The 56,347-nt window shown below is 40.1% G+C and carries 65 protein-coding genes and 9 tRNA genes (2 of these 74 only partly in view); 72 read left to right on the top strand and 2 right to left on the bottom strand.

Features of this window, described 5'->3' with window-relative positions; all coding sequences use genetic code 11:
* The 40 genes from rplN to VTHSUH11_RS03460 all read left to right on the top strand — a co-directional run.
* Positions 1-340, top strand: the 3' portion of a protein-coding gene (rplN, locus tag VTHSUH11_RS03655; protein ID WP_004695117.1) for a 50S ribosomal protein L14. It extends 29 nt beyond the left edge of the window; only the last 340 of its 369 coding nucleotides appear in the window; the start codon falls outside the window, past its left edge; it ends in the stop codon at positions 338-340.
* Positions 341-358: 18 nt separating this feature from the next.
* Positions 359-679: a 50S ribosomal protein L24 gene (gene rplX, locus VTHSUH11_RS03650; protein ID WP_005385506.1), complete on the top strand. Its 321-nt coding sequence runs from the start codon at positions 359-361 to the stop codon at positions 677-679.
* A 23-nt stretch (positions 680-702) separates the two neighbouring features.
* Complete coding sequence (rplE, locus tag VTHSUH11_RS03645) at positions 703-1,242, top strand: 50S ribosomal protein L5 (RefSeq protein ID WP_059364048.1); 540 nt, start codon at positions 703-705, stop codon at positions 1,240-1,242.
* Between the two features lie 16 nt (positions 1,243-1,258).
* Complete coding sequence (gene rpsN / locus VTHSUH11_RS03640; RefSeq protein ID WP_005377140.1) at positions 1,259-1,528, top strand: 30S ribosomal protein S14; 270 nt, start codon at positions 1,259-1,261, stop codon at positions 1,526-1,528.
* Between the two features lie 27 nt (positions 1,529-1,555).
* Entirely contained in the window at positions 1,556-1,942 is a 387-nt protein-coding gene (gene rpsH / locus VTHSUH11_RS03635; protein ID WP_004695128.1) for a 30S ribosomal protein S8, read from the top strand.
* Between the two features lie 24 nt (positions 1,943-1,966).
* Positions 1,967-2,512: a 50S ribosomal protein L6 gene (rplF, locus tag VTHSUH11_RS03630; protein WP_059364045.1), complete on the top strand. Its 546-nt coding sequence runs from the start codon at positions 1,967-1,969 to the stop codon at positions 2,510-2,512.
* Positions 2,513-2,529: 17 nt separating this feature from the next.
* Positions 2,530-2,910 (top strand): 50S ribosomal protein L18, encoded by a 381-nt coding sequence (gene rplR / locus VTHSUH11_RS03625; protein ID WP_005385510.1) that lies wholly within the window; start codon positions 2,530-2,532, stop codon positions 2,908-2,910.
* 18 nt (positions 2,911-2,928) lie between these two features.
* On the top strand, positions 2,929-3,432 hold the full coding sequence (gene rpsE, locus VTHSUH11_RS03620; RefSeq protein ID WP_005381688.1) for a 30S ribosomal protein S5: 504 nt from the start codon (positions 2,929-2,931) through the stop codon (positions 3,430-3,432).
* Positions 3,433-3,446: 14 nt separating this feature from the next.
* Positions 3,447-3,626 (top strand): 50S ribosomal protein L30, encoded by a 180-nt coding sequence (gene rpmD, locus VTHSUH11_RS03615; protein WP_004695138.1) that lies wholly within the window; start codon positions 3,447-3,449, stop codon positions 3,624-3,626.
* Positions 3,627-3,648: 22 nt separating this feature from the next.
* On the top strand, positions 3,649-4,095 hold the full coding sequence (gene rplO, locus VTHSUH11_RS03610) for a 50S ribosomal protein L15 (RefSeq protein WP_059364044.1): 447 nt from the start codon (positions 3,649-3,651) through the stop codon (positions 4,093-4,095).
* 1 nt (position 4,096) lies between these two features.
* Complete coding sequence (gene secY, locus VTHSUH11_RS03605; RefSeq protein ID WP_059364039.1) at positions 4,097-5,359, top strand: preprotein translocase subunit SecY; 1,263 nt, start codon at positions 4,097-4,099, stop codon at positions 5,357-5,359.
* Between the two features lie 12 nt (positions 5,360-5,371).
* On the top strand, positions 5,372-5,935 hold the full coding sequence (locus VTHSUH11_RS03600) for an adenylate kinase (protein WP_004695145.1): 564 nt from the start codon (positions 5,372-5,374) through the stop codon (positions 5,933-5,935).
* Positions 5,936-5,938: 3 nt separating this feature from the next.
* Positions 5,939-6,709, top strand: a complete 771-nt coding sequence (gene map, locus VTHSUH11_RS03595) for a type I methionyl aminopeptidase (RefSeq protein WP_059364034.1) — start codon at positions 5,939-5,941, stop codon at positions 6,707-6,709.
* A 22-nt stretch (positions 6,710-6,731) separates the two neighbouring features.
* The gene (gene infA, locus VTHSUH11_RS03590) at positions 6,732-6,950 is read left to right on the top strand and encodes a translation initiation factor IF-1 (protein ID WP_005377071.1); all 219 of its coding nucleotides are present in this window, start codon (positions 6,732-6,734) and stop codon (positions 6,948-6,950) included.
* 26 nt (positions 6,951-6,976) lie between these two features.
* Positions 6,977-7,090 (top strand): 50S ribosomal protein L36, encoded by a 114-nt coding sequence (gene rpmJ, locus VTHSUH11_RS03585; RefSeq protein ID WP_004695148.1) that lies wholly within the window; start codon positions 6,977-6,979, stop codon positions 7,088-7,090.
* Between the two features lie 23 nt (positions 7,091-7,113).
* Positions 7,114-7,482 (top strand): 30S ribosomal protein S13, encoded by a 369-nt coding sequence (gene rpsM, locus VTHSUH11_RS03580; protein WP_059364029.1) that lies wholly within the window; start codon positions 7,114-7,116, stop codon positions 7,480-7,482.
* Positions 7,483-7,501: 19 nt separating this feature from the next.
* Entirely contained in the window at positions 7,502-7,891 is a 390-nt protein-coding gene (gene rpsK / locus VTHSUH11_RS03575; protein WP_004695151.1) for a 30S ribosomal protein S11, read from the top strand.
* A gap of 73 nt (positions 7,892-7,964) precedes the next feature.
* Complete coding sequence (locus tag VTHSUH11_RS03570; protein WP_105092675.1) at positions 7,965-8,963, top strand: DNA-directed RNA polymerase subunit alpha; 999 nt, start codon at positions 7,965-7,967, stop codon at positions 8,961-8,963.
* A gap of 12 nt (positions 8,964-8,975) precedes the next feature.
* Complete coding sequence (rplQ, locus tag VTHSUH11_RS03565) at positions 8,976-9,311, top strand: 50S ribosomal protein L17 (RefSeq protein WP_059364025.1); 336 nt, start codon at positions 8,976-8,978, stop codon at positions 9,309-9,311.
* Between the two features lie 174 nt (positions 9,312-9,485).
* Positions 9,486-10,349, top strand: coding sequence for an energy-coupling factor transporter ATPase (locus VTHSUH11_RS03560; protein ID WP_059364024.1), 864 nt, complete (start codon positions 9,486-9,488; stop codon positions 10,347-10,349).
* On the top strand, positions 10,349-11,209 hold the full coding sequence (locus VTHSUH11_RS03555; protein WP_105092674.1) for an energy-coupling factor transporter ATPase: 861 nt from the start codon (positions 10,349-10,351) through the stop codon (positions 11,207-11,209). The genes VTHSUH11_RS03560 and VTHSUH11_RS03555 overlap by 1 nt, the downstream gene beginning before the upstream one ends.
* Positions 11,199-11,999 (top strand): energy-coupling factor transporter transmembrane component T family protein, encoded by an 801-nt coding sequence (locus VTHSUH11_RS03550; RefSeq protein WP_105092673.1) that lies wholly within the window; start codon positions 11,199-11,201, stop codon positions 11,997-11,999. Before VTHSUH11_RS03555 ends, VTHSUH11_RS03550 begins: the two co-directional genes overlap by 11 nt.
* Positions 11,999-12,784: a tRNA pseudouridine(38-40) synthase TruA gene (gene truA, locus VTHSUH11_RS03545; RefSeq protein WP_105092672.1), complete on the top strand. Its 786-nt coding sequence runs from the start codon at positions 11,999-12,001 to the stop codon at positions 12,782-12,784. Before VTHSUH11_RS03550 ends, truA begins: the two co-directional genes overlap by 1 nt.
* 286 nt (positions 12,785-13,070) lie before the next feature.
* A complete protein-coding gene (locus VTHSUH11_RS03540; protein ID WP_082161472.1) occupies positions 13,071-14,822 on the top strand; it encodes a 2-oxoacid:acceptor oxidoreductase subunit alpha in 1,752 nt (583 codons plus the stop codon).
* 1 nt (position 14,823) lies between these two features.
* Positions 14,824-15,696, top strand: coding sequence for a 2-oxoacid:ferredoxin oxidoreductase subunit beta (locus VTHSUH11_RS03535; RefSeq protein ID WP_105092671.1), 873 nt, complete (start codon positions 14,824-14,826; stop codon positions 15,694-15,696).
* A 128-nt stretch (positions 15,697-15,824) separates the two neighbouring features.
* Positions 15,825-17,675 (top strand): MAG1210 family protein, encoded by a 1,851-nt coding sequence (locus VTHSUH11_RS03530; RefSeq protein ID WP_244899976.1) that lies wholly within the window; start codon positions 15,825-15,827, stop codon positions 17,673-17,675.
* Positions 17,668-18,387 (top strand): LemA family protein, encoded by a 720-nt coding sequence (locus VTHSUH11_RS03525; RefSeq protein ID WP_105092669.1) that lies wholly within the window; start codon positions 17,668-17,670, stop codon positions 18,385-18,387. The genes VTHSUH11_RS03530 and VTHSUH11_RS03525 overlap by 8 nt, the downstream gene beginning before the upstream one ends.
* Before the next feature lie 39 nt (positions 18,388-18,426).
* A complete protein-coding gene (locus VTHSUH11_RS03520) occupies positions 18,427-19,773 on the top strand; it encodes an MATE family efflux transporter (RefSeq protein WP_105092668.1) in 1,347 nt (448 codons plus the stop codon).
* A 103-nt stretch (positions 19,774-19,876) separates the two neighbouring features.
* A complete protein-coding gene (locus VTHSUH11_RS03515; protein WP_105092667.1) occupies positions 19,877-20,764 on the top strand; it encodes a prephenate dehydrogenase in 888 nt (295 codons plus the stop codon).
* A gap of 10 nt (positions 20,765-20,774) precedes the next feature.
* Positions 20,775-21,812, top strand: a complete 1,038-nt coding sequence (locus tag VTHSUH11_RS03510; RefSeq protein WP_105092666.1) for a nicotinate-nucleotide--dimethylbenzimidazole phosphoribosyltransferase — start codon at positions 20,775-20,777, stop codon at positions 21,810-21,812.
* Positions 21,809-22,912 (top strand): nicotinate-nucleotide--dimethylbenzimidazole phosphoribosyltransferase, encoded by a 1,104-nt coding sequence (locus tag VTHSUH11_RS03505; protein ID WP_105092665.1) that lies wholly within the window; start codon positions 21,809-21,811, stop codon positions 22,910-22,912. The genes VTHSUH11_RS03510 and VTHSUH11_RS03505 overlap by 4 nt, the downstream gene beginning before the upstream one ends.
* A gap of 222 nt (positions 22,913-23,134) precedes the next feature.
* Positions 23,135-23,209, top strand: a tRNA-Gly gene (locus VTHSUH11_RS03500).
* Positions 23,210-23,214: 5 nt separating this feature from the next.
* Positions 23,215-23,290 (top strand) — tRNA-Asn (locus VTHSUH11_RS03495).
* Between the two features lie 5 nt (positions 23,291-23,295).
* A tRNA-Lys gene (locus VTHSUH11_RS03490) sits at positions 23,296-23,371 on the top strand.
* A gap of 5 nt (positions 23,372-23,376) precedes the next feature.
* Positions 23,377-23,451, top strand: a tRNA-Glu gene (locus VTHSUH11_RS03485).
* Positions 23,452-23,455: 4 nt separating this feature from the next.
* A tRNA-Val gene (locus tag VTHSUH11_RS03480) sits at positions 23,456-23,531 on the top strand.
* Between the two features lie 3 nt (positions 23,532-23,534).
* Positions 23,535-23,609 (top strand) — tRNA-Gly (locus VTHSUH11_RS03475).
* 7 nt (positions 23,610-23,616) lie between these two features.
* Positions 23,617-23,692 (top strand) — tRNA-Asn (locus VTHSUH11_RS03470).
* A gap of 12 nt (positions 23,693-23,704) precedes the next feature.
* Positions 23,705-23,779, top strand: a tRNA-Glu gene (locus tag VTHSUH11_RS03465).
* Between the two features lie 3 nt (positions 23,780-23,782).
* Positions 23,783-23,858 (top strand) — tRNA-Val (locus VTHSUH11_RS03460).
* Between the two features lie 95 nt (positions 23,859-23,953).
* Here the strand turns inward: VTHSUH11_RS03460 and VTHSUH11_RS03455 are convergent.
* Positions 23,954-24,277 (bottom strand): YnfA family protein, encoded by a 324-nt coding sequence (locus tag VTHSUH11_RS03455; RefSeq protein ID WP_059363985.1) that lies wholly within the window; start codon positions 24,275-24,277, stop codon positions 23,954-23,956.
* A 113-nt stretch (positions 24,278-24,390) separates the two neighbouring features.
* Complete coding sequence (locus VTHSUH11_RS03450) at positions 24,391-25,290, bottom strand: LysR family transcriptional regulator (protein WP_105092664.1); 900 nt, start codon at positions 25,288-25,290, stop codon at positions 24,391-24,393.
* Positions 25,291-25,626: 336 nt separating this feature from the next.
* On the opposite strand from VTHSUH11_RS03450, the gene rpsD reads away from it, so the two are divergent.
* The 32 genes from rpsD to VTHSUH11_RS03280 all read left to right on the top strand — a co-directional run.
* Positions 25,627-26,214 carry a 30S ribosomal protein S4 gene (gene rpsD, locus VTHSUH11_RS03445; RefSeq protein ID WP_060923796.1) on the top strand — a complete coding sequence of 196 codons (588 nt, stop codon included), beginning with the start codon at positions 25,627-25,629 and terminating at the stop codon, positions 26,212-26,214.
* 1,190 nt (positions 26,215-27,404) lie between these two features.
* On the top strand, positions 27,405-27,845 hold the full coding sequence (rplM, locus tag VTHSUH11_RS03430; RefSeq protein ID WP_059363981.1) for a 50S ribosomal protein L13: 441 nt from the start codon (positions 27,405-27,407) through the stop codon (positions 27,843-27,845).
* 20 nt (positions 27,846-27,865) lie between these two features.
* The gene (rpsI, locus tag VTHSUH11_RS03425; protein WP_004695188.1) at positions 27,866-28,258 is read left to right on the top strand and encodes a 30S ribosomal protein S9; all 393 of its coding nucleotides are present in this window, start codon (positions 27,866-27,868) and stop codon (positions 28,256-28,258) included.
* 168 nt (positions 28,259-28,426) lie between these two features.
* Complete coding sequence (fabM, locus tag VTHSUH11_RS03420) at positions 28,427-29,215, top strand: trans-2-decenoyl-ACP isomerase (protein ID WP_059363978.1); 789 nt, start codon at positions 28,427-28,429, stop codon at positions 29,213-29,215.
* Positions 29,216-29,386: 171 nt separating this feature from the next.
* A complete protein-coding gene (gene pgl / locus VTHSUH11_RS03415; RefSeq protein WP_059363976.1) occupies positions 29,387-30,142 on the top strand; it encodes a 6-phosphogluconolactonase in 756 nt (251 codons plus the stop codon).
* A 36-nt stretch (positions 30,143-30,178) separates the two neighbouring features.
* On the top strand, positions 30,179-30,421 hold the full coding sequence (locus VTHSUH11_RS03410) for a Sec-independent protein translocase subunit TatA/TatB (protein ID WP_059363971.1): 243 nt from the start codon (positions 30,179-30,181) through the stop codon (positions 30,419-30,421).
* A gap of 11 nt (positions 30,422-30,432) precedes the next feature.
* The gene (locus tag VTHSUH11_RS03405; RefSeq protein ID WP_059363966.1) at positions 30,433-30,741 is read left to right on the top strand and encodes a heavy-metal-associated domain-containing protein; all 309 of its coding nucleotides are present in this window, start codon (positions 30,433-30,435) and stop codon (positions 30,739-30,741) included.
* A gap of 68 nt (positions 30,742-30,809) precedes the next feature.
* A complete protein-coding gene (locus VTHSUH11_RS03400; RefSeq protein ID WP_059363965.1) occupies positions 30,810-31,253 on the top strand; it encodes a cupin domain-containing protein in 444 nt (147 codons plus the stop codon).
* 42 nt (positions 31,254-31,295) lie between these two features.
* Positions 31,296-32,699: a DASS family sodium-coupled anion symporter gene (locus VTHSUH11_RS03395; protein WP_059363963.1), complete on the top strand. Its 1,404-nt coding sequence runs from the start codon at positions 31,296-31,298 to the stop codon at positions 32,697-32,699.
* Between the two features lie 534 nt (positions 32,700-33,233).
* Positions 33,234-34,904: a dihydroxy-acid dehydratase gene (gene ilvD, locus VTHSUH11_RS03390; protein ID WP_059363961.1), complete on the top strand. Its 1,671-nt coding sequence runs from the start codon at positions 33,234-33,236 to the stop codon at positions 34,902-34,904.
* A gap of 47 nt (positions 34,905-34,951) precedes the next feature.
* A complete protein-coding gene (gene ilvA, locus VTHSUH11_RS03385; RefSeq protein ID WP_059363957.1) occupies positions 34,952-36,175 on the top strand; it encodes a threonine ammonia-lyase in 1,224 nt (407 codons plus the stop codon).
* Between the two features lie 18 nt (positions 36,176-36,193).
* Entirely contained in the window at positions 36,194-37,903 is a 1,710-nt protein-coding gene (gene ilvB / locus VTHSUH11_RS03380; protein WP_105092661.1) for a biosynthetic-type acetolactate synthase large subunit, read from the top strand.
* Positions 37,904-38,392, top strand: a complete 489-nt coding sequence (ilvN, locus tag VTHSUH11_RS03375; protein WP_005375704.1) for an acetolactate synthase small subunit — start codon at positions 37,904-37,906, stop codon at positions 38,390-38,392.
* Between the two features lie 11 nt (positions 38,393-38,403).
* Complete coding sequence (locus VTHSUH11_RS03370) at positions 38,404-39,189, top strand: ABC transporter ATP-binding protein (protein ID WP_105092660.1); 786 nt, start codon at positions 38,404-38,406, stop codon at positions 39,187-39,189.
* Positions 39,190-39,330: 141 nt separating this feature from the next.
* Entirely contained in the window at positions 39,331-40,338 is a 1,008-nt protein-coding gene (ilvC, locus tag VTHSUH11_RS03365; protein WP_105092659.1) for a ketol-acid reductoisomerase, read from the top strand.
* Between the two features lie 145 nt (positions 40,339-40,483).
* On the top strand, positions 40,484-40,993 hold the full coding sequence (locus tag VTHSUH11_RS03360) for a hypothetical protein (protein WP_105092658.1): 510 nt from the start codon (positions 40,484-40,486) through the stop codon (positions 40,991-40,993).
* Positions 40,994-41,115: 122 nt separating this feature from the next.
* Entirely contained in the window at positions 41,116-41,577 is a 462-nt protein-coding gene (locus tag VTHSUH11_RS03355; RefSeq protein WP_105092657.1) for a DUF3290 domain-containing protein, read from the top strand.
* A gap of 12 nt (positions 41,578-41,589) precedes the next feature.
* Entirely contained in the window at positions 41,590-42,318 is a 729-nt protein-coding gene (locus tag VTHSUH11_RS03350) for a DUF421 domain-containing protein (RefSeq protein ID WP_059363939.1), read from the top strand.
* 48 nt (positions 42,319-42,366) lie between these two features.
* On the top strand, positions 42,367-44,094 hold the full coding sequence (locus VTHSUH11_RS03345) for a radical SAM protein (RefSeq protein ID WP_105092656.1): 1,728 nt from the start codon (positions 42,367-42,369) through the stop codon (positions 44,092-44,094).
* Positions 44,095-44,125: 31 nt separating this feature from the next.
* Positions 44,126-44,986 carry a peptidoglycan editing factor PgeF gene (gene pgeF / locus VTHSUH11_RS03340; RefSeq protein ID WP_105092655.1) on the top strand — a complete coding sequence of 287 codons (861 nt, stop codon included), beginning with the start codon at positions 44,126-44,128 and terminating at the stop codon, positions 44,984-44,986.
* A gap of 80 nt (positions 44,987-45,066) precedes the next feature.
* Positions 45,067-45,753, top strand: coding sequence for a YggS family pyridoxal phosphate-dependent enzyme (locus VTHSUH11_RS03335; RefSeq protein WP_105092654.1), 687 nt, complete (start codon positions 45,067-45,069; stop codon positions 45,751-45,753).
* A 41-nt stretch (positions 45,754-45,794) separates the two neighbouring features.
* On the top strand, positions 45,795-46,289 hold the full coding sequence (locus tag VTHSUH11_RS03330; protein ID WP_105092653.1) for a cell division protein SepF: 495 nt from the start codon (positions 45,795-45,797) through the stop codon (positions 46,287-46,289).
* 26 nt (positions 46,290-46,315) lie between these two features.
* A complete protein-coding gene (proC, locus tag VTHSUH11_RS03325; protein ID WP_105092652.1) occupies positions 46,316-47,104 on the top strand; it encodes a pyrroline-5-carboxylate reductase in 789 nt (262 codons plus the stop codon).
* On the top strand, positions 47,104-47,889 hold the full coding sequence (locus VTHSUH11_RS03320) for a YlmH family RNA-binding protein (RefSeq protein ID WP_005375694.1): 786 nt from the start codon (positions 47,104-47,106) through the stop codon (positions 47,887-47,889). The genes proC and VTHSUH11_RS03320 overlap by 1 nt, the downstream gene beginning before the upstream one ends.
* A gap of 114 nt (positions 47,890-48,003) precedes the next feature.
* On the top strand, positions 48,004-48,651 hold the full coding sequence (locus VTHSUH11_RS03315) for a precorrin-2 dehydrogenase/sirohydrochlorin ferrochelatase family protein (protein WP_105092651.1): 648 nt from the start codon (positions 48,004-48,006) through the stop codon (positions 48,649-48,651).
* Positions 48,620-49,894, top strand: a complete 1,275-nt coding sequence (hemA, locus tag VTHSUH11_RS03310) for a glutamyl-tRNA reductase (RefSeq protein ID WP_105092650.1) — start codon at positions 48,620-48,622, stop codon at positions 49,892-49,894. The genes VTHSUH11_RS03315 and hemA overlap by 32 nt, the downstream gene beginning before the upstream one ends.
* A 1-nt stretch (position 49,895) precedes the next feature.
* Positions 49,896-50,834, top strand: coding sequence for a hydroxymethylbilane synthase (hemC, locus tag VTHSUH11_RS03305; protein WP_005375716.1), 939 nt, complete (start codon positions 49,896-49,898; stop codon positions 50,832-50,834).
* Complete coding sequence (cobA, locus tag VTHSUH11_RS03300) at positions 50,831-52,345, top strand: uroporphyrinogen-III C-methyltransferase (protein ID WP_105092649.1); 1,515 nt, start codon at positions 50,831-50,833, stop codon at positions 52,343-52,345. Before hemC ends, cobA begins: the two co-directional genes overlap by 4 nt.
* 37 nt (positions 52,346-52,382) lie before the next feature.
* Positions 52,383-53,357: a porphobilinogen synthase gene (hemB, locus tag VTHSUH11_RS03295; protein ID WP_105092648.1), complete on the top strand. Its 975-nt coding sequence runs from the start codon at positions 52,383-52,385 to the stop codon at positions 53,355-53,357.
* A gap of 9 nt (positions 53,358-53,366) precedes the next feature.
* Positions 53,367-54,668: a glutamate-1-semialdehyde 2,1-aminomutase gene (gene hemL, locus VTHSUH11_RS03290; protein ID WP_105092647.1), complete on the top strand. Its 1,302-nt coding sequence runs from the start codon at positions 53,367-53,369 to the stop codon at positions 54,666-54,668.
* Positions 54,669-54,701: 33 nt separating this feature from the next.
* Entirely contained in the window at positions 54,702-55,148 is a 447-nt protein-coding gene (locus VTHSUH11_RS03285) for a helix-turn-helix domain-containing protein (protein WP_105092646.1), read from the top strand.
* A gap of 295 nt (positions 55,149-55,443) precedes the next feature.
* Positions 55,444-56,347: the 5' portion of a hypothetical protein gene (locus tag VTHSUH11_RS03280; protein ID WP_105092645.1), read on the top strand. It continues 92 nt past the right edge of the window; the window shows 904 of its 996 coding nt (coding positions 1-904); its start codon is at positions 55,444-55,446; its stop codon lies off the right edge, out of view.

Here is a 56,347-nt window from a genome sequence, read left to right as displayed (position 1 = left end):
TGCCGACAACACTGGTGCAAAACGTATTATGTGCATCCAAGTCATGGGCGGTTCTTATCGCAAATTCGGCAATATCGGTGACGTAATCGTTGCTTCTGTAAAAGATGCATCACCCGGTGGCGTTGTCAAGAAAGGCGACGTAGTCAAAGCTGTTATTGTTCGTTCTAAAAAAGGTATCCGACGTCAAGACGGTTCCTATATCCGTTTCGACGAAAACGCAGCAGTAGTTATTAAAGATGACAAGACCCCTCGTGGTACTCGTATCTTTGGACCTGTAGCTAGAGAACTTCGTGAAAAAGACTTCATGAAAATTGTTTCTTTGGCTCCAGAAGTATTATAAGAAGGAGGAACGCAGCATATGGCTAAACTACAAATCAAAAAAGGCGATACAGTTGTTGTTATCTCCGGTAAAGATAAAGGTAAGCAAGGTACAGTAATCGCAACTGAACCTAAAAAAGAACGCGTATTTGTTGAAGGCGTTAACACTGTAAAACGTCACACAAAACCTTCTCAAGCTAACCCACAAGGCGGCATCGTTACTAAAGAAGCTGGCATCCATGTTTCTAACGTAATGATCGTTGACCCAGAAACTAAAACAGCTACTCGTATCAAAAAAGTTGAAGGTAAAGACGGTAAATTCGTTCGTGCAACTGTTAAATCCGGTACAGTACTTAAATAATCAGGAAAGGAGGAGCTACATAAATGTCTCGTTTATTTGAACAATACAACTCTGAAATTAAAAAGAGTATGCAAGAAAAATTCCAATACGGCAACGTAATGGAAATTCCAAAATTGGAAAAAATCGTTATCAACATCGGCGTTGGTGATGCAGTAGGCAATGCGAAAGCATTGGAAGCAGCAGTACATGATTTGACTATCATCGCTGGTCAAAAACCTGTAATCACAAAAGCTAAAAAATCCATTGCGAACTTCAAAGTTCGTGAAGGTATGGCGTTGGGTACAAAAGTTACTCTTCGTGGCGAACGCATGTATGAATTCCTTGATAGATTGATCAATGCGGCATTACCTCGTGTACGTGACTTCCGCGGTATCAGCGCAACTGCATTCGATGGCCGTGGTAACTACGCTTTGGGTCTTAAAGAACAGCTCATCTTCCCTGAAATCGAATATGATCAGGTAGAACGCGTTACTGGTATGGATATCATTATCGTAACAAGTGCTAATACAGATGAAGAAGCTCGTGAATTGTTGACTCAATTCGGTATGCCTTTTGAAAAATAATAGGAGGAACATATAGATGGCTAAAAAATCTATGATTGAACGCGAAAAGAAACGCGCTAAAATCGTTGAAAAATATGCAGCTAAACGTGCGGCGTTAAAAGCGGCAGGTGATTATGAAGGCTTGTCCAAATTACCAGCTAATGCGTCCCCAACACGTTTGCACAATCGTTGCAACTTAACTGGTCGTCCTCACGGCTATATGCGTAAATTCGGTATCAGCCGTATTGCGTTCCGTGAATTGGCGTACAAAGGACAAATTCCTGGTGTTAAAAAAGCCAGCTGGTAATATTAGACGAGAGGAGGTTTTTAGATTATGGTAATGACCGATCCTATCGCGGATATGCTTACGCGCATCCGTAATGCAAATGCTGCACTTCACGAAACGGTAAACATTCCTGCATCTAGAATGAAAGCAGCAGTTCTTGACATCCTTTTACAAGAAGGTTTCGTAAAGAACGTAGAAAAAGAAGAAAACACTTTAAAAGTAACATTGAAATATGGTTCCAATAACGAAAAAGTTATTACAGGAATTAAACGTATTTCCAAACCTGGTTTACGTGTTTACGCGAAGAAGGAAGAACTTCCTCGTGTACTTGGTGGTTTGGGTATCGCAGTTATTTCTACATCCAAAGGCGTTATGAGCGACAAACAAGCTCGTAAAGAAGGTCTTGGTGGCGAAGTAATCGCATACGTTTGGTAATAGTAGCAATAGGAGGTAGAAATAATGTCACGTATCGGTAGAATGCCTATCGAGATTCCTGCAGGCGTTACTGTTACATATGATAACCATCATATGAATGTAAAAGGTCCTAAAGGTGAATTATCTCGCGATTTGCATCCAGATATGATCATCACTGTAGAAGGTAACACAATCACAGTAGCTCGTCCTTCCGAAGACAAAGCTCATCGTGCCCTTCACGGTTTGACTCGCGCTCTTGTTGCTAATATGGTAACAGGCGTAGCAGAAGGATTTACAAAAACTCTTGAAATCAACGGTGTTGGTTACAGAGCGGCTAAACAAGGCGATAAATTAGCTCTTACACTTGGCTTCTCTCACCCAGTAGAGATGAAAGCTCCAGCTGGTATTACAATTGAAGTTCCAGCTCCTAACAAAATCGTTGTGTCTGGTGCAGACAAAGAAGTTGTAGGCGCAGTAGCAGCTGATATCCGTAAATGGAGAAAACCAGAACCTTACAAAGGTAAAGGTATCCGCTATGAAGGCGAAGTTGTTCGTCGTAAAGCTGGTAAAGCTGGTGCAAAAGGTAAATAGTAATATCATCTATATAAATGAAAGGAGTGAATATCTTGCCTCGTAAATCTAGTAGAAACATCGCTCGAGCAAAACGTCATCTTCGTATTCGCCGCCATATTTCTGGTACGGCAACTTGCCCACGTTTAAACGTATACCGTAGCTTGAGCAATATTTACGCACAAGTTATTGATGACGTAGCAGGTACTACATTGGTAGCTGCTAGCTCTCTAGATAAAGATTTAAATTTATCCTATGGTGGTAACGTAGCTGCTGCTAAAGCTGTTGGTGAAGCAGTTGCTAAAAAAGCTATCGCTAAAGGTATTGACACAGTAGTGTTTGACCGTGGTGGTTACATTTATCATGGTCGCGTAGCAGCCCTTGCAGAAGGTGCTCGTGAAGCAGGCTTAAAATTCTAAGAAGGAGGAACTATAGACATGGCGAGAATTGACTACACCAGTCTTGATCTTAAAGAAAGAGTAGTATTCATCAACCGCGTAGCCAAAGTAGTTAAAGGCGGTCGTCGTTTTTCCTTCAGCGCTCTTGTAGTTGTTGGTGATGGCAACGGTTATGTAGGCGTTGGCTTAGGTAAAGCTGCGGAAGTACCTGAAGCTATCCGCAAAGGTATCGATGATGCTAAGAAAAATATCGTAAACGTAGCAATTAAAAATGGTACAATCCCTCACAGCGTAACAGGCGTATTCGGTGCAGGCCGCGTATTCTTGAAACCAGCTGCTGAAGGTACTGGCGTTATCGCTGGTGGCCCTGTTCGTGCCGTATTGGAATTAGTAGGTGTTCGTAACATCTTGACTAAATCTTTGGGCTCTTCTAACCCTAACAATATGGTTCGTGCTACAATCGAAGGTTTGAAAGATTTGAAACGCGCTAGCGAAGTTGCTGAACTTCGTGGTAAATCCGTTGAAGAAATCTATAACGCGTAATAAGGAGACAAGAAATGGCACAAGTTAAAGTAACATTAACAAGAAGCTTAATCGGTCGTCCTGAAGATCAACGCGCGACAGTTAAAGCTTTGGGCTTGAAAAAAACTAATTCTCAAGTTGTAAAAGAAGTGACACCTCAAATCGAAGGTATGCTTCACAAAGTTAGACATTTAGTAAAAGTTGAAGAAGTTTAATACTGATAAGGAGGTGCACTGAATGAAACTTCATGAATTACAACCAGCTGCTGGTTCCAAAAAAACTCGTACTCGTGTAGGCCGTGGTTTAGGTTCTGGCTTGGGTAAAACATCTGGTCGTGGTCAAAAAGGTCAAAACTCCCGTTCCGGCGGTGGCGTTCGCTCCGGTTTTGAAGGCGGCCAAATGCCTCTTTATCGTCGTTTACCAAAACGCGGTTTCAACAACAGTGTTTTTGCTAAACAATATGCTGAAGTTAACGTTGAACAATTGAACCGTTTTGAAGATGGTGCAGTTGTTGATCCAGTAGCTCTTATTGAAGCTGGTATTTTGAAAAATGTACGCGATGGCATTCGTATCTTAGGTAATGGTTCTTTGGAAACTAAAAATCTAACTGTTATTGCCAATGGCTTCACTAAATCTGCTGAAGAAAAAATCACAGCAGCAGGCGGAAAAGTTGAGGTGATCTAGTTTGCTAGATAGCCTCTCGAACATCTTTAAGATTACCGAGTTGCGCAACAAAATTTTGTACACATTGATGATGTTTGCTGTATTTAGAGCCGGCATTCATATCCCTGTACCAGGTGTAGATGCATCTGTTATTGAATCTTTGTTCACATCCGGTAACCTATTCGGTCTTTTAGACTTGTTTGCTGGTGGTGCGCTAAGTAAGTTCTCTATCTTTGCAATGAGTATTACCCCTTACATTAATGCTTCCATCATCATGCAACTACTTCAAGCTGTAGTTCCACAGTTTGAAGCGTGGAGTAAAGATGGTGAGGATGGCCGTAAAAAAATTGCGAAGGTAACTCGTTATGGTACGGTTGTTTTAGGTTTTGTTCAAGCCTTTGGCATGGCTTTTGCACTACGTGCAAATTCCGCTCTCGTAAATAATGATATCCTTAGTGTATTTGTTGTTGCTATTATCCTAACAGCAGGCACATGCTTGTTGATGTGGATTGGCGAACAAATCACAGCATATGGCATTGGTAATGGTATTTCTTTGATTATCTTTGCTGGTATCGTAGCTCGATTACCAGATGGTCTTCAAACCATTTACCAATATATACAAACAGGAACAATTAATATGTTCCAAGCATTCTTATTCGCTGTAATTGCTATTGCAATGATTGCTGTTGTAGTAGCTGTTACACAAGGCCAACGCCGCATTCCGATTCAATACGCAAAACGCGTAGTAGGTCGTAAAATGTACGGTGGCCACTCTACATTCTTGCCGTTGAAAGTCAATCAGGCAGGTGTAATTCCAATTATCTTTGCGTCATCTGTGTTGATGTTCCCTGTAACGATTGCACAATTTATCGACAATGATATTGTTCATAAAATTGCGGATCTATTTACATGGGGAACGCCGTTACAAACGGCATTGTATGCAATATTGATCTTTATATTTACATACTTCTATACTGCAATCTCTATCAACATTACAGATATGGCAGATAATATGAAAAAATACGGTGGTTTTATCCCAGGTATTCGTGCGGGTAAACCTACTGCTGATTATGTGGATAACGTGATGACCAAGATTACATTGGCCGGTGCTGTATTCTTAGCTATCGTCGCTATTATACCGAACTTCCTCGGTACAATTACAGGCGTGCAAGGCGTATACTTTGGTGGTACAGCTCTCTTGATCGTTGTAGGTGTAGCACTTGATACAATGCAACAAATTGAGTCGCTTATGGTAACACGCCACTATAAGGGCTTTGTAAAATAGGAGGGAAACAGAATGTATATTTTATTAATGGGACCTCCTGGTGCTGGTAAAGGCACACAGGCTGCTCGACTTATTGAAAAATACGGTATTCCCCAAATTTCAACTGGTGATATGTTCCGCGCTGCGATTAAGAACGAAACACCTCTTGGAGTTGAGGCTAAGAAATATATCGATGCTGGTCAACTGGTACCTGACAGTGTAACTGTTGGTATCGTACGTGATCGTTTGGTTAAAGATGACTGCAAATCTGGATTCATTCTTGATGGATTCCCAAGAACTACAGCACAAGCTGTATCCTTGGATGCAATTCTTAAAGAATTAGGAATTTCTTTGGACGCTGTGCTTAACTTAAATGTTCCATCTGAGGAACTTGTTAAACGCATTAGTGAACGAGCAGTTCTTGAAAATCGTGCTGATGATAACCCTGAAACAGTACAGAAACGTCTTGCTGTGTACGAAGAATCTACTAAACCTTTGATTGATTACTATCGTAATAGCGGTTTATATCAAGAAATCAATGGTTTACAAGATGTAGACGCAGTATTTGCTGACATCATTAAGGCGTTGGAGAAATAATCAATGATTATTTTAAAATCGCCCCATGAAATTGAATGTATCCGCAAGGCAAGCAAGCTTACAGCAGACACGTTGTCCTTGTTAGTAGAAAAGGCTAAACCTGGCATCACGACGCTTGAGTTAGATACAATTGCCGAAGAATATATTCGCAGCCACGGTGGTATACCAAGTTGTAAAGGGTACTATGGGTTCCCTGCTACAATCTGTGCTTCTATCAATGAAGAAGTTGTTCATGGTATTCCGAGCGCTAAGCGCAAGCTTAAAAGTGGTGACATCCTCAGTATTGACCTTGTGTCATCTGTGGATGGTTACCATGGTGATTCGGCTGTGACAATTCCTATCGGTCACGTCAAACCTGATGTGATGAAATTGTTAAAAGTAACAGAGGAAAGTCTGTTCAAGGGAATCGAACAAGTGAAAGTTGGTAACCGTATTGGTGCCATCGGACACGCTGTTCAAACGTATTGTGAGAAACATGGTTACGGTGTCGTTCGCGACTTCGTAGGTCATGGTTTAGGCCGTGAAATGCACGAAGATCCACAAATTCCAAACTATGGTAGTCCAGAACATGGCACTTTAATTAAGCCAGGTATGGTATTGTGTATTGAACCAATGATTACATTAGGTTCTTATAAAGTTCGTGTGTTGGGTGATGACTGGACGGCAGTTACCATTGATGGTAAACCGGCTGCTCATTTCGAACATACAGTGGTTGTTACAGAAAACGGCCCTGAAATATTAACCATGCGTGATGAACCGCGGTTAATTAAATAAACAGGTAACCGGAGGAAAAAATATGTCAAAAGAAGACGTTATTGAGGTGGAAGGTACGGTAGTAGAAGCTTTACCTAATGCTATGTTCCAAGTAGAATTGGAAAATGGTCATGTGGTATTAGCTCATGTGTCAGGTAAAATGCGTATGAATTTTATCCGTATTCTTCCTGGTGATAAAGTTACTATGGAACTGACACCGTATGACTTAAATCGTGGTCGCATCACCTATCGCTTCAAATAAGCATAGGGTCCACAAAGGAGGTACTAATGAAGGTTCAACCATCAGTTAAAAAGATATGCGAAAAATGTAAAATCATTAAACGCAAAGGCCGCGTAATGGTTATTTGCGAAAATCCAAAACATAAACAAAAACAAGGATAATCTGATAGGAGGTGGATGATTAGATGGCACGTATCGCCGGTGTAGATTTACCTCGTGATAAACGAGTGGAAATTGGTTTAACTTATATTTATGGTATTGGTCCAACTTTAGCAGCTGAAATCATTGCTAAAACTGGTATCAACCCTGACACACGTGTTCGTGATCTTTCTGAAGATGAAGTAGCGAAAATCCGTGAATTGTTAGATGCTGATTACAAAGTTGAAGGTGACCTTCGTCGTGAAGAAGCTCTTAACATTAAACGCTTAATTGAAATCAACTCCTATCGAGGCAAACGTCATCGTATGGGTTTACCACTTCGTGGTCAACGTACTAAAACGAATGCACGTACTCGCAAAGGTCCTAGAAAAGCAATTGCTGGTAAAAAGAAATAAGATAAAGGAGGGATAAAGCGTGGCTAAAAAAGTTGTTAGAACAAAAAGAAAAGAAAAGAAACATATTGAATCCGGTGCGGCTCATATTCGTTCTACATTCAATAACACTATCGTAACTTTAACAGATACAAACGGTAATGCGTTGTCTTGGGCTTCCGCTGGTGGCTTGGGCTTCCGTGGTTCCCGTAAATCCACTCCATTCGCTGCTCAAATGGCTGCTGAACAAGCTGCTAAAGCTGCAATGGAACATGGTCTTCGCACTGTTGAAGTATTTGTAAAAGGTCCTGGATCCGGCCGTGAAGCTGCAATCCGTGCTTTACAAGCTGCAGGTCTTGAAGTTACTTCCATTAAAGACGTAACTCCAATTCCTCACAATGGTTGTCGCCCTCCAAAACGCCGTCGTGTATAATATATAGACGGCCGTTTTGACGGCCGTGCTATAATTAAACTAAGAACGTGTGTTATATAGGAGGATGTTCCTGATGAGCGAAGAAAAGAAACTTAAAATCGAGAAAGTGGACATCGCCGATGGCGGTCGCTATGGTAAATTTGTATGTGAACCATTAGATCGTGGTTATGGTATCACTCTCGGTAATAGCTTACGCAGAATTTTGCTTTCATCTTTGGATGGGGCAGCTATCACCTCTATCAAAATTGATGGGGTTCTTCATGAATTCTCTACGATTCCTGGTATTCGCGAAGATGTAACGGATATTATCCTTAACTTAAAGCAATTGTGCATTAAACTTGAAGAAGATGCAGAATGGCCATTGGAAGTTCATTTTGACTTCCAAAAGGATGGTGTGTTAACAGCTGCTGATTTAGCAGAACAACTTCCACCAGAAGTAGAAGTATTGAATCCTGAACTCGTGATTGCGACAATGGATGAAACAGCTCATTTAGTAATGGACGTAGTAATCGAACGTGGTAAAGGATATGTTCCTTCCACTAAGAATAAAAAGGATACAGATGTTATCGGTTGCATTCCAATTGATTCTATCTTCTCCCCAATTCTTCGTGCTAAATACGAAGTGAGTGATGTTCGCGTAGGTAATGAGATGGACTTCGACAAACTTACACTAGAGGTTTGGACTGATGGTTCCATTACCGCTGCTGATGCAGTGGCTAAATCTGCTGCCATTATGATTGGTTATTTAGGGAACTTCACTAAATTAGCGCACTCTACAAGTGTTGTTGAATTAGACGATCAAAATCTTGAAGGTGATGTAGTTGATCCTACGCCTCAAGATGTTCAAGAAGATGACGGCCCAGCTAAGATTTCCATCGATGAATTGGAACTCTCTGTTCGTGCGTACAACTGCTTGAAACGTGCTGGTATCAATACAATTGCAGATTTGCTAGACAAAACCATTGATGACTTAGGAAAAGTTCGCAACTTAGGTAAAAAATCTATCGACGAAATCGCTGAAAAACTCAGCAACCACCCAGGTGGATTTAATCTTAAGCAAAAAGGCGAATAAGGAGGAAGACGAATGTACAGAAAATTAGGCCGCGATAGCTCCGCTCGTAAAGCGTTGTTCCGCAGCATGTTAACATCTTTCTTCCAATATGAGCGTATTGAAACTACTGAAGCTAAAGCGAAAGAACTTCGCTCTTTAGCTGAGCAAATGGTAACTTTGGCTAAACGTGGTGATCTTCATGCACGTCGTCAAGTTCTTGCATACCTCATGGATGAAAGCGTAGTAAAAAAATTGTTTGATACAATTGCTCCAAAATATGCAGACCGCCAAGGTGGTTACACTCGTGTAATCAAAACTGGTCTTCGCAAAGGTGACGCTGCACCTTTGGCTATTATCGAGTTAGTTTAATCAAACTCATACGGTGTTGTAACTTCGGTTGCAGCACCGTTTTTTTATTGTCAATTTTATGGTACAATCGACTAGTACAAATATCGTTATATAGTAGCAGTTATCGTAGAAGTGAAAGTATAATTGTTAACTTTCAGAAAAAACGAAATTGACTAGAAAGATACGAGGCTATTCATGAAATCAAAAGAAACTATGATTGAGGTCAATCATTTAAGCCATCTATATATTGATGAAAATGGTAATGATGTGCGTGCGCTAGATGATGTCAGTCTTAGTATACATCGCGGAGAGTTTGTTGCTATTATCGGTACTAATGGTAGTGGTAAAAGTACGTTGGCTAAACATTTTAATGTACTATTACAACCTACAGAAGGTCATGTTAATGTATGTGGTTATGATACATTAGATGGGGAGCATATTTGGGATATTCGTCAACATGTAGGGATGGTATTCCAAAACCCTGACAATCAAATCGTTGCAGCCGTTGTGGAGGAAGATGTGGCATTTGGCCCAGAGAATTTGGGCGTACCTAGTGCTGAAATACGTAAGCGTGTTGACGACGCATTAGCAGCAGTAAATATGACTGATTATGCGGAACATGGCCCTCATTTATTATCTGGTGGTCAAAAGCAACGTATTGCTATTGCTGGCGTTTTAGCAATGAAACCAGATTGTATCGTACTAGATGAACCTACAGCTATGCTTGACCCTAAAGGGAGAATAGAGGTTTTAGAAACAATTCACAAACTGAATAAAGAAGAAGGTATTACCATTGTGCTAATTACTCATTTCATGGAAGAAGCGGTTACAGCTGATCGCGTGGTAGTTATGAAAAATGGTGTAAAACTACAGGAGGGGTCACCACGAGAAATCTTTACACAAGTTGATACCTTAAAAGGTTTAGGGCTGGATGTTCCTGTGGCAGCAGAGGTGGCCTTTAAATTAACTCAACAAGGTGTTGATATTCCACAAGATATTATTACCAATGATGAGTTAGGGAATGCACTAATTAATTATTATGCGAAGGAGGCACACTAATGGCTATTGTATTAGATAATATTACCTATACCTATGGTGTGGGAACTCCTTTTGAAAAAACGGCTTTAAAAGGCATATCTGTGACCATTGAAAATGGAGAATTTTTAGGTATTATTGGGCATACTGGTTCTGGTAAATCTACTTTTGTGCAACATCTTAATGGATTATTGCATCCTACAATAGGAACAGTAACTGTTAATGGTGTTGATGTGAGCGAGAAAACTGATGAAGCTAAAAAGATGCGTCATAAGGTTGGTATGGTATTCCAATATCCAGAACATCAACTGTTTGAAGAAACTATTGCTGCCGATATTGCATTTGGACCTAAAAATTTAGGTCTTGATGAAGAAGAAGTAGATCGTCGTGTACGTGAAGCGATGGATTTTGTAGGACTTGACTATGATACCTATGCTGAACGCTCCCCATTCCATCTATCTGGTGGTCAAATGCGTCGTGTTGCCATAGCTGGTGTTGTGGCAATGGAGCCAGATTTTCTTGTTCTTGACGAACCGTCTGCTGGTCTTGATCCGTTTGGCCGTGAAGAAATTTTTGAGGAAATCATTAAATTACACAATGAAAAAAAAATAACCGTTATCCTCGTGTCTCATAATATGGAGGATATTTCTAGAATGGCAAATCGTCTAATCGTCCTTGATAAAGGTAAAATCGTGTTGGATGGTAAACCATTAGATATCTTTAACCATCAACGCCATGTGTTACAAGAGGTAGGGGTTGATGTACCTCCCGTATCGGTGTTGATTGAATCGCTTCGCAATAGGGGCCTTGATATATCCAACAAAGTTTTATCCGTTGATGATGCAGTGAAATCTATCTTGGAAGGAGGTCAACATGTTAAATAATATTACTATTGGCCAATTCTTCCCAGGTGATTCTTTATTACATCGCATGGATCCAAGGGCAAAAATTATAGGTACCACTATTTTTGTAGTGGCCATATTCTTAGCGAATACGCCATTGGCATATGGTATTGTGGCAGCTTTTACCATTGGTGCTATGCTACTATCTAGATTGCCATTGCGCTTGATGTGGAATGCTATTAAACCCCTATGGATTATTATTGTATTTACCATGGGGATTCATATTTTTACAACCCCTGGTAACAGCTTGATATCCTATGGGATTATTAATATTACCGATAATGGTGTGGCTATGGGCTTGCAAATGGCGGCACGATTGGTATTTTTAATCTTATTCTCTTCCTTGTTAACCTATACAACATCTCCAATACGGCTAACAGATGGTATTGAGCATTTGTTAAATCCATTCCGTCGTATCGGGGTACCAGCGCATGAGTTAGCTATGATGATGACTATTGCATTGCGCTTTATTCCGACTTTGTTAGATGAGACCGATCGTATTATGAAAGCTCAATCGGCTCGTGGTGCAGATTTTGTAACAGGTAGCATTATACAACGAGCTAAGAATATGATACCTCTTTTAGTACCGCTCTTTATCAGTGCTTTTCGTCGTGCCGATGAATTAGCTATCGCCATGGAAGCACGTTGCTATCGTGGCGGTGTTAATCGTACGCGCATGAAAGAGCTAAGTATTACTTGGGTAGATTATGTTGGCATTGGTGCTGTACTAATGGTTACAGCTATCTTATTAGCTTTATGGTGGTTAAACTAATGCGAAATATACGGCTCATTGTAGCCTATGATGGCACAGATTTAGCAGGCTATCAAAAACAATCGGCAGATAAAGGTATTACTGTTCAAGGTGCGTTGGAAAAGGCGTTATCTATCATTTGTGCCGAGCCAATTCAAATCTATGGGGCCTCTAGAACGGATGCGGGAGTGCATGCTCGTTTTCAAGTGTGTGCCTTTCGAACCTCAGGATCGATACCCGTGGAAAATATTCCTAGGGCTACGATTGCTCATTTGCCAAAGGATATCGTTGTTACGGAGGCTATTGAGATACCATTAGATTGGAAACCGCGTAATAAAATATTTGGTAAGGAGTATATTTACTCTATTTATAATCGTGAGATTGCTGATCCAATAGGTCAACGCTATCATTGGCATGTAAAGAAGCCCTTAGATATTAAGGCTATGAGGCACGCGGGTAAAGCCCTCGAAGGAACACATGATTTTTCTACATTAAAAGGGGCTAATACGACACCTGTAGATCCAGTGAAGACCATTTATGCTGTTGGTATTGTAGAAAAGAATGGACACATCGATATTTCTGTCGTTGGCGATGGTTTTTTATATCATATGGTTCGGAATATAGCTGGGTTATTAGTTGATGTAGGATTGGGCCGAAAATCAGTGGCACAAATCCCTGAACTGTTGGCCGCAAAAGATCGAAAGAGAATTGGGAAAACCGCACCTGCTCAGGGGCTCGTATTAGAGGAAATCTTCTTTACTCCAGATAGACTTAATACAGTGATTCAACGTATTAAGGGAGAATAAATATTCTATATGATTTTTGATTCGAAATAGATTGAAAATCATCAAAATTATTTATAAATGCACATAAAAGCAGTAGATACCAGTATTATCTACTGCTTTTATTTATTATATGTATTTATATTAATTTGTAATACTTAGAATTCTATGTTAAATGTTACATTGTAAAACGCCTACTATACATGTTACAATTGCACTATAAGACAGGTTTATTACTTAGCTGTAATTTATATACATAGGGTAGACTCTTGTCAGCATAGTAATTTTTATCCTAAGGAGGGTGAATATCTTGCAAAAACGTAAAGATTTTATCTGGAAAATGGGGGGCCAACAAGGTGAAGGTATCGAGAGTTGTGGCGAAATTATGGCTACAATCCTTGCAAAAGAAGGTTATTCTCTATACAGTCAACGTTTGTTTGCATCCCGTATTAAAGGTGGTCATACTACCTTCGCATTGCGTGTTGCATTAGAACAAATTATGTCCATTGGTGAAGGCGTAGACTTTTTGCTTTCCCTTGATCAAGAAACTGTTGATATGCACGGTACAGAAGTACGCGATGGCGGCTATATTATCTGTGATAGTAAAGTAAAACCAGATTTTTCTAAATTTGAAGGTTCCAAAATTAATTGTCTATCATTGCCAATCTCTGAAACAGCAATGAAACAAGGCTCTATGTTGATGCGTAACATCGTAGCACTTGGTATGTCCGTAGCTCTTCTTGGCTTTGATACTAAGATGTTTAAAGATGCTATTGCCGAAAAATTTGCTAAAAAATCTCAAGAAATTATCGATAAAAACTTGGCTGCATTCGATGACGGTTATGGCCTAGTTATGGAAAAATTAGGCGATGTGGAAATCGATACATTACCAGCTCCTGGCAAAAAAGATCAGATGTTCTTGTTAGGTAATGAAGCATGTGCACTTGGCGCTATTGCAGCAGGTTCTCGTTTTATGGCATCCTATCCTATTACTCCAGCATCTGAAGTAATGGAATACATGATTAAAAACATGGATAAATTGGGTGCTACAGTTGTTCAAACAGAGGACGAAATCGCTGCATGTATGACTGCTATGGGTGGTGTATATGCAGGTGTTCGTGGCTTTACATGTACTTCCGGGCCTGGCCTTTCCTTGATGGCAGAATCCTTGTCCATGGCATCTATGGCTGAACTTCCTATGGTTGTTATCGATGTACAACGTTCTGGTCCATCCACTGGTATGGCTACAAAGGTTGAACAATCTGATATTGATGCGGCTTGCTACAATGCACATGGCGATTATTCTGGCATCGTAATTTCTCCAACATCTATTGAAGAATGCTTCTATGAAATTCAAAAAGCGTTCAACTTGGCAGAAATGTATCAATGCCCAGTTATCTTCATGCCAGACTTGCAACAAGGCTTGAATAAACAATCGGTTCCTACATTCGACTTGAACCGCGTACCTATTAACCGCGGTAAAATGATGAAGGAAGCTGATCTTCCTGAATTGGTTCAACCTAACTACTTCAAACGCTTTGAATTGACCGAAGATGGTCTTTCCCCTCGTACAATTCCTGGCATGAAAAATGGTCTATTCCTTTCTACAGGTCTAGAACATAACGAAGAAGGTAAACCTGCTGAAGCACCTACAATGCACGTAGCGCAAACTGATAAACGCTTCCGTAAATTGGAAACTGTAGCTGACAACTATGAACCATTCTTGAATAATGCTAAATATGACGAAGCTGATGTGCTTGTTGTAGGTATGGCGTCTAGCCGTGGTGCTATTGAAGAAGCCGTAGCTGAACTTGATCAAGAAGGCGTTAAAGTTAACCACTTACAACTTCGTTTGATTAAACCTTTCCCTGCAAAACAATTGCAACCTTTCATGGATGCAGCTAAAAAAGTTGTTATTGTAGAACATAATGCGACTGGTCAATTAACTAATCTATTCAAAATCAACATGCATAAGAAATCTAAAATTTCTAGCTGCTTGAAATATGATGGTAATCCATTCACAAAATCATATGTGAAAAATGCAATTAAGGAGGTCCTATAATATGACAACAGCTAAAGATTACAGAAATGATATTCGCCCTAACTGGTGCCCTGGTTGTGGTCATTATGGGGTTCAAGCAGCCATTACTGATGCAGTAGTAGCAAAAAATATTCCACCTGAAAAATTAGCAGTTATTTCTGGTATCGGTTGTTCTAGCCGTATCGGTGGTTATTTTTATGCTTATGGTGCACATACAACTCATGGTCGTGCGCTTCCTTACGCTCAAGGCGTTAAACTTGCTAACCAAGATTTAGAAGTTATTGCATGTTCCGGTGATGGTGATGCATTCGCTATCGGCATGGGGCATACAATTCATGCTTTCAAACGTAATGTAAACATGACATACGTTGTAATGGATAACCATGTATATGGTTTGACTAAAGGTCAAGCATCCCCTCGTTCCGATATTGGTTTTGTTACAAAAACAACTCCTCGTGGGGCATTTGAAACACCATTGTCCATCTGTGAAACTGCAATTGCTGCAGGAGCTACATTTGTTGCACAAGGTTATATGATTAATCGTGCAGAGCTCGTTGATTTAATTCAACAAGCAATGGATCATGAAGGCTTCTCCTTCATTAACGTATTCAGCCCATGTGTTACTTATAATAAACACAATAGCTATGACTGGTTCAAAGAGCATTTAGTTGCATTGCCAGAAGGTTATGACCCAACAGATCGTGCAGCAGCACTTAAAACTTTGGGTGAAACAGATGGTTTGGTTACTGGTCTTATTTATCAAGATAAAACGAAACCTTCCTTCGAAAAAGCTATGGCTGCAGCAAATGGTGGTCCACATGCTCGTCCATTGACTGAAGATGTAGTAAAACCAGATCAAGCTCTATTCGATAGTCTTTGCAATCAATTTAAGTAATCCTATTTAAAACGAGTCATTTATGATCTGTACCCCTCTTTACTGGAAGTCTAGTAAAGAGGGGTTTTTATAAAAATTTATAAACGTATAGGTCTGTTGTTTTACAATATGAGTCATTGAGTAGAGGAATGAGTAGCGTGTCGAATGAATATAATGAAGCATTACTAGAACCACTTAAGTATTATCGGGAAGATTTAAAGGATGCCTTTCAGCATGTCACAGAAGAATATTTCCAAGACTTGGTAAATCAATCTAAGGTAGATATAGATAAAAATAGAGAGTTAATAGATAAGTATACTACTGTATCAGAAAATCGAGATCAATCAAATACTTCATATAAACGATTTGGGATTATCAAAAAAGTTGATTTTGTTATCGGTATAGGTGCCCTTATTTATGGTGTTTATCAGTTTTTACAAGATCCTATAGATATTATATCGGTTACTGTTTCTAGTATTGTTCTTGTGCTAACTGTAGTTCTGTATCTATATTGGATTAAGCCTAATAGTAAGAGTCTTGAAGAAAAACTAAATGAATTAGAATCAACTTTAGCTCAAATGCGCCAAGAAGGGTATGAGATGCTGGCACCATTAAATAATCTATTTCATAGTGAAATGACTGCGGAGCTCATAAAGAAGGCGATTCCCTTTATTCATATGGATTCTAATTTTAATATTGAACGGTATGAACAGTTAGTTAGAGATTATGGATTTTTAGAAAAAGGGGATGTAAATCATTCAACATTAGATATTGCTTCTGGAGATATCCTAGGAAATCCTTTTGTTTTTCTTAAACGTATCATTCATTGGATGGATGACTATACATATGAGGGTACGTTAAATGTTACTTATACAGAGGAGTATGTAGACTCTAATGGTAATCTGAAAACAAGAGATGTTAACGAAACATTACGTGCCGTAATAAGACAACCTGGTCCATATTATGCAAATAGAGTATCCTTAGTGTATGGTAATCATGCGGCCCCTAATCTAATATTCCATAGAAAACCACCGGAAAAAGGATTCTTTAATCTGGGAGGGGCTAAGAGCCTTTTATCTAAAGGGATTGCTAGCATTAGAAAAAAAGGTCAGGACTCATTAGAAGGTGGTGGAAGCTTCCAAGCCTTAGCTAATGAGGAGTTTGATGCACAATTTAATGCGTTGGATCGAAATAATGAGGTTGAATTTAGGGTACTGTTTACGCCATTAGCACAAAATAATTTCAAGGATATTTTTGAAAACTCTCCATATGGAGATGACTTTGTATTTAATAAAGAATGCAAAATCAATGAGATTAAAACGGATAACTCTCAAAAGTGGGATTTTAATACTGCACCATCTCAGTATTATGATTTTTCATTCCAAAAAATCAAAGAGAAGTTCATTAATTTTAACTGTGCATATTTTGATCATATGTACTTCTCATTCTTACCAGTTTTAGCAATCCCTGTGTATCAACAAATGGCATCTAATGACTATATTTATGGTAAGTCTTATGATTTCAGATATAATGATTACATTACAGAAATGCTGGCTAATAAAATGGGACTTAATTTATTTGTTCCTCCTGATGCAGCGGAGCGAAATAATGTAAAAACAATCCTTAAGACTAGTCACCATAAAAAAGAAGGCGACTCTGAAGTGATCAAGGTAGATGCGTATTCTTATAGAACGATTGGTCATGTAGATGAGGTGCCAGTCAGAGCTGGCAATGGTAGGACTTATTATGTGCCAGTACACTGGGAGGAGTATGTTCCTGTTACAAAGCATGAATTTATAGAGGTTTCGGAAATAAAATCTGCAGGAGATGATTTCAAGCATATTAAAGGCTTGGATCACTATCAACAATCTGAAAATAATAAAGATCGTTCGTTTGCATATGACCACTTTATGGTCGGTAAACTATATCGACAAAATCAATCTCTAAGCGATTTATTACATACTATTTATGAACAATTTGGAGGTAGCAATAATGGCTAATCAATTAGACGAAATGAATCCGGAAATTATGTCTGACGGCAGAGACGTGCATGTTATCGCTAAGGTGATTCCTGTAGAAACTAGTGGTTTTGAAAAACTTATTCCTACAATTCTTATGGCAATCGGTGTTCTAGGCATCGTTTTAGGAATTGTTATAGACAAGTATGCCATATCCATTATTGGCGCAATTGTACTGATTTATCCTTGGTGGCGATTAAAACAAATTAGCTCAGAATTTAATATGATGGAACAAAGAATTCAAAATGCTGCATCTGAAATCGATAACTATATGGAGCAACGTGTTGTGATTCTTTCTAATGCAGCTAAGCTTGTAGAAAAGTCCATTGAAGTAGATAAAGATATTCTCGTAGATATTGCTAAATATAGAAGTGGCAATTTCTCTGAAGAGTCTCGTAGTGATGTAAACTCACAACTTAATAAAGCTACACGAGCTATTAATGTAGCTATAGAAAATTATCCTGAATTACAAAGCCATGATACGATTCGCGATGCAATGCAACAAAACTCTTACTTACAAAAAGAAATTACTGCAGCTAGAACCTTGTATAATGATGCGGTAAATACTTGGAATAGAGAAATATTTGAATTTCCATTTAAAAAGATTGTAGCGGCTAAAGAAGGCAGAACTACAAGAATCCCATTCATTGCTGATCAAGAAACTAAAGAAAAATCTAAAGGCGTTTTCTTCTAGTGTGTAAAAAGTTTGGCATTAGAACATGAAGGGGATACTATGAAGTCTTATGAAAAAGGGATTAGCTTGTCTATCTGGACTTTGAGTTGGCCTATATTTATCGAAGTGTTCCTACAGCTGTTAGTAGGTAATATAGACCAAGTGATGATGAGTCACTACTCTCCTCAAGCGGTAGCAGCTGTGGCTAATGCCAATCAAATTCTAAATATATTTATTATGCTCATCATTGTAATGAGCACAGCTACGACGATTTTGATAGCTCAATATTTAGGAGCTCGGAATCAGTCGAAGCTATCAGAGGTATGTACGATTAGCTTGGTGTTGAACTTTTTCTTTTCATCTGTTGCGGCCGTATTCTTTATCACTTGTCATGAATGGATTTTTACATGGCTAGGTGTACCTCCAGAAACGATGAGCGATACGTCGATATATACGACCATTGTGGCCGCAGGATTACCGATTCAGGCTATGTATTATGCGCTGGTTGCCGTATTTAGAGGCCATTCATTAACGCGTGTTACTATGTATATCGCGTTAGTTATGAATGTTATCCATATCACAACTAACTATGTATTAATATTTGGTCATGGTCCCATACCAAGCCTTGGTGTACTAGGGGTATCAATTTCTACCTGGTTATCTAAGGTGGTAGGCCTCGTAATTATCGGCTATACCTTTAAGAAGTTGCTTACGTTAGAGGTGAGCTTCAAATTTTTAAAACCATTCCCGTGGCATACGGTTAAGTCTTTACTGAATATCAGTGTTCCCTCTGGTGGTGAAACCTTAAGTTATCAGTTATCTCAGACAACGATTATGAAAATGGTCAACATCCTAGGGCTAGCTGTTATTAATACAAAGGTCTATGTATCGGTTATTGCCATGCTTTGCTATGTATATACCATAGCATTAGCGAATGCTTCACAAGTTATCGTTGGCTTCTTGATGGGGGCCAAACGGCAAGATGAGGTGACAAATCGCGTATGGCATTCTATGTTTTTAGCAATTGCAATTAATGTAGGGCTTGCTACATTCTTTTATGTGACCAGTGATATCGTACTATCTGTATTTACAACAGATTTAGAAATCTTAGGTTTAGCACATAATGTACTGCTGGTTGAGATTTTCCTTGAACTAGGACGCGCCGTTAATATTGTTATGGTTAGCTGTTTACAAGCGGCAGGGGATATTCGGACGCCGATGCTAGTAGGTGTCTTTGGCATGTGGCTATGTGCTGTACCATTGTCCTACCTCTTTGGTATTTACTGGGGATGGGGCCTTGTAGGTATATGGATTGCTATGGCAACAGATGAAATTTTACGAGGTTTATTATTTGTGTATCGCTGGTATAGCGGTAAATGGAAAAATAGACGGCTTATTGAGGCGTAGTTTTGAAATATTAATTATGATTAATTATTACTTGTTTGTAGAAATATATTGGGCATCACATTGGAGATTGTAAATTACTAGATATTTGTGAAAGTAGGTTTATATGAGTAAAACCGTAGGCATTATTGGATTAGGTCTATTAGGAGGCTCTTTAGCAAAGGCCTTAAAAGCATATACAGATTATGAGGTTGTTGGCTATGCTAGGCGACAAGAAGTATGTGATGCGGCATTACAAGATGGAGTGGTGAGTGCTGCTTGGACAGAAGTCGAACCATTGATTGAACACTCAGATATTGTTGTATTTTCTTTGCCACCAGATACAAATGCACGACTTTTTACGGAAATGGCACATCTGTTTAGACCTGGTCAAGTGGTAACAGATGTATCTAGTGCTAAGGAAAACTTTGTCCGTGCTGTGTATGAATCAATTCCTAAGGGGACTATATTTGTATCTGTTCATCCTATGGCTGGTTCTGAAAAGGGTGGATATGAAGTATCTCATAAAAATCTATTTAAAGGTATGGGGTGGATTGTGCTAGAGGACAAAGCCTCTGAAGTGTATAACGAAGAGGTTGCTCAAGAACTGGCGGATATGGGACGTGCTTTAGGCTCTCGTATTGAGTTTGTCGATATTTATGCTCATGATGCATATTTAGCTATGGTCAGCCATATGCCTCATTTATTAGCATCTATTGTGACACAAGTATCTGGCGGCGATGAATTGGGCGAATTGCGCATGAAATTATCCGCTGGTGGTTTCCGCGACTGTACACGTGTAGCAGGGGGCTTACCATCTATGTGGTGTGAAATCATTTATGGTAATCGTCGTAATGTTATTAATGGTCTTACACAAATCGAAGAAGAAATTCAACGTGTGAAAGAAATACTTTCACAAGAAGATGAAGGTCAAGCATTAGAATCCTATTTGGAACGAAGCCGTGACATTCGTAATAAATTGCCGTATTTAACGGGACAAATTAAAGATAACTAAGGGAGATAGTATGAGTTTGTTACAAGAAACTTGTGGCGCTATTACAGGTCGCAATCAAGAGATTGAACAACATATAATTGATAGCTGGAATGCAGCATCATCTGTAGAGCAGTATGGTCGTCTTGTAAATGTGGTGGCCCAATATGGCTCTGCTACGAATCAAGAGACTTTGACAATACCAAAGCCGTGTATGATTATTGCTAGTGCGGATCATGGTGTAGCTGATATGGGTGTTAGTGCGTACCCAAAGGAAACTACCGTTGGGATGACACAGAACTACCTAATCCCTAAAGGGGCTGGTGCCAATTCCTTAGCTAATTACTGTGGTGCTCCAATGGAAGTTATCGACATGGGCATTGATGCGGATATGAGCTGGGTACCGGGCCTACGCAGTCATAAACTGGGGATGGGAACAAAAAACTTTGTGAAAGAGCCCGCCATGACACGTGAGCAAGCTGTCGAGGGAATTGAAACGGGAATTCGTCTTGTAAAAGAGAAAATTGACGAGGGCTTCAACGTATTCTTAGTAGGTGAAATGGGGATTTCCAATACTACAGCTAGTGCCCTTATGACTGCTAAGTTTGCGGGCCTGACTGCAGAAGAAGCGACAGGTCGAGGTACTAATATTTCCGATGAACGTCTTAAATTAAAGCAACGCATCGTTCATGATGTACTAGAAAAATATAAGGATATACCAAAGGACGATGCCATTGGTATTTTATCCTCGGTAGGTGGTTTTGAATTTGCTTGTATCGTGGGCGTCATCTTAGGTGCCGCTGCTAATAATGGATTGGTTATCATCGATGGTTTCAATACTTCTGCTTGTGCATTGGTGGCTAAAACCTTAGTGCCAGAGGTCATGGATTATGTGATGGCATCTCATTTGTCGGCTGAAAAGGCTGCTAAATCTTCGTTGGTAAATTTAGGTCTTGAAGCCTATGTAGATTTAGGTCTTTGTCTAGGCGAGGCCTCTGGTAGTTCGGTTCAAATGGGGATGCTAGACCTTGCAGTTCATATGTATTTGGCCATAACGGGAGGTAAGGCATGAGAACTTTCAACATAGAACCATTGCATGTACCATCCATGGAAGCATGCCGTTTACGTATTGATAATTTAACAAAACCTATTTATAGCCTTGCAACATTAGAAACCATAGCTGAACGTTTCGCAGGTATTCTAGCAAATCCTAAGCCAAATCATTTGCGCCATGGTGTGCTCATTGTAGCAGCGGATCATTTGGTAGATGGCCCTCAAAATAGTCAATATGGTAGTGAAAGCTACGCTGCTATCAAACGCTTCAATGAAGGTAGAACGGCTACGCAAGGCGCGGCATTTAAGTTAAATGCCGACGTACATGTTGTAAATGTAGGTCTTGAGCAAGATACTAGTGATCTAGAATATATTGATCAACAAGTTATTCGTAAGGGCTCTCATTTCTTTGGTGTAGAACCTGTCATTTCTCAAGATGAACTTGAGCGAGCTCTAGAGCTTGGCTTTACCTATGCTGATAAACTACATGCTGATGGATTACAAGTGGTAGCTATCGGCAATATAGGGGAGAGGGCGTTCCTTGACTCCCTCGTAACGACGGCTACAATTACGGGCTGTGCCTATGATGATATTCTCGTTCATACCGAATGTGGACCTACGGTAGAACAACGGGCTGCTCATATTCATTCCTTTATAGATCGATTCAATATTGCTGTGGATGATTGGTCTGCTTTGAGTGAAAGCGACCGCCGTGATGCGGTATTGCATTTGCTTCATGTAGCAGGCGGTCTTGATATTGCATTCTTAACAGGATTTATTTTAGGTGCTGCTAGTCATCGTATGGCTATCGTTTTTGATAATGCTGTAACGGGTGCCGCTGTATTAGCTGCCATTACTATTGAGCCATTAACTAAGGATTATATATTCCCATCTGCTGCCTATGAGGAACCGATTCATAAGGAACAATGTCGATTTCTTAATGTAAAACCATGCTTACACTATAACTTACAAATTGATGAAGCCTTAGGTTCCACAATGGGACTATCGATTATCGATGCATCGATGCATATGTTAAACGATATGAAAACCTTCGTTGAAGCAGAGGTAAAAGCTGCTGAAGATGGAGCCGGTAAAGGTAGACAAAAGAATAAAGAATAGATTACATAAGAGAGGACTGGCGAAGTCCTCTCTTATGTAATTAAGAAAGTATTGTACAAGTTTTGTATCCCTGGTTTTAAATATAAATTTCTCAGTGATTTCATATAAAAACCATTGACACTATATTTGTAAATTGATATTATTATAAGGCGGTCAGGACATTCTCAATTTGTTCTTGACGACAGATTGATAATTATGTTATATTAATTATCGGTTCTGTATGCGGGAATAGCTCAGCGGTAGAGCACCGCCTTGCCAAGGCGGGGGTCGCGAGTTCGAATCTCGTTTCCCGCTCCATACATTCCTCGATAGCTCAGTCGGTAGAGCAATCGGCTGTTAACCGATCGGTCGTAGGTTCGAGTCCTACTCGGGGAGCCATTCATGACTCACTAGCTCAGTTGGCAGAGCACCTGACTTTTAATCAGGGTGTCCCGCGTTCGAGTCGCGGGTGAGTCACCAAATCTGGCCCGTTGGTCAAGCGGTTAAGACACCGCCCTTTCACGGCGGTATCCCGGGTTCGATTCCCGGACGGGTCACCAATATGGACGATTAGCTCAGCTGGGAGAGCGCCTGCCTTACAAGCAGGATGTCGGCAGTTCGATCCTGTCATCGTCCACCAAATGCGGGAATAGCTCAGCGGTAGAGCACCGCCTTGCCAAGGCGGGGGTCGCGAGTTCGAATCTCGTTTCCCGCTCCATAAATGTTCCTCGATAGCTCAGTCGGTAGAGCAATCGGCTGTTAACCGATCGGTCGTAGGTTCGAGTCCTACTCGGGGAGCCAATTTCATATCATGGCCCGTTGGTCAAGCGGTTAAGACACCGCCCTTTCACGGCGGTATCCCGGGTTCGATTCCCGGACGGGTCACCACATGGACGATTAGCTCAGCTGGGAGAGCGCCTGCCTTACAAGCAGGATGTCGGCAGTTCGATCCTGTCATCGTCCACCAAGCTAAAGCAGTTATCTTCGGATAACTGCTTTTTTCGCGTTGGTGACAAAAAAGCGACACCTAGGTGTCGCTTTCAGTATGGACAATGTAATTCGTTAGCGTGGCGCATACATGATGATATACACGCCTACGAGGCATATAAGGCCTCCTATGATATCGTACATATCTGGACGTAAGCCATCGACGAGCCAACCCCATAAAATAGAGAGGGCAATAAATACGCCTCCATATGCGGCATAGACCTTGCCAAAACTTGTTTCTGGTTGAAAGGTGGGAATGACACCGTATAAAATTAGCACTATAGCACCCGCTAATAGATATAAGGGACTTTTATCGTCGCGCATATAGAGCCAAACGAGATAGCCTCCGCCGATTTCAGCGATGCCAGCTAAGATAAAATAAAATATAGATAATAACATAAATACCTCTCATTGAATATAAATCTCATTTTAGTGTATCACGATTGTTTTGGAATGTCAGTAGATACTAAATTAAAATCCCTCATTCATCGAAGAATGAGGGATCTTTTAAATTATAATCTCGCTGGAGATTCTTGGAGGACGTAGTCCATGAATGTATGCATGGTTTCTGTTTTTGAGTTGTTCTTCTTATAGGCGAAGCATACTTGTAATTTAAATGGTTTTGCTAGAGGCAAATAGCCTGAAGTAATATTGAGGGCATCGAGGATTTGACGTGCTACGATGCAGCCAGAATCATTTTTCTGACAATAATCAATCATTGTATATGGATTTGATAAACGGCTACCTCTAATATGTAGGTTTTGCTGGCCGTTACCAACATATGCTTTTAAGGTACGATACATAAAGTATTTAGGAGGATACATTAATAACGGAAATTGTTGCATTGTTTTTAATGTGGCCTCATGTATTTGATCGATTATCTTTGGTGCATAGTAAACGAATTCATCTTCGCGCAATGCTTTTGATTCGTATAAGGACATGTCCTTATTGTTTGGTAAATAGAGAAGAGCGATATCGATACGGTTTTCGCGCAAATCGAGTAATAACTCTTCTTCTTCCATATCAAAAATTGACATAGAAAATTCAGGATGGTTTTCAAAGAAATGTGATACATATCCATTGAGGCGGATATCGCCGAGGCTGCGAAGAACACCGATATTTAAAATTGGACGTTCTACCTTGCTAGCTAAACGGATGGATTGTATAGCTCTTTCTAATGTATCCAAAACAAGTTCTGCTTCAGGCAAAAACAACTCTCCTTCTGGTGTCAAGCGGCTGCCGCGAGTAGAGCGCGAAATTAATTTAACGCCTACGAGACGCTCTAATTTTTTCATTTGCGCACTGAAAGCAGATTGTGTGATATTCATCGTTTGTGCTGCTAATGTGAAACTACCTGTTTTATTATATGTAATAAAACTTTGTAGTTCCTGCATGGTTGGTAATTCTTTCATCTCAGTACTCCGATTAAACTTAAAGACCTCATATTACTACATATTACCCATATTAATTGTATTGTAGCATAATATGAGTATTTTTTCATCTAAATCTATAATATACGATGAATTGTGTAGGTTGGATATAGATTGGTTCTTATATAATAAAATGTGTTTGCATATCTTTGATGGGTAAGTAATTTTAGTTATAATTAATCGTGGTAAAAGTATTTTCAACGGTGATTAACTTTCACAAGCAGAACTAATTGACATAGCACCGTAAGAAGTGCTATTATTATTGGGTACCTTTATGTCGTGGTACAAGTCTATATTAAACTATGAGGTGATAATCACATGGCAACGAGAAGAGAGGCTCGATTCAAACTTTGTCGTCGCTTTGGTGTGAACGTATTCGGTCACGCAAAAGCCTTGAATCGCGTCAAAAAAGACCAACGTCAGAAAAAAATGTCTGAGTATGGCACACAATTATTAGAAAAACAAAAAGTTAAAGCTTACTACAACTTGCTAGAACGCCAGTTCGTACGCTATTATGATAAAGCGAAAAAAATGCAAGGTGTTACAGGTGAAAACATGTTGATCCTTTTGGAACAACGTCTTGATAACCTTGTATATCGCATCGGCTTCGGTAACTCCATTCGTCAAGCTCGTCAAATGGTAAACCATGGCCACATCTTGGTAAATGGTCGTCGTGTAGACATTCCATCCTACTCCTGCAAACCAGGTGACGTTATTGAACTTCGTGAAGTTTCCCGCGACAACGAAATGTTCAAAACTAACTTCCAAGAACTTCGTTCTTTCGAACTTCCTTACATTGAAAAAGACTTGGAAGGCTTCAAAGCTACATTCACTCGTCTTCCTCAACGTGAAGAACTTCCTATCGAAGTTAACGAAACACTTATCGTCGAATTGTACTCCAAATAATTTGGCGCTATTGCCCGCAGTGCTATGCACTGCGGGTTTTTGTATATGTTGTGTTGTTTGTATTATTACTAAAAGATTGTTTTGAGTATATAAATGAGTGAATTAATTATATTTTTTCGAAATATTGATCCACAGTTTTATGTCTGTATATTTGGTCTCATTGTAACTGGAATCGGCATATATAATCCTTTATTATTGGGCTTATACTCTCCTGATAACAGTTACAATGAAAGCTCAATTATGATATTGATTTTTAGGCTTATTAGTGGGATGTTGTTTTTAATAATGGTTTTGTATTTATTATATCGGCTTGTTACAGGGACATGGTTTGGTACTCAATCTTGAGTATTTAGATTTTTCAATTAAATGAAAGTAAATATAGAATATTTCTTCTGCAGCAGAGAGAAAGCTAGAAAGTATTGGCCGTTTTAATTAAAGAGGTACTTTGGTAGAATATGTTTTTATTATCATATATTGAAAATATATCATTTAGTCATCTTATAATGATGATATCTCTAATTATTTTTCTTATATATTTTCTTATAAAAGTATTATTGGAAATCTTAAAAAAATATGGCTTTGTAACTTATACAATAGGTCGGGATTATGCTTGGTATAATTGGTTGAGCCTTGTTAATATCTTGTTTTCGTTAGCATTCATAGTATCATCTGACTTTATTGGCTCCGTTGATTTCTTTCAGTTTACTATATCGGAACGCATACTCTTAGGTGTTGTACTATTAGATGTATTATTATCATTTAATATACATAATCACTTATTAGAATATCGAGCATATAATCTTAAAGAGATTAAACGAATAGAATATACTACACAAAGAAAACATTATGTTAGGCAAGCATCTTATTTGATAATTATATGGTTGTTGAGCATATTAGTCTTTAATATTGATTTATGGCTTTTTTGATTTAGTATTGTATCTATTATATCGGCTTGTTACAGGAATATGGTTTGGTACTTAATTTTGAGCATTTAGATTTTTCAATTAAATGAAAGTAAATATAAAATCTATCTTCTACAAAGGTGAAAATCATAGTAACTTTTAATTGACACAACCCCATAAAATCTGTATACTATTTTGAGTAAGCTTTAGTCGTGTTTCCATTAGCCCCGGAAGCAAAGGACAAGCTGATTTTGGTAGAATTATGACGTTATTAGGAGGATATGCAGCATGAAAACTACATTTATGGCCAATCCGAACACAATCGAACGGAAATGGTATGTTGTTGACGCTGAAGGTAAAACTTTAGGACGCCTTGCTGCCGAAGTTGCAAAAGTTCTTCGGGGCAAAAATAAACCAACTTTCACACCACACGTAGACACTGGTGACCATGTGATCGTTGTAAACGCAGAAAAAATTCGCGTAACTGGTAAAAAATTAGAGCAAAAGGAATACTTCCGTCATTCTGGTTATCCAGGTGGTGCTCGTTTCACTAAATTGGGTATGATGCTTGAAAAACAACCTGAACGTGTTGTTGAGATGGCAGTTCGTGGTATGCTTCCAAAAAATAAATTGGGTGCACAACAATACCGTAAATTAAACGTATACGCTGGTCCTGAGCATCCACATGCAGCTCAAAAACCAGAAGTTTTAGAAATTTCCGTACGATAATCTAGAGGGAGGAACATATAATGGCAGTAGCACAATATTACGGCACTGGTCGTAGAAAATCTTCCGTTGCTAGAGTTCGTCTGGTACCGGGCACAGGTAAAATCACTGTTAACAAACGTGAACTTAATGATTATTTCGGTCGCCAAACTTTGGAATTGATCGTAAAACAACCTTTGAATTTGACTAACACAGTTGAACAATACGACGTTATTGCAACTGTAGCTGGTGGCGGTCCTTCCGGTCAAGCTGGTGCAATTCGTCACGGTATCTCCCGTGCGTTATTGGACGTAGATGGCGAACTTCGTCAATCTTTGAAAAAAGCTGGCTTCTTGACTCGTGACCCACGTATGAAAGAACGTAAAAAATACGGTCTTAAAAAAGCCCGCAAAGCAAGCCAATTCTCCAAACGTTAATATTTGGACAACGGATATTACTCCTGCAGATATTGTCTGCAGGAGTTTTTGTATTTCTATAGTTTTTCATATCTGTGGAATCTTATTTACATCTATATACAATTCTCTTATAATGAAATTATAGGAATCGAATAATATCGATAAAATATCTTATATAGGAGAAAATATATGATTTATAATACAATTCAATACGTAGTGGACAACGGCATTGGTACGTTGACATTTAATCGCCCCAAAGTGGCCAATGGTTTTAATATCGAAATGTGCAAAGAAATCCTTGAGGTTTTAGATAAAGCGCATCATGATGAAAGTGTTCGTGCGTTGCTTATTAATGCTGAAGGAAAGGTATTCTCTGCGGGTGGCGATTTGACAGAAATGGAACGCGCTGTAAACGAAGGCGATACAGAGTCTTTGTTTGAAATCGTTGAGCTAGTAGCTCAGATTTCTATGGCTATGAAACGTTTACCTAAACCTGTTATCATGAGCCTTCAAGGTGCTGCGGCAGGTGCAGCATTTAATATGGCGTTGGCTGCCGATTTTGTTGTAGCTGCTAATAACGTACGCTTTATTCAGGCTTTTGTAAGCGTAGGTCTTGCCCCTGATGCAGGTGGTTTATTCTTATTAACTCGCTCCATTGGTATGAATCGTGCTATGCATATCGTTATGACTGGTGAAGCCGTTTCTGCTGAAAAAGGTAAGGAATGGGGCTTTGTATATAAAGTTTGTGAACCAGAGGATTTAGAGACTGCTACAAGACGTCTTGTTGAGAAATTAGCAAAAGGTCCTGCAAAATCTTATCGTGTTATGAAGGAAATGATGTGGAATAGCTTCTTAGCTGGTTGGGAAGAATACAAGAAGTTTGAAGTAGAAAATCAATGTGAATTAGGTCTTTCTGATGACTTCAAAGAAGGTGTACTCGCTTTTACAGAGCGTCGTCGTCCTAAATTTGGTCAATAGTAATATCTTTTGCATGAAATGGCATTTAGTATTACGTAGTTCATAAGAAACTATTAATATAATTAGAACCGATGTGGCTCATAACAGGTGTTACATCGGTTTTTCCTTTTCATACATTGACAAAGCGTATATAATAGAACTATTGAAATAGTTTTAGGAGGTCCATATTGTATGGCTCAAGATATAATTAAATGTTATGATGGTTCTAGTGATATCATTGCTGCATTAGCAGAGGATTTTATTGCTTTTACAGATGCAGAGATTAGCCGTACTGAAACATGTATTGTAGGTATCACAGGCGGCAGAGTAGTCAATGGTTTGTTGGAGGCCTTGAATTCTCCTGAATACATTGAGCGTGTTAATTGGGAACGTGTATTTTTCGTATGGACAGACGAACGATTTTTGCCTCAATCTCATGAGGATAATTATTTCAATCGCGTTAAACCGTTTTTGCTTTGTAAAGCAAAGGGGGCTGCACATTTTTTGCCGATTAATACAGATTCTAAAACCGTTGTTGAGGCAGCAGAGGAATATGAAAAAGAGGTAAGAAATGTTCTTAAGGCATGCAAAAAGTCTGGTCTTGATTTAGCGATTCTCGATCTTGGAGAAGACGGCCATACGGCAGGTCTTTTTGCTGGATCACATGCGTTGCGTGTCTCAGATCGCAATGTTGTGGCTGTTGAGGATGGAAAGGTGTGGGAACGAATTTCTATGACCTTCTCGTTTTTGGCAAAAACTGATGTTGTGTGGTTCACTGTGACTGGTGAAAGTAAGCGTACAGCTCTTACTAAGGTATTGTACCAACGCGAGGATTATGAAGACACAAATTGGGATAAACGTATCGGTCGTGTATTACCAGGGGCTGTGCTTTCACAAGAGGCGATGACCTGGTATGTGGACAAAGATGCGTATAATGATGTACACTAAAATGTGTAGTATTAAGTAAACTTAAAGGAGATACATATGGGGTCTATAGGAACACCTGAATTAATAGTTATTTTAGTGATTGCTCTAGTTATCTTCGGACCTGGTAAATTACCTGAAGTGGGTAAAGCGATTGGTAAGGGAATCAATGAATTTAAAGATGCTCTTACAGGCCCAAAAAAAGCTGTCGATGAAACAAAGGAAGCTGTTAAATCAGCGACTACTATCGATGTAACAGCTGGGGCTAAAAATGATGAAAAACATAAAGAAGCTAATGATTAGGAGGTATTACTATGTGTAAAGATTGCGGTTGTGGTGAAGATAATGGCGTTGTAACAAAGGTATTTACTGTACCTGGTATGATGTGCAATAACTGTAAGGAAACTGTGGAAGGGGCTACATTAGGTCTAGAGGGTGTGCTTAGCTCTGAAGTCAATTTGGCAGAAAAATCAGCTACGATTTCCTTTGATCCATCTAAGGTGAATGTAGAGGATATTACAAAAGCCATCGAACGAACTGGTTTTGATGTAGAATCCGTGGCAGATGGTGTACATAAACATAGTCATGGTTTATTAGGTACCATAAAACACCTCTTTAAATAATTAAATCCATGGAGCTGTATTGAAACATTGTTTTGATACAGCCCCTTTTTATATCGTGAGGTGAAGAGATGATACGTAAGTTTGATCCGGAAAATTTCAAGTGGGATGGCGTCGATACCTTAGTATACAAACAAGACGGGAGTCCTTTTAAAGATGTAACACGGCAAGTACTATATGATGGTGCTTATGATATTCCATGCCAATTTCGCTATTTTGAATGTTTGCCAGGGGGCTATTCCACATTAGAATACCATGAGCATACGCATATGGTTATGATTGGACGTGGTAAAGGGCAACTCTTGCTTGGTGATGAAATATATGATGTTAAAAAAGGGGATTTTATCGAAATCCCTGGCAATACGATTCACCAATTTAGAGCTAATAAGGGAGATTATATCGGATTCTTTTGTCTTGTTAATAAGGAACGCGATAAGGTGAAGCTATTATCTGATGAAGAAATGGAAACCTTAAGAAATCACCCTAAAATTAAAGCATTTTTGGAAAGTTGTTAATCAATTTAACTGGTACTATGTATAATTTGTTCGGGAGGTTCTATGAGCACGTTTACACGAGCGGCTTTTACCGTTTTGGTGGGCTTAGTGATTTGGTTCTTGCCTCATACAGAGGCAATTAAGCCGGAAGGTTGGCATTTACTGGCTATCTTCACGGCTACTATTGTAGGTTTTATTTTGCGCCCTTGGCCAACGGGCATTATGGCACTCTTTGGAATCGTTGCAGCAGTAGCTACAAAATCTATTACCATGGTGCAAGCTCTTGGTGGGTATGCAGAGGCTAATGTTTGGCTTATCGTGGCGGCTGTATTCTTTTCTAGAGGTATTATTAATTCCGGCCTAGGTAAGCGTATTGCTTATACATTGATCCGTGCCTTTGGTACGAGTTCCTTAAAGCTCGCCTATGCATTGGCTTGTACGGACTTAATTATTTCTCCGGCCACACCGTCTAATACGGCGCGTGGGGGCGGTATTATTTTCCCAATTGTGCAAAATATTTCCCTCGCCTTTGGTTCTGAGCCTTATGGTAATACGGCGCGTCGTATTGGTGCATATTTGATGACTACGGCACATACGATGAATACAATTACTGTAACCATTTTTTTGACCGCTTGTAGTGGTAACTTGCTCATCACCTCCTTAGGGGCTAAATTATTTGGCTATGATATTTCCTGGTGGGAATGGTTCCAAGCGGGTGTCATCCCTGGTGTGATTTGTATGATCCTTATGCCTTGGTTCATTTACAAAATTTATCCTCCAGAAATTAAGGAAACCCCAGAGGCTGCCAAAATGGCTCAAAAGGAATTAAATGTACTTGGACCTATTACAAAGGCTGAAATTTCTGTTGCTATTATCTTTGTTCTATGTATCTTGCTTTGGGCGACTGCCATTTGGACTAAGCTTCATCCTACAGTAGTTGCTATGATGGGTGTTCTTGCGTGCGTTATAACGGGCTCCCTTACGTGGGATGATATTTTAGGCGAACGCACTGGCTGGGATATCCTCATCTGGATGGGCACACTCGTTGGCATGGCCGGTCTCCTCGGTAAACTCGGTGTAGTTGCTGTATTTGCGAACTTTGTAAGTCAACATCTTGTAGGTATCGATTGGTTCTGGGCATCTTTTATTATCTCTGCAACCTTTGTATACTCTCAATATTTCTTTGCTAGCGGTACGGCGCGTATTACCGCATTATTCTCCGCCTTTGCAGCCATTTTGGTTGCCATGGGTGCGCCGATTCCATTTACCATCTTGCTCTTTGGTTTGATGAATAGCCCTGGCTGTACATTAACGCATTATAGCTCTGGTGTAACACCAATCTTCTTTGGTGCAGGCTATGTACCACAAGGGACTTGGTGGCGTGTAGGTCTTGCTATTTCTGTGGTAAGCTTTATGATTCATTTCTGGGGCGGTGCCCTTGGTATGTGGCTCTTTGGTATCTTATAATATGAAATTCCCTCGTTGGTGGTCGTTTTTCACCGCGAGGGAGTTTTAGTTTGTTATGAAAGTTTTAAGGACTGTTTTTAGGTGGGTATAGTTTTTAGGTATGGTGAACTTCACAAAAAAACTATAATAAATCTATAGAATATTTATTGCATGAGATTATAGAAAATGTTATTATATTTTTATCGTTACAGATTATTTTAGGAGGAAACATGTTCGGTTTAGTCATTAGCTTGTTGATTATCGCGCTGGTCGTGATTATTAAAAACATTCGAATTATGAACAACAACTTAACATGTTTTGTCTTAGAAGTTCCCGCGAATGGTTTAATATACAATCAATAAGATTTGACTATATTGTTTCTTGTTTTTGTATATATTCCATGGGGTACATAGGTTTATTTATGTATGTATTGGGTTTCTGTAAACAAAAGGAATATCATTTGTAAACTTTTAAGACGATTCTTTGTAATCGTCTTTTTTTATTTGTTATGAAAGCTGTCCAAGTGGATGCTTTCAAAAAAGTGAGGAGAATATCATGAGTTGTAGAAGTGACAATTTAAAAACAGGCGTAGCACGTGCACCACACAGATCTTTATTGAAAGCTCTGGGTTTTGTTGACGAAGAAATGGGCAGACCGGTTATTGGTATTGCGAATTCTTTCAACGAAATCATTCCTGGTCATGTGGGCCTGAAAAATATTGTACAAGCCGTAAAAGACGGCATCCGCAACGCAGGTGGTGTGCCAATCGAGTTTAATACAATTGGTATTTGCGATGGCTTGGCGATGAATCACATCGGCATGAAATACTCCTTGGTTACACGCAATATCATAGCTGATTCTATTGAAGCGACGGCTATGGCAACACCTTTTGATGCGATGGTATTCATTCCAAATTGCGACAAAGTAGTACCAGGTATGTTGATTGCAGCGGCTCGTCTTAACATTCCATCTGTGTTCGTATCTGGTGGTGCCATGCTTGCAGGTGTACATAATGGCAAAAAAATCGGCTTGTCTGATGTATTTGAAGCAGTAGGTAAACATCAAACAGGTGAAATGGGCGACGAAGAATTAGCAAATATTGAAAATAGTGCATGTCCAACATGTGGTTCTTGCTCTGGTATGTACACAGCAAATACTATGAACTGCCTAACAGAGGCTCTTGGCATGGGACTTCCTGGCAATGGTACAATCCCTGCTGTATACTCTGAACGTTTGCGTTTGGCTAAATTAGCAGGTATGCAAGCCGTAGAGGTATTGAAAGCAAACCTTCGTCCTAAAGATATTATGACTCGTGAAGCTTTTGAAAATGCGGTAGCTCTAGATATGGCTTTGGGTGGTTCCTCTAATACAGCACTTCATTTGCCAGCTATCGCTCACGAAGCAGGTGTACCATTGTCCTTGGACGACTTCGATCGCATTGCACAAAACACACCTCAATTGTCCAAACTTTCTCCATCTGGTAAATACTTCATCGAAGATTTGTATGCTGCAGGCGGCGTATCTGCTGTGTTGAAACGTTTAGCAGAAAATGGTCGTTTGCATACAGATTGCAAAACTGTAGCTCTTAAAACACAAGGTGAAATTGCAACAGCAGCTCATGTTGTGGATGAAGATGTTATCCATCCATGGAATAATCCTGTTCATGAAACAGGTGGTATTGCCGTTCTTAAAGGCAACCTTGCTGAAAACGGTTCCGTTGTAAAAGCTGGTGCTGTAGATGAAGATATGCTCGTTCACTCTGGCCCAGCAAAGGTATTCAATAGCGAAGAAGAAGCCGTTGAAGCAATTACGGGCGGTAAAATTGTAAAAGGCGATGTGGTAGTTATCCGCTATGAAGGTCCTAAAGGTGGTCCTGGCATGCGCGAAATGTTGACACCAACATCCATGATCGCTGGTATGGGGCTTGATAAAGACGTTGCCTTGTTGACTGATGGCCGTTTCTCTGGCGCTACACGTGGCGCATCCATTGGTCACGTATCTCCAGAAGCGGCAGCAGGTGGTACTATCGCCGTTGTTGAAGATGGTGATATTATCAACATCGATATTCCAAATGGTAAATTGGAATTAGCTGTATCTGATGACGAAATTGCTCGCCGTAAAGCAGCATTGAAACCATTTAAATCCAATGTAACTGGTTACCTTAAAAAATACGCTCTTCACGTATCCTCTGCAGCACAAGGTGCTATTGAAGTATTTGAAGACTAATCTTAATAGCAATATATTTTATACCAATCTTTAATAAAGGAGTATTAATGCGTAAGTTATATGATTTTATGGAGGCTCGCGAACGGTTAACCACGATTACCGTGAAAACTAAATTGCTTCATAGTGATGTGTTTTCAGACGAGTGTGGCAATGATGTATATATCAAGCCAGAAAACTTGCAAATAACAGGCTCCTTTAAGGTTCGTGGAGCCTATAATAAAATTGCAAAATTGACAGAAGAGGAAAAGGCCCGCGGTGTAATTGCCGCATCTGCAGGAAACCACGCACAAGGTGTAGCACTTGCAGCTAAACGCCTCGGCATTAAAGCCACAATCGTCATGCCAAAACATACACCTCTCATAAAGGTTAATGCTACAAAACAATATGGGGCTGAGGTAGTACTACATGGTGAGATTTATGATGAAGCTTACCAAAAGGCGATGGAGCTCCAACAAGAAAACGGCTATGTATTTGTTCATCCTTTCGATGATGAAGATGTAATCGAAGGGCAAGGTACAATTGCTCTTGAAGTATTAGCAGAACTACCTGATGCGGATGTATTACTCGTACCTGTTGGGGGCGGCGGCATTGTATCTGGCATTGCAGCGGCTGCTAAATTAAAAAATCCTCGCATCAAAGTTATCGGTGTAGAACCAGAAGGGGCAGCCAGTGCTTTGGCAGCATTAAAGGCCAATCATCCTGTACCACTCGACGAAGTGGCTACCATTGCTGATGGTACGGCGGTACGTCAAATTGGTGAAACTACACTTGAATATATCAAGAAATACGTAGATGAAATAATTACAGTTTCAGACTACGAATTGATGGAAGCATTCTTGTTGCTCGTTGAAAAACATAAATTAGTAGCAGAAAATTCAGGTATCTTACCATTAGCAGGGCTTAAAAAGCTAAACTGCCGAGATAAAAAGGTGGTAGCTATTGTCAGCGGTGGTAATATCGACGTACTTACCATTTCCTCTATGATTAATAAAGGTCTCGTAGTCCGTGGTCGGATCTTCACCTTCTCTGTAAATCTTCCGGATAAACCAGGTCAATTGGTTGCGGTATCTCAAATGCTTGCTGAGGCGGATGCAAATGTAATTAAGCTCGATCATAATCAGTTTAAAAACCTTGACCGTTTCCATGAAGTGGAATTACAAGTGACGGTTGAAACCAATGGGGAAGAGCACATCCAAAGCATTATTGATACTTTTAAAAATAATGGTTACATTATTCAACGTTTAAATTCCAGCGAGATTCTATCAGAATAGCTGGTTGAAAGGGTTCCTATGAGCGCAGAAACAATCAATGGGGCACGCATTGTCCTAGAAACATTGCATCGCCTTGGTGTAACTGATATGTTCGGCTATCCAGGTGGCGCAGTCATTCCAATTTATGATGAAATTTATAGCTTCCCTGAAATTAAACACTATTTCGTACGTCATGAACAAGGTGCAGCCCATGCAGCAGATGGTTATGCACGCGTATCCGGTCGTGTAGGCGTATGCCTTGCTACGTCTGGACCTGGTGCAACAAACCTTGTAACAGGCATTATGACGGCTTATATGGACTCAGTGCCGATGGTAGCTATTACTGGACAGGTAGGTCGTCCGTTTATCGGTAAGGATTCCTTCCAAGAGGCGGATATCCAAGGTATTACAATGCCGATTACTAAGCATAACTATCTAGTTCAAGATATTCACGATTTGCCTCGCATTATCAAGGAAGCGTACTTCATCGCTGGTACAGGTCGTCCAGGTCCTGTATTAATCGATATTCCAAAGGATATTCAAACAGAAAAAATATCTATGGCGGAATACAATAAATTATACGAAGTACCTATTCATCTTGAAGGGTATGATCCAACATACAAAGGCCATCAAGGGCAAATTAAAAAAGCGGCGACCCTTATCAAGAATGCAAAGCGCCCACTTATCATTGCTGGTGCTGGCGTATTGAAATCAGGCGCTATGGATGAACTTAAGGAGTTAGCTGAAAAGGCTCAAATTCCTGTGACTAATACGCTGGTTGGTCTTGGTGGTTTCCCTGGAGACCACGAATTAGCACTTGGCATGGTAGGGATGCACGGTTCTGTAGCGGCTAATAACTGTACAGAGGAGGCCGACCTTGTTATAGCGGCAGGCATTCGATTCCATGACCGCATTACAGGTCATCCTGATTTCTTCTGTAAAAAAGCAAAAATCATTCATATCGATATCGACCCAGCTGAAATCGATAAGAATGTTACTATCAACGTACCTATTGTAGGTGATTTAAAACGAGTATTAACCGAACTTAATGCATTAGTTGAACCTGTTACTCATGAGACTTGGATTGAACAAATCCGTGAGTGGCAAAAGGAATATCCTATGGTGGTTCCTGAGTCTACAAATGGTGAGTTACATGCACAATATGTATTATCTGAGCTTAATAAAATCTCTAATGATGATGCCATCATTGTAACTGATGTTGGGCAACATCAAATGTGGTCAGCTCAATTCTTAACTCATAAAAAGCCACATACTATTGTTACCTCTGGTGGCGCTGGTACAATGGGCTACGGCTTGCCAGCGGCTATTGGTGCACAAGTAGGGGCACCTGAGAAACAAGTTATCCTCGTAGTTGGTGATGGCGGTTTCCAAATGACTTGTGAAGAGCTCATGATGGTTCGCCAGTACAATTTACCAATTAAAATTGTGATCATCAATAATGGCTATCTTGGCATGGTTCGTCAATGGCAACAAATCTTTAATAATCGTCGCTATTCCTATGTAGATTTGGAAATGAGTCCAAACTTCTTGAAATTAGCTGATGCATTTGACTTGAAAGCAGCTCGTCTCGATACGGTAGAAGCTTTCAATAAAGATTTCCAATCTTATATTACCTCTGACGAAAGTATCGTCTTGGATTGTCGTGTTGAACGCGAAGACAATGTATTGCCGATGATTCCAGCAGGTGGCACTGTAAGCGGTATGATGGGTAAGAAAGGGGTGCTATAAATGGCTAAAGAACATCAAGTCTTAATCATTGCAAAAAATGCGCCAGGTATTGGTACACGTATTTTGGCACTCTTTAACCGCCGTGGTTTTAATGTTACAAAAATGACCTCTGGTATTACAAATCAGCCAGGTTATGCGCGTATTACCATTACTGTTGAAGCGGATGACCGCATCCTCGATCAAGTGCAAAAACAAATCTACAAGCTAATCGATGTTGTTAAGGTTAAAGTTTTTGACGATCATGATGTAGTCTGCCGTGAATTAATGCTTATCAAGGTGAAAGCAACAGCTACAACACGATCTCAAATTGTTCAAATTGCCGACGTATATCGCGGTAATGTACTAGATATTTCTCCTACTTCTATGATTATTGAGGTTATCGGCAGCGTAGAAAAATTACGCGGTTTCATCCAAATTATGGAAACCTATGGTATTCTTGAAATTGCCAAAACAGGTATCACTGCTATGAGCCGTGGAGAAAAAATGTAGGAGATGATAGTGTGGAGAATGAATTGCTCCATTATGAGAATATCTGCTTTCGACGCGATGGCAGACATATCTTAGATAATGTAAATTGGCATATAGAAAAAGGTGAAAACTGGGCTCTTTTAGGGCTTAATGGGGCTGGTAAATCGACGCTTCTCAGCATGATTCCAGCCTACCAAATTCCAACGACAGGCACCTTGCGTGTCTTCGGTCATGAATTTGGGAAATACGCATGGCCTAAGATTAAATCGAGATTAGGTTTTGTCAGCTCTGCTCTTGGGCAATTTCAATCTACCTTGGATAAACAAGTCGTCGAGGACGTTGTTATATCCGGTGCTTTTAGTAGTATCGGTATATACCAAGATGTATCACCAGAGGTGCGAGAGCGGGGGATGCAATTATTTTATGAGTTTGGCCTAGGTCACTTAGAAGGTCATCGCTTTTATACATTGTCTGCTGGTGAACAGCGACGTGTATTGTTGGCGAGATCCATTATGGCGAATCCAGATTTACTGATCTTAGATGAGCCTTGCTCTGGTCTAGACCTGCCGGCGCGTGAAAGGTTTTTACGTACCGTATCTACGCTAGTAGAGGAGCAGAAGACACCAATTATTTATGTGTCACATCAAATTGAAGAGATACTACCAGCTATTACACATGTAGCTATTTTGCGAGAGGGCAAGATGGTACATGCGGGGCCTAAACATACAGTATTAACCGATGAGAATCTATCTGATGTATTTGGAATTCCCGTGCAGGTTGTATGGAAGGATGATCGCCCTTGGGTGATTGTGCGGTAGTTATCAATTTTATTTATCAGAGGTCAAGAATTCGGCTTGCTGATACTAAATTAATGTACGCCACATCTTGCAAATTTTTGTTAGATTGTGTACAGTATAAATAGTCTATATTCTATTGAATATGTTTGGAGGTTGTCTAATATGGCAGGTAAAATTTTAGGTACTACAGTTTATTATGATGCAGATTGTAATTTGAGCAAATTGGAAGGCAAAAAAATTACAGTTTTAGGTTACGGTTCCCAAGGTCATGCTCATGCATTGAACTTGAAAGAAAATGGTATGGACGTAACAATCGGTCTTCGCGGTGGTTCTTCTAGCTGGAAAGTTGCTGAAGAAGCTGGTCTTACTGTAAAAGAAACTGCAGAAGCAGTTAAAGGCGCTGATATCGTTATGGTGTTGATTCCAGACGAATTACAAGCTGACGTTTATGCAAATGATATTGCTCCTAACTTAAAAGAAGGTGCATATTTAGCATTTGCTCATGGTTTCAACATTCACTTTGGCAAAATCGTTCCTCGTGAAGACGTAAACGTATTCATGGTAGCTCCTAAAGGCCCTGGTCATTTAGTTCGTCGTACATACCAAGAAGGCTCTGGCGTTCCTTGCTTGTACGCTGTAGAAAAAGATCCATCTGGCGACACTGAAGAAGTTGCATTGGCATGGGCATCCGGTATTGGTGGTGGCCGTTCCGGTATCTTAGAAACTAACTTCAAATCCGAAACTGAAACTGACCTCTTCGGTGAACAAGCTGTATTGTGCGGCGGCGTTACTGAATTGATCAAAACTGGTTTCGAAGTATTAACTGAAGCTGGTTATGAACCTGTAAACGCTTACTTCGAGTGCTTACATGAAATGAAATTGATTGTAGACCTTATCTACGAAGGTGGCTTCCAAAAAATGCGCCACTCCATCTCCAACACTGCTGAATACGGCGACTACCATGCAGGTCCTCGCGTAATCACTGCAGATACTAAAAAAGCGATGGAACAAATTTTGGCAGATATTCAATCTGGTAAATTTGCTGACGAATTCTTGGCAGATTCCAAAAACGGTCAAAAATTCCTCAAAGAACACCGTGAAGCAGCTGCTAACCATCCAATCGAACCAGTTGGTGCAGAACTTCGCAACTTGATGAGCTGGTTAAAATAAGAGATTGCATTAGTAATTTCTTAATAAGCATAGGCTTACTGAAAGCGACCCCATTTGGGGTCGCTTTTTTATTGAGTAATACAAGTACGTATGATATAGTTAATGTAGAGTCAGTGTAGTATATTTTGGTATAAGGAGAGATACTATGAGTTCTACAACTATTATTATCATCGTGGCCGTTGCAGTCATTTGGGCCATTTTGTTTGTCGTATTTATGAAGTTCAATAAAAACCGACAAGCCGGTGAACAACAATTTGTACAAGAGAATGCTAATAAAGCGATTCTTCATATTTATGGTAAATCTGTAAAGGTTGATGGTAAGGACCTTTCTACTATTGATCATAAAACTGGTCAATATGGTCAAGTCATTGTGGCATTAACACCAGGAGAACATACCATTGAATCCGTATATTACACGACGGATAATGTGGGTACTAAAACAAAGAATGTTGAAACACAGCCTGTTACCATTACAATTCCATTACAAGCAGGTAATGAATATAATGCGGCTATGTATTTCTATTCCGCAGAACAACGTAATGCGTATTATAAAGGTGACGTTGACGATGCCGTTTTAGAAGTTGAACTAGAATTAGAATCTGGTTTTACAGCGAATACTCATGCGTATATCATCGTGTACCGTGAATGTAAATAAATTAGTATAGTAACTGTTTAATAGAGCTATCATTGTGGTAGCTCTATTTTTTATAAATCGTTGTTGGTTATTATCATATTTATTTATGATATAATAAAAAGATATATGAAAGGAGCATAATTATGGACTTCTATACCGTTTCCTATGTGGAAAGCCAAATCGCATCTGGTCATACATTAGGGTTCGTTATCTTTGTAGTTGTTTTATTAGCCATTCTCGGAGTAGGCATTCAAGTTTTGCGTAATGGTTTTACAAGCCGTTACCGTGATTTAACTGTTATATTATCCTTAATTATTGTATTTTTCTTAGGCTTAGAATATCAAGAATATGGTCGTATGAAGAATTACTCTGAAGATTCTTCTAGAATGGCTCAATTCTTGCATTCCTTTAGTGCAGACCGTGGTGTTGATAAAGGTCAATTAGCTGTTAATTCCTTAAAGGTACGTAATGGTATGATCTTAAAGGTTAGCGATGCATACTATGAGGTGCAATTTAATCCTGAATTTACTACCTATACAATCACTCGTGTGTATACAGTAAGTCCTACAGACCGAATTCATGATAAAGCGGATGTATTACCATAAGGAGGACCACATATGACAGAAGCTATGGCCGTCTATGGGATGGTCTTTGCCAAACTCGCCATCGGTCTCTTGGCGATTATTTTACAAATTAACTTAATGGGGAAGGGAAACTTAGCGCCAACCTCTGCTTTAGACCAATTACAAAACTATGTACTTGGTGGTATTATCGGTGCCATCATCTATAATGATGCGATTGGTATTTTACAATTTATGTTAGTTCTCATCTTATGGACTATTCTCGTAATGACGCTTAAATTCTTAAAAGGCAATCTAAGATTCTTTAAAACAATTCTAGATGGTCATCCTGTCATTGTCATTGAACGAGGTCATATTTTAACAGAAGAGTGTATGCGTTATGGTATTCAATCGGCTGAGTTAAAACTAAAACTTCGTACAGCCGGCGTTCAATATGTAGCAGATGTTAAGCGTGCCGTATTAGAGCAAAATGGTCAGCTTAGTGTTGTTCAGTTCGGTGAAGAAAATATTCGTTTTGATTTGATTAACGATGGTCAAATTAATCAATTTACTCTTGATGTAATTGAAAAAGATAGAGAATGGTTAGAACAAGAGGTACAAGCACAAGGATATTCCATTAAAGATATTTACATTGCGGAATACAGAGATGGTAAAGTCGTATTGTATCCGTATGAGAAAAAACATCGGCCTCAATTGGTAAAAACAATTAAAACAAAGACTACTCAGACAAAGGATACAATAAAATCTAAAATAAATGATATATAGCGTTGTTGAGCCCACTATTCATAGTGGGCTTATATAGAAAGGAAATTAGTGAACCGTAAAGATTTAATTGATCGATTACAAGAACTTTATAAAGATGAAGATAGCCGCGTAACTATTAACCCTCATGCAGAGCAAAAGGTTGCCATCGTCTATCCGAATACCTATTTTGTGGGCATGAGTAATTTAGGCCTTCACATTATCTATGAGGAAATCAATTTGCATCCATCTAGTGTATGTGAGCGGATATTCTTGCCTGAGAAAAAGGAACTAGACGCCTATGATAAGACGAAAACACCGCTTATGAGCGTTGAAACGCAACGGCCTATGCATCAGTTTGATGTAGTGGCCTTTGATGTTACCTTTGAAATGGATTATTTCCATATTCCTCTTATGCTTCGTCATGGTCGGGTACCTGTTACGAGTGAAGCCCGAACTGGCTTTGATCCTATCGTCATTGCGGGAGGACCTTGTGCGACATTTAATCCTGAGCCCTTTGCCGATTTTATCGATGCTTTCATCATCGGTGAAGGGGAGGGCATTGTTACTGCTGTGTTAGAACGAATTCGCAAGGGTCGTGAGAATGGTGAAAGCCGAGAAGAAACGATTTCTGCACTAGCTCAAATTGATGGTGTATATGTACCTGTTTTATATACCCCTCAATATGACGATAAGGAACAATTCATTGGTTACGATATAGCAGATGGTGCCCCTAAAATTATACGACGCCATTTTGAACCTCTTACGAGCGGTGGTGAAACGGTAATTGCTACAAATTTCACCGAGTTTGGCGCCATGTATATCATTGAGGTAGCTCGAGGCTGTGGCCGCCATTGTCGATTCTGTATGGCTGGGTATTGTTTCCGCGTACCGCGTGTACGACCACTGGATATCTTGAAAGAAGGCGTCGATAGAGCAGAAAAGTTAGGGAAAAAGGTAGGGCTTATGGGGGCGGCCATTTCCGATTATCCAGAGGTTGATGAGCTCGTAACCTATATTCGCTCTAAGGATATGCGTTATTCTTGTGCGTCCTTGCGCGCCGATTCCTTGACACAAGCCGTTGTCGATGGATTGGCTGAAAGTGGACAAAAGACAATTACTATTGCACCAGAAACAGGTAGTGAACGATTACGTCGTGTCATCAACAAGGGGATTAGTGAAGAAAATCTCCGCACCGCGGCTCAGTTATCCGCTAAGTCTGGTATTCAACATATGAGGCTATATATTATGATAGGACTTCCAACGGAAACGGATGAAGATATAGATGCTATCGTAGGACTGGCAGAACGTACACAAGCACACATGGCTGAGGTGGGCTGTAAAGGCCGATTAACACTTAGTATTAATCCGTTTATACCAAAGCCGTTTACGCCATTTCAATGGATGGCCATGGATCATCAAAAGAGCGTAGAAAAGAAATTACAATATATTAAGAAATCATTGCAAAAAAATCGTCGCATCGAGGTACTCGTTGAATCTCCAAAAGAGGCGTATATCCAAGGTGTATTAGCACGAGGGGACCGTCGTTTAGGCAAGGTACTCGCTGCATGTGCTCTAGATCGAGGTAGCAAATCCTTTAAATCTGAAATGAAAAAAGCCGGCCTCGACATGGATAATTGCAATTATCGGGAACGCAAGTTTGAGGATTATTTGCCTTGGTCTCATTTAGATATGGGTCTAAGAAATGGTTATTTAGAACAAGAATGGCAACGGGCCATTGATGAAGCGTATACACCTCCTTGCATGGAAGGGTGTAAGCGCTGTGGCGTGTGTAAGTGATTTGAGAAATAAATAGTAGAGGAACAGTCGTATGGATATTACTGTTGTAAATGTAAATACAAATGATGATCGTAAATGGTCTTTTGAAATGCCTAACTGGGCCAATCAATTTCCTCTGGTTATGGGGGATACATATCGTCATGGCGGTGTATGTAAGAAGCCATGTGAATCTCTAAATTTAGCTACTCACATAGGAGATTCATTACAAGATGTATTAGATAACCGCAGCATTGTAGCTGATCATTTAGGTGTATCGCCAGACCGCATTACCTGTGGCAATCAAGTGCATGGACTCAATGCGGTACGCATTACAGAAGATTTAATTGGTGCTGGCTCTATGAGTTCTGATACTGCTATTCCAGATTGTGATGCGATATATACGGATATTCCCAATGTACCATTATTCTTATTTACCGCTGATTGTGTACCAGTAGGCATTTACGATCCTGTGCATCATGTGGTGGCTACCGTTCATGCAGGTTGGCGCGGTGTTATAGGCCATCTACCGGTTATCACCATAGAGGCGATGCAACGAGATTTTGGTACGCGATTTGAAGACTGTTATATCTACTTAGGTCCTAGTATTGGGCCTGAATCCTTTGAGGTCAATCAAGAGTTGGCAGATACTTTCACAAAAGAATGGCATAAAATAACCGATGCTGATAGCGATGAATTAGTGCGCTATATAATTCGAGAGGGTGCTTCGCAAGCGACACCACATGTTGATTTATGGCGATTTATCGAAGAAGATTTGTTGCAACGAGGTGTTCCAAAGGACAAAATCTGTATTGGTGGTACGGATAGTATGACCGATGAGAATTGTTTTTCCTATCGTCGTGAACATGGCAAGACAGGGCGTATGGCATTATTTGCCATGCTCGAAAAGCGGTAAAGATATACATTATTGGTTAAATATTATATAATATAAGTCTATAGGACATTTATTTATATGTAGATATATGGGAGGATCATATGATTGAAGAATCCCTGCACAATATTCAGCAACGCATGGCCGATGCTATGGCCTGCGTAGGGCGCACAGATACAGCATTACTGGTGGCGGTTACTAAAAATCATCCAGTATCAGCTGTAGAAGAAGTGGCTCGGCTTGGATGTACTCATGTAGGCGAAAATCGCGTGCAAGAGGCAAAAGAAAAACAAATGCTTTATAAAGGACCTAAATTGGTATGGCATTTAATTGGCCATTTACAAGTTAATAAGGTTCGTCAAGCGGTACCGATGTTTGATTTGATTCATTCTGTAGATAGTAAAAAACTATTGGATGAAATTGAAAAGGTGGCTGCTAAGCATGATAAGGTACAAGATATATTGTTACAAGTCAATGTGGCTCGCGAGGCGAGCAAGTCGGGCATGTCCGTAGAGGAATTTCCAGAGGTGCGCGACTATGCTAAAACTTTGCCGCATGTGCGCGTTAGGGGATTAATGTGCATGGCTCCGTTCTTTGAGAATCCAGAGGAAGCGAGACCTATCTTTAGAGTGGCATATGTTTTGTATGAAGATATGAAAGGGTATTTTCCTGAAGGAGATATACAGTATTTGTCGATGGGGATGACACATGATTTCGAGGTGGCCTTACAAGAAGGGGCTAATATCGTACGTGTTGGCACGGCCATCTTTGGGGAACGCGTATATAACTAATAGGGTAAATATTACAGTGTGAGTATATTAGGAGGAACACCATGTCTATGGGAGAACAATGGCAAAAAATTAAAAACTTTATCGGAATTAGTAACGATGACCGTTATGATTATGATGATGAGTATGAATATGAAGATGATGAGGACTATGCAGAGGACGTGCCACCAGTAGCACCAACAGCAGCTGCATCTGAGTTCCATCCACGTAAGGTAGGAGGCACATCCACTATGACACAACGTCCAACAGCCATGAAAGTAGTTGTTATCGAACCTAAAGTATTCGAGGATTCTGAAAGCATCACCCATCAATTACGTGACATGCGTCCTGTATTGATTAATTTTGAAAATACAGATCCTCACGAAGCAGCTCGCATCGTTGACTTTGTATCTGGTGCAACATTTGCATTAGATGGCAAATTGGAAAAGGTAGGCAAAGACATTTTCATGTGCGTACCTGTTAATGTATCTATTGATTATAATAATGAATCTGAAAGTGGAACAACTGAACAACAAGAATTTAACTGGCAAAATAAATAATCCGGTATAGAAAAAGTGGTGATATTATGTTGGGAAAAACAGTATGTATAGGCGTAGGATCCATGGGTGGTGCCCTTTTACGAGGCGCACTTTCACAAGGTATATTACGTAGAGATGATGTATCAATCGTAGTGCGTCGCCCTGAACATCGCGACGAATTAGTTGACGAATTGGGCGTTACAGGTTTTATAGAATTACCTGATATGGCGCAGTTTGACACGATTATCTTAGCTGTTAAACCACAAGTATTACCATCTGTATTGAGCCAATTAACGTCTGTGAAAGCGGGGGCTACGGTTATTTCCGTGGCAGCTGGTGTAACATTAGATACCTTGCGCAAAGCATTACCAACCGCGGTGTTGTACCGTGCCATGCCGAATACTCCAGCATCTATTGGATGTGGTATGACTGCGTTGACTGCGGATAATGGAGCTGATACAATTCACGTGGAGGCTTTATTTAATGCGGTTGGTGAAGTAGCCGTTGTCAGTGAAGCCGACCTAGATCGATTAGGCGCTTTGTCTGGTGCCGGCCCAGGATATATGTTTGTCATTTTAGATGCCTTGGCTGATGCGGGGGTCCGCATTGGATTACCTCGTCAATTGGCGATTAAGGCGGCTGCCCAAACGATGTATGGGGCTGGTAAAATGGCATTAGAATCCGGTACACATCCTGCTATATTGCGCGATCAAGTGACTAGCCCTGGCGGTACTACGATTGCTGGCATTGGAGCTATGGAAAAAGGTGGCTTGCGCAGTGCCCTACAAGATGGGGTTGTTGCTTGTTTAGCTCGTTCCAATGAATTGGGGAAATAATGGCTGATACTAGTAAATTAATTAGATATTTTGAAGCAAGCGGTAGCGGTGAAGAAGCGCGCCGTATGCTTGATTTAGCTGAACAAGTGGTAAAGGGAAAACCGTATCGCGTTTGTGACTTTACAAGTCCTGCAGGTCTTGTTATCGCGGACGCAATTAAGGCGGCTTATCCTGAATTACTCGTTCAATCCTATGGCGGCTATGAAGGGGCGGAACGCATTCGTATCGCCTTTGTAGATAGTCATTTTCAAGGTACAGTAGATATGGGTATCATTCCCTTGAAGGTATCTTGGGATCCACGATTTAGATTGTTAAATCATCGTGATGTGCTTGGTTCTTTGATGGGGCTTGGCATTGATCGCTCGAAGTTTGGCGATATTATCATGGGCCAAGGGGGCGCACAAATTCTCGTAGATAGCGCTGTAGCAGATTTTGTAGTGCAAAATTTTACAAAGATTGCTATGGTTGCCGTATCTGTAACTCCGATGGAGTTAGATGAGATAGCACCAAAAGAAGAAAAGATTAAAGAAGTGCGTACTACCGTTGCATCACTTCGATTGGATGCGGTAGCAAGCTCTGGCTTTAGCGTATCCCGTACCAAATTGGTGAGCGCTGTAAATGCCGGTTTATTGCAAGTAAATTGGCAACCTGCAAAGGGGCCATCCCAAGAGGTCAAAGAAGGGGACATCATATCTATGCGTGGTCGTGGCCGAATGAAGGTAGAGGCTATTACGGGCACATCCCGTAAGGGACGTATCGGCGTTTACCTTAAACGATTTATGTAAGCAAATAAGCAATCGGCTTGATTCATCAAGCCGATTTTTTATACCGCTTATGTATATCTATAGTTTCATATGTAGGTATACATAAGCGGTATCATCAATTATGCGAGGTTCATTATGATATCTCTAACATTACAAACTACAGCGAGTGATACCATTTTATTTGTAGGTGGTGGCGCCGTGGCTGAACGACGTCTAGCATTATGCTTAGACGAGCCCTGTCAATGCATTGTCATTAGCCCCGTTATAACAGATCAGATGAAAGCTTGGCATGAGGATAACAGATTTATTTGGCACAATACAGTGTTTAGCGATGACCATATAGACATTGTAAAACAATGTAAATTATTGTTTAGCTGTACAGATAATAAAGCTGTTAATGATTATATAGAAGCTATAGCACGCAATAATGGCATACTAGTCAATCGTGCCGATAATGCTACAGCTTGTGATTTCACAGTACCATCAACAATCGATATGGGTGATTTGCATGTTGCGATTAGTGCTAATAATGGGGGACCACGTATTAATCGTCTTGTGAAACAAGATATGATGAATCGTTATAATATATTGCAAATTGCCATACCGAGACTTAAAATTATGAGGGAAGAGGTAAAGTTACTTATCCCTAGCGTAGAGGAGCGTAGCCGTTTTTGGCGCACTCATCTAGGCGAATCTGAATTTCAGGCTATTCTTAAGGGACAATGGCCTTTGATAGAGGAGAAACTACACCATGCAATTAGTGGTATTAGGACTAAATCATAGAAGTGCTGCCGTTGAGGTGCGTGAACGTTTCTCGTTTGAAAAAAACGAGGTAGAAAGCGCCTTAAATCGACTCTATGAATACGAAAAAATTTCAGAATGCGTCATTCTATCGACTTGCAATCGTACGGAAATTTATGCCGTATTAGAAGATGTACAATCTCCTAAAGCGTATATGCTCGATGTATTAAAGCATTTAAAACATGCCGATACAATTGATGAATCCGCATTTTTCTTCTATGAAGAGAAAGCCTGTATAGAACATCTATTCCGCGTATCTGCTAGCCTTGACTCCCTAGTGTTGGGGGAAGGTCAAATCCTTAGCCAATTGAAAGGTGCCTATATCGCTGCCTATAGTGCAGGCTTTACGGGAACCGTATTTAATATCTTGTTCCAACGCGCTATTGGTGTTGGTAAAAAGGTTCGGACCAATACAGGCATTGCAAATACACCTGTGTCTGTTAGTTACACGGCGGTTAACTTGGCGGAAGATAGCCTAGATAAACCACTTACAGAAGCCACAGTCCTCATCTTAGGGGCTGGTACCATGAGTGAGTTAACAGCTACACACTTACAAGCAAAGGGCGTAAAAACCATATTCGTATCAAATCGAACTTTTACCAATGCGGAAGCCTTAGCGAAGAAATTTAATGGGCAAGCCATTAAATTAGATCACTATGTAGAACAAGCGGAACATGCAGATATCATCATTACATCGACGGGGGCACCGCATTATATTATTGGTGAAAAAGAGGCTAAACGGATTGCCTCATTGCGTCATGGACGTCCCATCGTGATGATTGATATTGCAGTGCCTCGTGATATTGATCCTGTCGTTGCGGATATCGAAGGTGTGTACCTATTCAATATCGATGCTCTAGAAAGCGTTGTAGAAGAAAATAAACAACAACGCGAGGAAGAAGCGAAGAGGGCTGAACCGATTATTCACGAAGCCATCGATGAAGTGTTAGAAAAGTTTAGTTATTTATCCGTACGTCCTATGATGGCATTATTGACAGATAAGGCTGACCGTATTCGTCGCCGTGAATTACATCGAGCGCTGGCTAAATTGCCGGATATTTCCGATAAAGAGCGTCGCATCATTGATTCTATGAGTCGTATGATCGTTAGAAAAATGCTAAGAGAACCGATGATTCATTTCAATGAAATCGCCGGTACACAAGAAGAAGGTTTATATTGGGATTTATTCAAAGATATGTTTAATCTCGAGAAAGAAGGCTCGTAGTATGAGGAACCACATTAGAATTGGAACTCGAAAGAGTGCTCTTGCTTTATGGCAGTCAGAATATGTAAAAAGTGAATTGCAACGCTTATACCCAGGGGTTACCGTAGAATTAGTTCACTTTAACACAAAAGGGGACCGCATTTTGAATAAGCCCCTTGCTGAAGTAGGTGGCAAAGGTTTATTCACTGCTGAATTAGAGGCGGCTATGCATGCTGGTGATATCGATATCGCCGTTCATAGTTTAAAGGATATGCCTACAGAATTGCCAGATGGCCTTACATTAGGTGCTATTTCCAAACGGGAAGTACCATTCGATGCTTTGGTTAGTCCTAAATATAAAACATTGGACCAATTACCAGAAGGAGCGCGTATTGGCACCAGTAGTTTACGTCGTCAAGCCCAACTATTGCATCGCCGTCCAGACCTACAAATCGAAGTCATCCGCGGCAATGTGCAAACCCGTCTTGGCAAGATTGAAACGGAAGGCCTCGATGGCGTCGTATTGGCACAAGCAGGCCTTAAACGGCTCGGTTTAGATGATAGAATCACACAAGTCTTTACAGCGGATGAAATGATTCCTGCTGTGGGGCAAGGTGCTTTGGCTATTGAATGTCGCAGTGACGATACTGAGATGTTAGAAATACTTTCAAAAATCGACGACGAACCAACACGCCTTGCCGTAGAAGGGGAACGTAGTTTCTTGAATCAACTCAATGGTGGCTGCCAAGTGCCGATGGGCGTATATGGAACTGTTGAAAAAGGACAGCTTAATTTGAAAGCGCTCATTGCGTCCTTGGATGGTAAAACTGTATATGAAGGGGAATTGTCTGGACCTGCTAAGAAAGGGGTTATGTTAGGCAAAAACCTTGCGAAAGCCTTATATGAAGAAGGGGGCAAACACATTGTGGAAGCCCTTGTTAAGGAGGGAATCATAAAATGACAGGTTTAGTATATTTGATTGGCGCAGGCCCTGGAGATTCTAAATTAATCACTGTAAAAGGTAAGGAATGTATAGAACGCGCAGATGTTATCGTGTATGACTATTTAGCAGATGCTCATTTATTAGAATGGGCTCGTCCTGATGCTGAGTTAATCTATGCAGGTAAACAATGTAGAGAACATACTATGCACCAATGGGAAATCAACGAATTGTTGGTAGCAAAGGGCAAAGAGGGTAAAATCGTAGCCCGCTTAAAGGGTGGTGATCCCCTCGTATTTGGCCGCGGAGGGGAAGAAGCAATGGCCCTTCGTGAGGCCGGTGTTCCTTTTGAATTTGTACCTGGTGTTACATCGCCTATCGCTGCGCCTGCCTATGCTGGTATTCCTGTAACACAACGCGCTATGGCTACATCCTTTGCGGTTGTTACTGGTCATGAAGACCCAACAAAAGCGGTGTCTGGCATCCATTGGGAAGGTCTTGCTACAGCAGTGGATACACTTTGTTTTGTCATGGGCGTAGGCAATTTACCTATGATTGCAGAAAAATTGATGGCTCATGGCCGTCCTGCTAATACACCAGTGGCGCTCATTCGCTGGGGTACTAAACCTGTTCAAGAGGTACTTGTTTCCACACTAGAACATGTTGTAGAAGACGTGGAAAAGGCACAACTAAAAGCACCAGCCATCATCGTCGTAGGCGATGTTGTAAACTTGCGTGAACAATTGCAATGGTTCGATAACAAGCCGTTATTCGGCAAAACGATTGTAGTTACTCGTGCTCGCTCTCAAGCCAGCAAGTTCCGTGATATGCTCATGAATCAAGGCGCCAATGTTATCCAAGCAGCAGCTATTAAAACAGAGCCTGTAGAATTATTTGATGAAGATAAACGTTTATTACATGGCGTAGATCGCTATTCTTGTGTCGTATTCACATCCGCTGAAGGGGTACGCTACTTCTTTGATGCATTGTACGGAGAAGGTAAGGATGCACGCTCTTTAGGCTATGCTAAGGTATGTGCTATCGGTAGTGCCACAGCTAAGGCATTGACTAACTATGGCATTACGCCGGATATTATCCCTGTAGATTATAAGGCTGAGTCTGTTGTTGATGCATTGAAACAGCATGTAAAAGCTGGAGATACGGTGTTATTAATTCAACCTAAGAAGGCTCGTGAAGTGATTCCTCGTGAATTGCGTCATTTAGATATCGACGTAGATATCTTGCGCTTGTATGAAACACAACAAGATACATCTCAACAAGAGGCATTAGTAGATGCATTGCAACATGGTCATGTCGACTATATTACATTTACTAGCTCCTCTACAGTTACCAATACATTGGAGTTATTGGGTGAGGATGCACTTTCACTATTAGAACATACAAAGATTGCATGTATCGGACCTATTACGGCCGCTACGGCTATGAGTGCAGGTTTAAAGGTAGATATCATTAGTCCTGTATATACGACAGAAGGTCTTGTAGACACAATCGTGAAAGACTGCGCTAACTAATATACTGTCATTATTAAACGGAAGAAGGAAATTTACCATGTACGATTTAACATATCGTCCTCGCCGTTTGCGCACTTCTCTAGAAATGCGTGATTTAGTACGAGAAACAACATTAGATACAACTGATTTGATTTATCCATTATTCATCGTTCCTGGTGAAGGGATAAAAAAAGAAATCGACACATTGCCAGGACAATACCATTTATCCGTAGACGAAGCGGTAAAGGTGGCGCAAGAAGCCTATGACCTCGGTATTCGTGGTGTAGAAATCTTTGGCATCCCTACCTATAAGGATGAACAAGGTTCCTCTGCTTGGGATATGGAACAACCGGTACAACAAGCGATTAAAGCCATCCGTGAAGCAGTGCCAAATCTATTGGTCATTGCAGACGTATGCTTATGCCAATATACCTCTACAGGTCACTGTGGCATGATTGATCACCATGAAATCTTGAATGATGAAACATTACCTCTATTGTGCAAGGTTGCCGTTAGCCAAGCACAAGCAGGTGCTCATATGGTGGCACCATCAGATATGATGGATGGCCGTGTAGGTGCTATTCGTGAAGCTCTTGATGAAGCTGGTTTCACCAATGTATCCATTATGAGCTATGCTGCAAAATATGCATCTGCCTACTATGGTCCATTCCGTGGCGCAGTTAATTCAGCGCCTCAATTTGGGGACCGTAAATCGTATCAAATGGATCCGGCTAATCGCTTAGAAGCAATGCGTGAAATCGAACTCGACATCGCCGAAGGTACGGATATTATCATGATTAAACCGGCATTGTGCTATTTGGATATCGTTCGCGAAGCACGTGACCGTTATGAATTACCATTGGCTGTCTATAATGTATCTGGCGAATATGCAATGGTTAAAACGGCTGCAGCTGCTGGTCTTATCGATGAACAACGCCTTGTTATGGAAACGATGCTCTCCATGAAACGGGCTGGTGCTAAGATTATCATCACATACCATGCCCTTGATGTGGCACGTTGGCTTAAACAATAAGGAGTGACTATGTTACAACTAGGTAAATCAGAAAAAGCGTTTTACGAAGCAAAGCGATATATGCCGGGTGGCGTTAATAGCCCTGTTCGCTCCTATCGTAGCGTAGGCTCAAACCCTCCATTTATTAGCTCCGCTAGTGGCAGCCGTATCTATGATATCGATAACAACGAATACATCGACTATGTGTTGAGCTGGGGCCCTATGATTTTGGGCCATGCGAACCCTGAGGTCGTAGCTAGTTTGCAAGAGGCTATTCCTCGTGGTACAAGCTATGGTGCGCCTACACTGTTAGAAACGGAATTGGCTAAGAAAATCCAAGCCTTCATGCCATCTATGGAAATGGTGCGTCTCGTTAACTCTGGTACAGAGGCGACCATGAGCGCATTACGCGTAGCTCGTGGGTATACGGGCCGCGATCGTATCGTTAAATTTGTTGGCTGTTACCATGGTCATAGTGATTCTCTATTGGTGAAAGCCGGCTCTGGCCTCGCTACATTTGGCGTACCAGATAGCCCAGGCGTACCAAAGGGCGTTGCAGAAAATACCATCACATTGCCATACAATGACATCGATGCGGTTAAACAATTATTCGATGAAATGGGCGATACCATTGCTTGTATTATCGTAGAACCTGTTGCAGGTAATATGGGCTGTGTGCCACCAGTAGAAGGATTCCTTGAAACCTTGCGCGATGTAACAAAGGCGCATGGTGCACTATTAATCTTTGACGAAGTTATGTGTGGATTCCGCGCTAGTAGCGGTGGTGCACAAAAACTATACAATATTAAACCCGATTTGACTTGCCTTGGTAAAATCGTTGGTGGTGGTATGCCTCTTGCTGTATTTGGAGGTTCTAGCAAAATTATGAGCGAAGTAGCACCATCCGGCCCTATTTACCAAGCCGGTACTTTGAGTGGTAATCCTGTGGCTGTAACGGCGGGCCTTGCTACATTATCTATGTTGCAACGAGACCCAACCATCTTTAAACAAGTGGAAGATAGCACAAAAGCATTGTGTAATGGCCTTGAAGAATTGGCTAAGAAATACAATGTGCCAGCAGTTGTGCAACGTGTGGGTTCTATGTTTACCTTGTTCTTTACAGATAAACCGGTTCACAATTTTGATGACGCTAGTGCATGCAATGCGGACCATTTCAAGACATTCTTCCATCATAACTTGAGCCATGGTATTTACTATGCACCAAGCTCTTTTGAAAGTAACTTTGTATCTATCTGTCATAAATCGGCTGAAATTGAAAAAACATTGGCTGTTGCAGAAGAAGCTTTCAAAATTATCAGTGAAACACTGTAATATTCTTTGACGTAATCGATGTAGGTGATGAACATGCAATTTTACAAGAACTTAAAACGGGCTCGCGTACGCATGGGCAAGAGCCAAATCGAAGTCGCCAAGGCTGTAGGTATTAGTAATGCAGCATTGTCTAATTACGAGACTGGCTATAGAGAACCAGACCTCGATACACTGTGCGCGTTGGCTCGTTACTATGAGCTGACCTTAGATGAACTCGTGAATGTTAATAATGAACAGCAAGAACGCATTTATGACATTAGCACCGTTGTGAAGGATACACATATTAAGTTCAAAGGGGACCTGTATGAATTAAAAGCATCGCAAAAGAAGGTTCTCTTGCGAGAACTGGATACAGTGTTTGAAAAATTTCAACGATCTCGTATAACATCCATCAAAGAAGGTACCTCACATCGCCATCCTCATATCAATCGGGGAGGACTGTTGGGGGCAAACCTTGCCGCGAGTCGCGGGAAAAAATGATAAGTTTTGATTGTATGACAAACGAGCCTGATCCTGAGTTTCCTTTAGAAAGTCGCTAATTAAATAAAGTTTGATAGCATTAAAGCTATTATATCCAAACATATACTATTAGTTTGGATATAATAGCTTTTTTATTTATGTTACGTATATTGTTTTTGTAAAACATACAGTTTACAATTTAATTAAGATTAAATTAATGTATTTTTTAGTTTAATCTGGTTGTGATTGAGATATTTCGACAAAGCATATTAGGGCTATTGTTAAGTTTTATTATTTAGCTTGATAGAGAGTTTATATGAAAAAAAGTTCAAAATTCTATGCAATGATTATTCTTATTGTAGCTCTTTTAGTGATGATTGGTTATTATTTGCATAATAATCAGTCCAAAAGAATTGATATGGATTTACAAGGGAGTTTAGTACGATTAGATTCTCATGTTTTAACTGTTTATAATGTGAGAAATTTTAATGATTATGAGACTATTGATCTTCATTCCATTGCTAAAAAATTCGATTCAGCTATAAGGTATGTTGCTTATAATAATGAGGCTCTATACTTGTTGTTAGAAGAGAAGGATCATACTTGGAGCATTTTACGTATTACTAATAATGCTATGGATTTATATGCGTTACCTATAATTGAAAATGATGTGAAACGATATCAGATTGTGTTGGATAAAGATAACATATTAGTTATTATGAACCAAAAAATATATCAATCAGAAAGAGAAAAGTTTGCATTTCAATTAGTTAGTCAAGAGTTTTCATATAAAAATCAGTTTATATTCTCACCATCTTTATATGGATATGTTTATATGGATAGTTCTAATGTTGTAAGAAATCTTCAAAATACTGTTAATCTTATCTCTTTAGATTCATATTCGACATATAATGGCATTATTAACAGTTCATATCTTGTATTAACTAGAATGCCTGAGAAGAAAAGATTTGGAGAAATATATGATTTAAATACTGGTGAATATCGAAAACTGACTAAAGGTCCATTATATAACTTTGGGAGTGTTGGTGATGTTGTGTTGTTGGAAATAGAGTCAGATAATGGAGAACCTGACTTTTTTGCTCCTAATTTGTTAGTTAATCCTAGTCGATATAGCAATCATATTACAGATTATGAACCGTTCTTTTATGATGTAAAAAATGATGTGATTATAAAGCTTCCAGAAGGTATATATACTCGTG

The sequence above is a fragment of the Veillonella tobetsuensis genome (assembly GCF_002959935.1).
GTDB lineage: Bacteria > Bacillota > Negativicutes > Veillonellales > Veillonellaceae > Veillonella > Veillonella tobetsuensis.
This window is presented reverse-complemented; position numbering and strand designations above follow the sequence as displayed.

Bases quoted from the DNA above. Each gene is read 5' to 3' on its own strand.
- rplX (WP_005385506.1), top strand. From the start codon at position 359: ATGGCTAAACTACAAATCAAAAAAGGCGATACAGTTGTTGTTATCTCC.
- rplE (WP_059364048.1), top strand. From the start codon at position 703: ATGTCTCGTTTATTTGAACAATACAACTCTGAAATTAAAAAGAGTATG.
- rpsN (WP_005377140.1), top strand. From the start codon at position 1,259: ATGGCTAAAAAATCTATGATTGAACGCGAAAAGAAACGCGCTAAAATC.
- rpsH (WP_004695128.1), top strand. From the start codon at position 1,556: ATGGTAATGACCGATCCTATCGCGGATATGCTTACGCGCATCCGTAAT.
- rplF (WP_059364045.1), top strand. From the start codon at position 1,967: ATGTCACGTATCGGTAGAATGCCTATCGAGATTCCTGCAGGCGTTACT.
- rplR (WP_005385510.1), top strand. From the start codon at position 2,530: ATGAAAGGAGTGAATATCTTGCCTCGTAAATCTAGTAGAAACATCGCT.
- rpsE (WP_005381688.1), top strand. From the start codon at position 2,929: ATGGCGAGAATTGACTACACCAGTCTTGATCTTAAAGAAAGAGTAGTA.
- rpmD (WP_004695138.1), top strand. From the start codon at position 3,447: ATGGCACAAGTTAAAGTAACATTAACAAGAAGCTTAATCGGTCGTCCT.
- rplO (WP_059364044.1), top strand. From the start codon at position 3,649: ATGAAACTTCATGAATTACAACCAGCTGCTGGTTCCAAAAAAACTCGT.
- VTHSUH11_RS03600 (WP_004695145.1), top strand. From the start codon at position 5,372: ATGTATATTTTATTAATGGGACCTCCTGGTGCTGGTAAAGGCACACAG.
- map (WP_059364034.1), top strand. From the start codon at position 5,939: ATGATTATTTTAAAATCGCCCCATGAAATTGAATGTATCCGCAAGGCA.
- infA (WP_005377071.1), top strand. From the start codon at position 6,732: ATGTCAAAAGAAGACGTTATTGAGGTGGAAGGTACGGTAGTAGAAGCT.
- rpmJ (WP_004695148.1), top strand. From the start codon at position 6,977: ATGAAGGTTCAACCATCAGTTAAAAAGATATGCGAAAAATGTAAAATC.
- rpsM (WP_059364029.1), top strand. From the start codon at position 7,114: ATGGCACGTATCGCCGGTGTAGATTTACCTCGTGATAAACGAGTGGAA.
- VTHSUH11_RS03570 (WP_105092675.1), top strand. From the start codon at position 7,965: ATGAGCGAAGAAAAGAAACTTAAAATCGAGAAAGTGGACATCGCCGAT.
- rplQ (WP_059364025.1), top strand. From the start codon at position 8,976: ATGTACAGAAAATTAGGCCGCGATAGCTCCGCTCGTAAAGCGTTGTTC.
- VTHSUH11_RS03560 (WP_059364024.1), top strand. From the start codon at position 9,486: ATGAAATCAAAAGAAACTATGATTGAGGTCAATCATTTAAGCCATCTA.
- VTHSUH11_RS03555 (WP_105092674.1), top strand. From the start codon at position 10,349: ATGGCTATTGTATTAGATAATATTACCTATACCTATGGTGTGGGAACT.
- VTHSUH11_RS03550 (WP_105092673.1), top strand. From the start codon at position 11,199: ATGTTAAATAATATTACTATTGGCCAATTCTTCCCAGGTGATTCTTTA.
- truA (WP_105092672.1), top strand. From the start codon at position 11,999: ATGCGAAATATACGGCTCATTGTAGCCTATGATGGCACAGATTTAGCA.
- VTHSUH11_RS03535 (WP_105092671.1), top strand. From the start codon at position 14,824: ATGACAACAGCTAAAGATTACAGAAATGATATTCGCCCTAACTGGTGC.
- VTHSUH11_RS03530 (WP_244899976.1), top strand. From the start codon at position 15,825: ATGAGTAGCGTGTCGAATGAATATAATGAAGCATTACTAGAACCACTT.
- VTHSUH11_RS03525 (WP_105092669.1), top strand. From the start codon at position 17,668: ATGGCTAATCAATTAGACGAAATGAATCCGGAAATTATGTCTGACGGC.
- VTHSUH11_RS03520 (WP_105092668.1), top strand. From the start codon at position 18,427: ATGAAGTCTTATGAAAAAGGGATTAGCTTGTCTATCTGGACTTTGAGT.
- VTHSUH11_RS03515 (WP_105092667.1), top strand. From the start codon at position 19,877: ATGAGTAAAACCGTAGGCATTATTGGATTAGGTCTATTAGGAGGCTCT.
- VTHSUH11_RS03510 (WP_105092666.1), top strand. From the start codon at position 20,775: ATGAGTTTGTTACAAGAAACTTGTGGCGCTATTACAGGTCGCAATCAA.
- VTHSUH11_RS03505 (WP_105092665.1), top strand. From the start codon at position 21,809: ATGAGAACTTTCAACATAGAACCATTGCATGTACCATCCATGGAAGCA.
- VTHSUH11_RS03455 (WP_059363985.1), bottom strand. From the start codon at position 24,277: ATGTTATTATCTATATTTTATTTTATCTTAGCTGGCATCGCTGAAATC.
- VTHSUH11_RS03450 (WP_105092664.1), bottom strand. From the start codon at position 25,290: ATGAAAGAATTACCAACCATGCAGGAACTACAAAGTTTTATTACATAT.
- rpsD (WP_060923796.1), top strand. From the start codon at position 25,627: ATGGCAACGAGAAGAGAGGCTCGATTCAAACTTTGTCGTCGCTTTGGT.
- rplM (WP_059363981.1), top strand. From the start codon at position 27,405: ATGAAAACTACATTTATGGCCAATCCGAACACAATCGAACGGAAATGG.
- rpsI (WP_004695188.1), top strand. From the start codon at position 27,866: ATGGCAGTAGCACAATATTACGGCACTGGTCGTAGAAAATCTTCCGTT.
- fabM (WP_059363978.1), top strand. From the start codon at position 28,427: ATGATTTATAATACAATTCAATACGTAGTGGACAACGGCATTGGTACG.
- pgl (WP_059363976.1), top strand. From the start codon at position 29,387: ATGGCTCAAGATATAATTAAATGTTATGATGGTTCTAGTGATATCATT.
- VTHSUH11_RS03410 (WP_059363971.1), top strand. From the start codon at position 30,179: ATGGGGTCTATAGGAACACCTGAATTAATAGTTATTTTAGTGATTGCT.
- VTHSUH11_RS03405 (WP_059363966.1), top strand. From the start codon at position 30,433: ATGTGTAAAGATTGCGGTTGTGGTGAAGATAATGGCGTTGTAACAAAG.
- VTHSUH11_RS03400 (WP_059363965.1), top strand. From the start codon at position 30,810: ATGATACGTAAGTTTGATCCGGAAAATTTCAAGTGGGATGGCGTCGAT.
- VTHSUH11_RS03395 (WP_059363963.1), top strand. From the start codon at position 31,296: ATGAGCACGTTTACACGAGCGGCTTTTACCGTTTTGGTGGGCTTAGTG.
- ilvD (WP_059363961.1), top strand. From the start codon at position 33,234: ATGAGTTGTAGAAGTGACAATTTAAAAACAGGCGTAGCACGTGCACCA.
- ilvA (WP_059363957.1), top strand. From the start codon at position 34,952: ATGCGTAAGTTATATGATTTTATGGAGGCTCGCGAACGGTTAACCACG.
- ilvB (WP_105092661.1), top strand. From the start codon at position 36,194: ATGAGCGCAGAAACAATCAATGGGGCACGCATTGTCCTAGAAACATTG.
- ilvN (WP_005375704.1), top strand. From the start codon at position 37,904: ATGGCTAAAGAACATCAAGTCTTAATCATTGCAAAAAATGCGCCAGGT.
- ilvC (WP_105092659.1), top strand. From the start codon at position 39,331: ATGGCAGGTAAAATTTTAGGTACTACAGTTTATTATGATGCAGATTGT.
- VTHSUH11_RS03360 (WP_105092658.1), top strand. From the start codon at position 40,484: ATGAGTTCTACAACTATTATTATCATCGTGGCCGTTGCAGTCATTTGG.
- VTHSUH11_RS03355 (WP_105092657.1), top strand. From the start codon at position 41,116: ATGGACTTCTATACCGTTTCCTATGTGGAAAGCCAAATCGCATCTGGT.
- VTHSUH11_RS03350 (WP_059363939.1), top strand. From the start codon at position 41,590: ATGACAGAAGCTATGGCCGTCTATGGGATGGTCTTTGCCAAACTCGCC.
- pgeF (WP_105092655.1), top strand. From the start codon at position 44,126: ATGGATATTACTGTTGTAAATGTAAATACAAATGATGATCGTAAATGG.
- VTHSUH11_RS03335 (WP_105092654.1), top strand. From the start codon at position 45,067: ATGATTGAAGAATCCCTGCACAATATTCAGCAACGCATGGCCGATGCT.
- VTHSUH11_RS03330 (WP_105092653.1), top strand. From the start codon at position 45,795: ATGTCTATGGGAGAACAATGGCAAAAAATTAAAAACTTTATCGGAATT.
- proC (WP_105092652.1), top strand. From the start codon at position 46,316: ATGTTGGGAAAAACAGTATGTATAGGCGTAGGATCCATGGGTGGTGCC.
- VTHSUH11_RS03320 (WP_005375694.1), top strand. From the start codon at position 47,104: ATGGCTGATACTAGTAAATTAATTAGATATTTTGAAGCAAGCGGTAGC.
- VTHSUH11_RS03315 (WP_105092651.1), top strand. From the start codon at position 48,004: ATGATATCTCTAACATTACAAACTACAGCGAGTGATACCATTTTATTT.
- hemA (WP_105092650.1), top strand. From the start codon at position 48,620: ATGCAATTAGTGGTATTAGGACTAAATCATAGAAGTGCTGCCGTTGAG.
- hemC (WP_005375716.1), top strand. From the start codon at position 49,896: ATGAGGAACCACATTAGAATTGGAACTCGAAAGAGTGCTCTTGCTTTA.
- cobA (WP_105092649.1), top strand. From the start codon at position 50,831: ATGACAGGTTTAGTATATTTGATTGGCGCAGGCCCTGGAGATTCTAAA.
- hemB (WP_105092648.1), top strand. From the start codon at position 52,383: ATGTACGATTTAACATATCGTCCTCGCCGTTTGCGCACTTCTCTAGAA.
- hemL (WP_105092647.1), top strand. From the start codon at position 53,367: ATGTTACAACTAGGTAAATCAGAAAAAGCGTTTTACGAAGCAAAGCGA.
- VTHSUH11_RS03285 (WP_105092646.1), top strand. From the start codon at position 54,702: ATGCAATTTTACAAGAACTTAAAACGGGCTCGCGTACGCATGGGCAAG.